At 69.9% G+C, this 42,633-nt stretch carries 41 protein-coding genes and 1 riboswitch; of the genes, 22 read left to right on the forward strand and 19 right to left on the reverse strand.

Annotation, left to right across the window (positions count from 1 at the left end):
- Positions 1-122: 122 nt before the first annotated feature.
- From ACWF62_RS03040 to ACWF62_RS03060, 5 genes are all read right to left on the reverse strand, one after another.
- Positions 123-1,217, reverse strand: coding sequence for an inositol-3-phosphate synthase (locus tag ACWF62_RS03040; protein ID WP_378508609.1), 1,095 nt, complete (start codon positions 1,215-1,217; stop codon positions 123-125).
- Positions 1,210-1,770 (reverse strand): PadR family transcriptional regulator, encoded by a 561-nt coding sequence (locus tag ACWF62_RS03045; protein WP_378508608.1) that lies wholly within the window; start codon positions 1,768-1,770, stop codon positions 1,210-1,212. The genes ACWF62_RS03040 and ACWF62_RS03045 overlap by 8 nt, the downstream gene beginning before the upstream one ends.
- A 146-nt stretch (positions 1,771-1,916) precedes the next feature.
- Positions 1,917-2,714 carry a DUF1707 SHOCT-like domain-containing protein gene (locus tag ACWF62_RS03050; RefSeq protein WP_452629376.1) on the reverse strand — a complete coding sequence of 266 codons (798 nt, stop codon included), beginning with the start codon at positions 2,712-2,714 and terminating at the stop codon, positions 1,917-1,919.
- An 8-nt stretch (positions 2,715-2,722) separates the two neighbouring features.
- Complete coding sequence (locus tag ACWF62_RS03055) at positions 2,723-3,571, reverse strand: DUF1707 SHOCT-like domain-containing protein (RefSeq protein WP_452629377.1); 849 nt, start codon at positions 3,569-3,571, stop codon at positions 2,723-2,725.
- Between the two features lie 9 nt (positions 3,572-3,580).
- A complete protein-coding gene (locus ACWF62_RS03060; RefSeq protein WP_452629379.1) occupies positions 3,581-4,399 on the reverse strand; it encodes a DUF1707 SHOCT-like domain-containing protein in 819 nt (272 codons plus the stop codon).
- Positions 4,400-4,546: 147 nt separating this feature from the next.
- Here ACWF62_RS03060 and ACWF62_RS03065 point away from each other — a divergent pair, with 147 nt between their 5' ends.
- From ACWF62_RS03065 to ACWF62_RS03075, 3 genes are all read left to right on the forward strand, one after another.
- Positions 4,547-4,966, forward strand: a complete 420-nt coding sequence (locus ACWF62_RS03065; RefSeq protein WP_378569793.1) for a DUF5318 domain-containing protein — start codon at positions 4,547-4,549, stop codon at positions 4,964-4,966.
- Positions 4,967-5,579: 613 nt separating this feature from the next.
- Entirely contained in the window at positions 5,580-7,775 is a 2,196-nt protein-coding gene (locus tag ACWF62_RS03070; protein ID WP_452629466.1) for a transglycosylase domain-containing protein, read from the forward strand.
- A 17-nt stretch (positions 7,776-7,792) separates the two neighbouring features.
- Positions 7,793-9,409, forward strand: a complete 1,617-nt coding sequence (locus ACWF62_RS03075; RefSeq protein WP_452629380.1) for a glycosyltransferase family 87 protein — start codon at positions 7,793-7,795, stop codon at positions 9,407-9,409.
- Between the two features lie 2 nt (positions 9,410-9,411).
- On the opposite strand, the gene ACWF62_RS03080 is transcribed toward ACWF62_RS03075, so the two are convergent.
- A complete protein-coding gene (locus ACWF62_RS03080) occupies positions 9,412-10,773 on the reverse strand; it encodes a hypothetical protein (RefSeq protein ID WP_452629381.1) in 1,362 nt (453 codons plus the stop codon).
- Positions 10,774-10,944: 171 nt separating this feature from the next.
- Here ACWF62_RS03080 and rpsF point away from each other — a divergent pair, with 171 nt between their 5' ends.
- The 7 genes from rpsF to vanS-O all read left to right on the forward strand — a co-directional run bounded on the left by rpsF (position 10,945) and on the right by vanS-O (position 16,342).
- Entirely contained in the window at positions 10,945-11,232 is a 288-nt protein-coding gene (gene rpsF, locus ACWF62_RS03085; protein ID WP_378508601.1) for a 30S ribosomal protein S6, read from the forward strand.
- 81 nt (positions 11,233-11,313) lie between these two features.
- The gene (locus ACWF62_RS03090; RefSeq protein ID WP_378508600.1) at positions 11,314-11,829 is read left to right on the forward strand and encodes a single-stranded DNA-binding protein; all 516 of its coding nucleotides are present in this window, start codon (positions 11,314-11,316) and stop codon (positions 11,827-11,829) included.
- A gap of 50 nt (positions 11,830-11,879) precedes the next feature.
- Positions 11,880-12,122: a 30S ribosomal protein S18 gene (gene rpsR, locus ACWF62_RS03095; RefSeq protein ID WP_007537290.1), complete on the forward strand. Its 243-nt coding sequence runs from the start codon at positions 11,880-11,882 to the stop codon at positions 12,120-12,122.
- Positions 12,123-12,139: 17 nt separating this feature from the next.
- On the forward strand, positions 12,140-12,592 hold the full coding sequence (rplI, locus tag ACWF62_RS03100; protein WP_378508599.1) for a 50S ribosomal protein L9: 453 nt from the start codon (positions 12,140-12,142) through the stop codon (positions 12,590-12,592).
- A 475-nt stretch (positions 12,593-13,067) separates the two neighbouring features.
- Entirely contained in the window at positions 13,068-14,456 is a 1,389-nt protein-coding gene (gene dnaB / locus ACWF62_RS03105) for a replicative DNA helicase (protein ID WP_378569796.1), read from the forward strand.
- A 106-nt stretch (positions 14,457-14,562) separates the two neighbouring features.
- Positions 14,563-15,249: a vancomycin resistance response regulator transcription factor VanR-O gene (gene vanR-O, locus ACWF62_RS03110; protein ID WP_452629382.1), complete on the forward strand. Its 687-nt coding sequence runs from the start codon at positions 14,563-14,565 to the stop codon at positions 15,247-15,249.
- Positions 15,242-16,342, forward strand: coding sequence for a vancomycin resistance histidine kinase VanS-O (gene vanS-O, locus ACWF62_RS03115; RefSeq protein WP_452629383.1), 1,101 nt, complete (start codon positions 15,242-15,244; stop codon positions 16,340-16,342). Before vanR-O ends, vanS-O begins: the two co-directional genes overlap by 8 nt.
- On the opposite strand, the gene ACWF62_RS03120 is transcribed toward vanS-O, so the two are convergent.
- From ACWF62_RS03120 to ACWF62_RS03145, 6 genes are all read right to left on the reverse strand, one after another.
- Positions 16,275-17,426 carry a UDP-N-acetylglucosamine--N-acetylmuramyl-(pentapeptide) pyrophosphoryl-undecaprenol N-acetylglucosamine transferase gene (locus ACWF62_RS03120; protein WP_452629385.1) on the reverse strand — a complete coding sequence of 384 codons (1,152 nt, stop codon included), beginning with the start codon at positions 17,424-17,426 and terminating at the stop codon, positions 16,275-16,277. The two genes, vanS-O and ACWF62_RS03120, sit on opposite strands and share 68 nt — an antisense overlap.
- On the reverse strand, positions 17,426-18,034 hold the full coding sequence (locus tag ACWF62_RS03125) for a hypothetical protein (protein ID WP_452629386.1): 609 nt from the start codon (positions 18,032-18,034) through the stop codon (positions 17,426-17,428). The genes ACWF62_RS03120 and ACWF62_RS03125 overlap by 1 nt, the downstream gene beginning before the upstream one ends.
- 32 nt (positions 18,035-18,066) lie before the next feature.
- Complete coding sequence (gene vanX / locus ACWF62_RS03130; RefSeq protein ID WP_452629387.1) at positions 18,067-18,675, reverse strand: D-Ala-D-Ala dipeptidase VanX; 609 nt, start codon at positions 18,673-18,675, stop codon at positions 18,067-18,069.
- Entirely contained in the window at positions 18,672-19,712 is a 1,041-nt protein-coding gene (vanO, locus tag ACWF62_RS03135) for a D-alanine--(R)-lactate ligase VanO (protein WP_452629388.1), read from the reverse strand. The genes vanX and vanO overlap by 4 nt, the downstream gene beginning before the upstream one ends.
- Positions 19,709-20,761, reverse strand: coding sequence for a D-lactate dehydrogenase VanH (vanH, locus tag ACWF62_RS03140; RefSeq protein WP_452629389.1), 1,053 nt, complete (start codon positions 20,759-20,761; stop codon positions 19,709-19,711). The genes vanO and vanH overlap by 4 nt, the downstream gene beginning before the upstream one ends.
- Positions 20,762-20,965: 204 nt before the next feature.
- Positions 20,966-21,556, reverse strand: a complete 591-nt coding sequence (locus ACWF62_RS03145; protein WP_452629390.1) for a VOC family protein — start codon at positions 21,554-21,556, stop codon at positions 20,966-20,968.
- Positions 21,557-21,597: 41 nt separating this feature from the next.
- Positions 21,598-21,816: riboswitch (cobalamin riboswitch) on the forward strand.
- Between the two features lie 124 nt (positions 21,817-21,940).
- Between ACWF62_RS03145 and ACWF62_RS03150 the strand changes: the two genes are divergently transcribed.
- The 4 genes from ACWF62_RS03150 (at position 21,941) to ACWF62_RS03165 (ending at position 26,458) form a co-directional block, all read left to right on the forward strand.
- Positions 21,941-22,978, forward strand: coding sequence for a FecCD family ABC transporter permease (locus ACWF62_RS03150; RefSeq protein WP_452629467.1), 1,038 nt, complete (start codon positions 21,941-21,943; stop codon positions 22,976-22,978).
- A complete protein-coding gene (locus ACWF62_RS03155) occupies positions 22,978-23,748 on the forward strand; it encodes an ABC transporter ATP-binding protein (RefSeq protein ID WP_452629391.1) in 771 nt (256 codons plus the stop codon). The genes ACWF62_RS03150 and ACWF62_RS03155 overlap by 1 nt, the downstream gene beginning before the upstream one ends.
- The gene (locus ACWF62_RS03160) at positions 23,749-24,759 is read left to right on the forward strand and encodes an ABC transporter substrate-binding protein (RefSeq protein ID WP_452629392.1); all 1,011 of its coding nucleotides are present in this window, start codon (positions 23,749-23,751) and stop codon (positions 24,757-24,759) included.
- Between the two features lie 235 nt (positions 24,760-24,994).
- A complete protein-coding gene (locus ACWF62_RS03165) occupies positions 24,995-26,458 on the forward strand; it encodes a glyceraldehyde-3-phosphate dehydrogenase (RefSeq protein ID WP_378507575.1) in 1,464 nt (487 codons plus the stop codon).
- Between the two features lie 102 nt (positions 26,459-26,560).
- Here the strand turns inward: ACWF62_RS03165 and ACWF62_RS03170 are convergent, their stop codons facing one another.
- Complete coding sequence (locus tag ACWF62_RS03170) at positions 26,561-27,517, reverse strand: DUF808 domain-containing protein (RefSeq protein WP_378569807.1); 957 nt, start codon at positions 27,515-27,517, stop codon at positions 26,561-26,563.
- Positions 27,518-27,675: 158 nt separating this feature from the next.
- Entirely contained in the window at positions 27,676-28,389 is a 714-nt protein-coding gene (locus tag ACWF62_RS03175; RefSeq protein WP_452629393.1) for a hypothetical protein, read from the reverse strand.
- 178 nt (positions 28,390-28,567) lie between these two features.
- On the opposite strand from ACWF62_RS03175, the gene ACWF62_RS03180 reads away from it, so the two are divergent.
- From ACWF62_RS03180 to ACWF62_RS03205, 6 genes are all read left to right on the forward strand, one after another.
- A complete protein-coding gene (locus ACWF62_RS03180) occupies positions 28,568-29,179 on the forward strand; it encodes a class I SAM-dependent methyltransferase (RefSeq protein WP_452629394.1) in 612 nt (203 codons plus the stop codon).
- A gap of 106 nt (positions 29,180-29,285) precedes the next feature.
- Positions 29,286-29,708: a YciI family protein gene (locus tag ACWF62_RS03185; protein ID WP_378507579.1), complete on the forward strand. Its 423-nt coding sequence runs from the start codon at positions 29,286-29,288 to the stop codon at positions 29,706-29,708.
- A 3-nt stretch (positions 29,709-29,711) separates the two neighbouring features.
- A complete protein-coding gene (locus ACWF62_RS03190) occupies positions 29,712-31,013 on the forward strand; it encodes an RNA polymerase sigma factor (protein ID WP_452629395.1) in 1,302 nt (433 codons plus the stop codon).
- 145 nt (positions 31,014-31,158) lie between these two features.
- On the forward strand, positions 31,159-32,871 hold the full coding sequence (locus ACWF62_RS03195) for a cutinase family protein (protein ID WP_452629396.1): 1,713 nt from the start codon (positions 31,159-31,161) through the stop codon (positions 32,869-32,871).
- Between the two features lie 142 nt (positions 32,872-33,013).
- Positions 33,014-34,525, forward strand: a complete 1,512-nt coding sequence (locus ACWF62_RS03200) for an FUSC family protein (protein ID WP_452629468.1) — start codon at positions 33,014-33,016, stop codon at positions 34,523-34,525.
- Between the two features lie 73 nt (positions 34,526-34,598).
- The gene (locus ACWF62_RS03205; RefSeq protein ID WP_378507581.1) at positions 34,599-35,726 is read left to right on the forward strand and encodes an NDMA-dependent alcohol dehydrogenase; all 1,128 of its coding nucleotides are present in this window, start codon (positions 34,599-34,601) and stop codon (positions 35,724-35,726) included.
- Between the two features lie 48 nt (positions 35,727-35,774).
- Here the strand turns inward: ACWF62_RS03205 and ACWF62_RS03210 are convergent, their stop codons facing one another.
- Together ACWF62_RS03210 and ACWF62_RS03215 are read right to left on the reverse strand one after the other, a co-directional pair.
- On the reverse strand, positions 35,775-36,362 hold the full coding sequence (locus ACWF62_RS03210) for a DUF1707 SHOCT-like domain-containing protein (RefSeq protein ID WP_378507582.1): 588 nt from the start codon (positions 36,360-36,362) through the stop codon (positions 35,775-35,777).
- A gap of 50 nt (positions 36,363-36,412) precedes the next feature.
- Positions 36,413-37,033 carry a TetR/AcrR family transcriptional regulator gene (locus ACWF62_RS03215; protein ID WP_452629397.1) on the reverse strand — a complete coding sequence of 207 codons (621 nt, stop codon included), beginning with the start codon at positions 37,031-37,033 and terminating at the stop codon, positions 36,413-36,415.
- Positions 37,034-37,104: 71 nt separating this feature from the next.
- Between ACWF62_RS03215 and ACWF62_RS03220 the strand changes: the two genes are divergently transcribed.
- The gene (locus ACWF62_RS03220) at positions 37,105-37,926 is read left to right on the forward strand and encodes an acyl-CoA thioesterase (protein WP_452629398.1); all 822 of its coding nucleotides are present in this window, start codon (positions 37,105-37,107) and stop codon (positions 37,924-37,926) included.
- A gap of 65 nt (positions 37,927-37,991) precedes the next feature.
- Here ACWF62_RS03220 and mihF read toward each other — a convergent pair whose 3' ends face one another.
- From mihF to ACWF62_RS03235, 3 genes are all read right to left on the reverse strand, one after another.
- Positions 37,992-38,303: an integration host factor, actinobacterial type gene (gene mihF / locus ACWF62_RS03225; RefSeq protein ID WP_378507585.1), complete on the reverse strand. Its 312-nt coding sequence runs from the start codon at positions 38,301-38,303 to the stop codon at positions 37,992-37,994.
- Positions 38,304-38,472: 169 nt separating this feature from the next.
- Positions 38,473-38,637: a hypothetical protein gene (locus ACWF62_RS03230; RefSeq protein ID WP_378507586.1), complete on the reverse strand. Its 165-nt coding sequence runs from the start codon at positions 38,635-38,637 to the stop codon at positions 38,473-38,475.
- Positions 38,638-38,716: 79 nt separating this feature from the next.
- Positions 38,717-39,751, reverse strand: a complete 1,035-nt coding sequence (locus tag ACWF62_RS03235; protein ID WP_452629399.1) for an ATP-binding protein — start codon at positions 39,749-39,751, stop codon at positions 38,717-38,719.
- Positions 39,752-39,944: 193 nt separating this feature from the next.
- On the opposite strand from ACWF62_RS03235, the gene pepN reads away from it, so the two are divergent.
- On the forward strand, positions 39,945-42,434 hold the full coding sequence (pepN, locus tag ACWF62_RS03240; RefSeq protein ID WP_452629400.1) for an aminopeptidase N: 2,490 nt from the start codon (positions 39,945-39,947) through the stop codon (positions 42,432-42,434).
- The last annotated feature ends 199 nt before the right edge of the window (positions 42,435-42,633 follow it).

The raw sequence follows: 42,633 nt of genomic DNA on the forward strand, positions 1-42,633 counted from the left end.
GGTAGGTCGGGGGGGTATTTTGTGGGGAGGGGGGGGGCGGGGGGGATGAAGTGAGGTGTGTAGCGGGGGCGGACGGCGACACCCCCCGCACCGCCACAGTCGGTGCTGCAGTGCTGTTTCGATCAGGCCTCGATGATGAAGGCCTCGAGGTCGGCACGAGCCTTGTCGTCGGCCATCTGGATCGGCGGCGACTTCATCAGGTAGGCGGAGGCGGGGTAGACCGGTCCGCCGATGCCGCGGTCCTTGGCGATCTTTGCGGCGCGGACGGCGTCGATGATGATGCCCGCCGAGTTCGGCGAATCCCACACCTCGAGCTTGTACTCAAGGTTCAGCGGGGCGTCACCGAACGCGCGACCCTCGAGGCGGACGTACGCCCACTTGCGGTCGTCGAGCCACTCCACGTAGTCCGACGGGCCGATGTGCACGTTGCGGTCGTGCACCTTGCCGGACAGCGGGCCGTTCAGGTTGGAGGTGACGGCCTGGGTCTTCGACACCTTCTTCGACTCGAGGCGCTCACGCTCGAGCATGTTCTTGAAGTCCATGTTGCCGCCGACGTTGAGCTGGTAGGTGCGGTCCAGCACGACACCGCGATCCTCGAACAGCTTCGCCATCACGCGGTGGGTGATGGTGGCGCCGACCTGCGACTTGATGTCGTCGCCGACGATCGGGACGCCGGCGTCCTTGAACTTCGCGGCCCACTCCGGGTCGGAGGCGATGAAGACGGGCAGCGCGTTGACGAACGCGACGCCGGCGTCGATCGCGCACTGCGCGTAGAACTTGTCGGCCTCCTCGGAGCCCACCGGCAGGTAGGAGACGAGGACGTCGACCTTCGCGGCCTTGAGCGCGGCGACCACGTCGACCGGCTCGGCGTCGGAGACCTCGATGGTCTGCGAGTAGTACTTGCCGATGCCGTCGAGGGTCGGGCCGCGCTGGACGGGGACGTCGAGCGGCGGGACGTCCGCGATCTTGATGGTGTTGTTCTCGCTGGCGAGGATCGCCTCGGACAGGTCGAACCCGACCTTCTTGGCGTCGACGTCGAACGCGGCAACGAACTGCACGTCCCGCACGTGGTACTGCCCGAACTTCACGTGCATCAGGCCGGGGACGGTCGAGCTCTCGTCCGCATCCTTGTAGTACTGGACGCCCTGGACCAGGGACGAGGCACAGTTCCCCACGCCCACAATGGCCACGCGCACCGCGGTGCTGTTCTCACCCATGGTCGGGTTCTCCTTCTTTCTTGGGTAACGCTGTTGGTGTTTGCTCGGCCGCGATCAACTCGTTGAGCCACCGCACCTCTCGCTCGCTCGTCTCGAGTCCGAGCTGATGAAGCTGGCGGGTGTAGCGGTCGAGTGATCCGCTGGCTCGCCCGATCGCGTCGCGGAGCCCCTCGCGGCGCTCCTCGACCTGACGACGGCGCCCCTCGAGGATCCGCATCCTCGCCTCCGCAGGGGTGCGGCTGAAGAATGCGAGGTGCACCCCGAAGCCGTCGTCGGTGTAGTTCTGCGGGCCGGTGTCGGCCACCAGTTCGGTGAACCGCTGCCTGCCCGTGTCGGTCAGCTGGTAGACGCGGCGGGCGCGGCGCTTGACCGCCCCGTCCGGACCGGCGTCCTCGGCGATCAACCCGTCGGCCTGCATGCGGCGCAGCGTCGGGTAGAGCGATCCGTAGGAGAAGGCGCGAAAGGCGCCGAGCAGGCCGGTCAGCCGCTTGCGCAGCTCGTAGCCATGCATGGGTGACTCGAGGAGCAGCCCGAGAATTGCCAGCTCGAGCATTCGTGTCCACCTCCCCGGTCGTCCGAACCTAATCGCGTGATGCGACAACCAACTATATCGCAGCGATATAAACGATCGCGGGAACCGGCGCTGGTGTCTGCGACACGCCGTAGCGGATACCCGCCGATCCGGGTGGCCGGGGGACGTCAATCGGGCGGGTACACCCGGAGGATCTCGCCGTCGAACCCGACGGTCATGAAGGTCGAGTACTCGACCGCATCGGTCACATAGATGGCGACCACGGGTTCGGCGACCCGGTCGTTCGTGCCGAACTGGAACCGCACCTGGCTGACCTCGCCGTCCGGCAGGCGCAGCGTCTCCGGTGCACCGGCCACCAGCCGCGCGATCGCGGCGACGTCGACACCGCCGAGGTCGAGCGTCCGGGTGTCGCGTGGTCGGTCGGAATCGACTCCCCACGTATCGAATTCGCCGTCGTAGCTGTGGCCCACATACCTGCCCGGATCGGTGTCCGACCGCCGGTCGACCGCGCCGCGCTCCGGGAAGAGCAGCACCTCGTCGGCGAGCGTGTCCCCGAAGTGCGCCCGATAGTCCTCGATGAACCGCTGGATCCCGGCGCCGGTGGTGAGGTTCGGGACGTCGGGTGCGGACGACACGATCCCGCCAGCGCAGGATCCGGCAAGCGCACCCACCCCTGCCGCTGCCGCGACCAGGCCGGCCGCGCCCGCCCACCGCCGCGGGCCACCGGGCCGCGGCTCCCGCGGCCGACGGTCCGGCCGGACCACCGCCGACCCGGCGTAGCGCACCGGAATCTGCAGGTCGCCGACCAGCCTCGCGAGTTGGTCGAACGTGACGGACCGCATCGCCCGGTCGGTGCGGGTGGCGTGTTCGGTGTCGGTCAGCTGACCCTCGGCGTGCGCGGCGTCGAGCAGCCCGCACGCCTCCACGCGGTCCACGTCCCGCGCCCGGATCCCGGTCGAGGTCATTGGTGCTCCTACTGTCCGAAGGGGTAGGCGCGATGCACCTCGCCCGCGAGCGTCGCGGTGAGGTGCCCGCTCTCGTCGAACTCGTTGCCGACATAGACGCTGATGAGCGGTCCGGCATCGGCATCGGGCTCGACGGAGAGGTGGCTGATCGTGCCGCCGGGCACATTCAGCAGGATCGGCGCCTCGGCCAGGATCCGGTCGAGTCCGGCCCGGTCGACGTCGGCCAGGTCCACGGTCGGCGTGTCCACCCCGCGGGTCGAGGGATCGCGGTCCGGCTCGAAGCCGTACCGATAGCTGTAGCTGAGCACCCGGTTCGGTTCCCGGGGCAGTGCCAGGGTGACGCTGCCGTGCTGCTCGAACAGGGTGAGCTCGTCGACCACGGTGTCCCCGAACGCGGCGCGGTAGTCGTCGACGAACTGGGCGAAACCCGCCGCGGTCCTGAGGTCCGGCGTCGCGATCACTCGGGGCGGCAGCGCAGCAAGGTCGACCGCGGTCGCACCCGGTGCGGCAGGCAGGGCGGGTGCGTCGCCGCGGCCGGCGAACCAGAACGCGGCGATCCCGGCGACGACCGCGGCCGCCGCGGCCGCCGTGCGGAAGCGGCGGGGCCGGGCGGCGGGATCGGGTGTCGCGCCCGCCGGCGGCAGCGAGGTGGTCGGGCGCGGCGGGGCGGCGTCCTGCAGATCCTCAACCAGGGAGTCGAGGTCGCCCAGGGTCCTGCCGTCGGTGAGCAGTTCGGCCCGCATCCGATGCTCGGCGGCGTCGAGTTGGCCGTCGGCGTAGCCGGCGTCGAGGAGCGCGAGCACGGCCGCCCGGTCGGCGTCGGTCGCGCGCGTCGACGGCGGATAGGGACGGGCCACGGCGGAATCCTAGTTCGACCGAACAGCGAGGGCGTTCCCGCCGTCGAGGCCGGCGACCAGGTAGCCGACGGCCTGGTTGCCGTCCCCGACGTAGACGGTGACGGTCGGCCGCCCCGAGTCGGCGACGAGGACGTGCCCGACGCGTCCCGCTGGCGCCCCGACCAGCGCGGGAGCCGCGGCGATCAGCCGCGCAACCCCGGCGGCGTCGATCCGCGTCAGGTCCACCACCGCGGCCCGCGGCGGCGACGGTTCGGTACCCACCGGCCGGACGTCGCCGGCCACGTCGTGGACATCGACGCGCCCGGGGTTGCCCGCCCGGCGGGTCACCCGGGCCGCGTCGGGATACAGCGCCAGCGAGGTGGCCAGGGTGTCGCCGAATCGGGCGCGGTAGCGGGCGACCACGGCGGCGATGCCCGCCTCGGTGAACGGGTCGATCGGGGTCGCGCGATCCGGTGGGACCGTGACCGGCCGGACGGACGCGGTGTCGGCACCCGCGGCGGCCGGTGCGGATGGCGCGTCACCGGACCCGCGGACCGCGACGGTCAGCGTGGCGACCCCGGCGACCAGGGCGACACCCGCCACCGCCGCGGCGGCACCGAGGCGGCGGCGTCGGCCGATCGGATGCCGGGACGCGACCGCAGCGGGCAGCTGCAGGTCCGTGGTGAGGGACCGGAGGTCGCCGAGGGTGTCCGCGGCCGCGGCCAGCGCGAGACGGTCGTGGAATTCGCCTGCCCCGAGCTGCCCGTCGTCGTAGGCGGTGCGGAGCAGCGCGCGGGTGCTGGTGCGGTCGGTGTGCCTGGCCCGGGTCGAATCGCGCAGCGGGGACACCCCGGAATCATAGGAGGTCCGGTCGCGGCCGATGTGTGTGGACGGTCACGCCGAGGACCGCGCCCACCTGCGTTTCCGCGGTGGGGGCCGGGATGATCGGCCGGATGACCCGCGACCGGAGGGGGTCGCCCACGTACTCTGGTCACCGTGCGATTGCAGCGGCAGGTGGTGGACTACGCCCTCCAGCGGCGATCCCTGCTGGCCGAGGTGTTCTCCGGCCGTACCGGGGTCACCGAGGTGTGCGATGCGAACCCCTACCTGCTGCGCGCGGCGAAGTTCCACGGCCAACCGTCGGAGGTGACCTGCCCCATCTGCCGGAAGGAGCAGCTCACCCTCGTGTCGTGGGTGTTCGGCGACAAGCTCGGCCCGATGTCCGGGTCGGCACGGACCGCCGACGAACTGGTCCGGCTCGCGGCGACGCAGGAGGAGTTCTCCGTCCACGTCGTCGAGGTCTGCCGCACGTGCAATTGGAACCACCTGGTGCAGTCGTACGTTCTCGGCTCGATCCCCGCACCGAAGCGGACCCGACCGACCCGGACCCCGAGCCGACGCACCGCGAGTGAGTGAGCCGCACCGACGACCGTGACCGCAGCCTGACCGGCTGAGCCCGAGTGACACAGCCGTGTCCATGCCAGTACTGGAGAGTCCCCACGTGAGTTCCCCCTACAACGATCCGCAGGGCGGTCGACCCACCGGCCCGCCGCGCCCCACCGGCCCGCAGCCCGGTGGCCGCCCGCCGGGGTACTCGCAGCCGAACCAGCCGCCGCCGGGGTACGGGCGTCCGCCGTCGGGCCCGCCGCCGCGATACCCGGGCGGGCAGCAGCCGCCGCAGGGGCAGCCACGCCAGGGGCAGCCGTACCCGCCGCAGGGGCAGCCGGGCCGGCCCTACCCGCCGCAGGGGGCGCCGCGCCAGCAGCCGCCGCAGGGCGCGCCGCGCGGTCCGCATGGTGCTCCCCCGGTGCCGCAGCAGCGCCCCGCCACGCCGCAGCCCCGCCCCGGCCAGAACGACGCCGGTCCCACCGCCGCCGCGAAGGCGGGTGCCCAACCCCGTCCGTCCACCCCGTCGCGTCCCACCCAGGCGGGCAGCGGCGGCGGCCGTCCACCCGCCGGACCGCCCCCGACCGGTCGCTCCGGCGGTTCGGGCGGCACCGGCGGCCAACCGCCCCAACCACCGAAGAAGATGAAGTCGAAACGCTGGAAGATCGTCCGCCGTACCCTCTACAGCCTCGTCGCGATCGGCATGGTCGTGCCGTTGCTGGCATTCATGGTCGCCTACATGGCCGAGGACGTCCCGCGCCCCGGTGACATGAAGACCAATCAGGTCGCGACGATCTACGCCAGCGACGGCAGCACCGTGCTGAGCACCATCGTCCCGCCCGAGGGCAACCGCACCGACGTCGCGATCGACGAGATCCCGGTGCACGTGCGCAACGCGGTGCTCGCGGCGGAGGACCGGGACTTCTACTCCAACCCCGGCTTCTCGATCAGCGGGTTCGCGCGCGCGGCCCGCGACCAGCTGCTCAACAAGCCCAGCGCAGGCGGCGGCTCGACGATCACCCAGCAGTACGTGAAGAACGCGATGGTCGGCTCCGAGCACTCCTACACCCGCAAGTTCAAGGAGCTGGTGATCTCCGCGAAGATGGCGCGGCAGTGGTCGAAGGACGACATCCTCGCCGCCTACCTGAACACCATCCCGTTCGGTCGGGGCGTGTTCGGCATCGCGGCCGCGTCGGAGGCGTACTTCGACAAGCCGGTCGAGCAGCTGACGGTCGAGGAGGGCGCGGTCATGGCCGCGACCATCCAGCAGCCGTACGGCCTCGACCCGTCCACCAACCCGACCGGCGCCGAGTCGCGCTGGAACTACGTGCTCGACGGGATGGTCGGGGCGAACACCCTCGACGCAGGCCAGCGGGCCGGGATGGCGTACCCGTACGTGGTCCCGCTGTCCGAGGTCGACTCCGGTGCCGTCGGCACCGGCCCGGCCGGACTGATCCGCAACCAGGTCGTCAAGGAACTCGAGGCCAACGGCATCAACGAGCAGGTTCTCAACACCGAGGGCCTGCAGATCACCACCACCATCGACGACCAGGCGCAGCAGGCCGCGGTCGCCGCGGTCACCGACAACATGGAGGGTGAGGACCCGAACATCCGGACCGCGGTCGTCTCCGTCGACCCGAAGACCGGCGGCGTCAAGGCCTACTACGGCGGCACCGAGGGGTCGGGCTACGACTTCGCGCAGGCGGGCCTGCAGACCGGCTCATCGTTCAAGGTGTTCGGTCTCGCCGCCGCCCTCGACGAGGGCATCCCGCTGTCGAAGATGTACGACAGCAGCCCGCTCACCCTCGGCGGCGTCACGATCAACAACGCCGAGGGCGCGTCCTGCGGCGTGTGCACGATCGCCGAGGCGACCAAGCGCTCGCTAAACACCAGCTTCTACCGGCAGATGATGTCGATCGAGAACGGTCCCGAGAAGATCGCCGCGATCGCCCACAAGGCGGGCATCCCGGAGCAGATCCCCGGCCTCGCCGGCACCACGCTGCAGGAGTCGAACGGCAAGTCCGAGTACGGCATCGTGCTCGGCCAGTACCAGTCCCGGGTGATCGACATGGCGTCGTCGTACGCGACGCTCGCCGCGTCCGGGGTGTACCGGGCGCCGCACTTCATCCAGAAGGTCATCACCGCCGACGGCACCGTCCTCCTCGACCGGGGCGCCAGCGTCGCCGGGGAGTCGCGCCTCGACGCGGCCGTCGCGGACAACATCACCTCCGCGCTCGAGCCGATCGCCGCGTACTCGCGCAACCACGGCCTCGCCGGTGGCCGCCCGTCGGCCGCGAAGACCGGAACCGCGCAGCTCGGCGACACCGGGGAGAACAAGGACGCCTGGATGGTCGGCTACACCCCGTCGCTGTCGACCGCGGTGTGGGTCGGCACGGAACAGGGCCTGCCGCTGCAGAATTCGTGGGGCGGCCTGATGTACGGCTCGGGGCTCCCGTCGGACATCTGGAAGGACACCATGGACGGTGCGCTGGAGGGCACCGACGTGGAGCAGTTCCCGGAGCCGGAGCCGATCGCCGGCCAGGCCGGTGTGCCCGCGTACACCGCGCCGTACACCCCGCCGAAGACCACCGCCGCTCCCCCGTCGTCGACGGCGTCCCCGCAGTTGACCATTCCGCCGATGGAGGTCACGCAGACCCCGGTCGAGATCCTGCCCGGCGTGACGATCCCGATCCCCGGCCTCAGGCCAGCCCCGACGACCCAGGCACCGCCGACGACGGAGGGCCCGCTTCCCGGGCAGCCGACCACCGGTGAGGAGGACGACAGCGGGATGACGGGGCTGGACTACGGGCAGGCCGTGCCGCAGGGGCGGGGCTGGTAGTCGGTAACGTCGCACCGGTGGCCGAGGACACAGGGGACAGCACAGCCGAATCCGGCGACCGGGCGACGGTCGGCTCACCGGCCGCGCTCGCGGACGACCGCCGGTCCGCCGACCGGGACCTGCCCAGCCGCACCGACCGGCTGACCGCGGAGGCGTCATCGGTGCTCGGCGGCCCGGTGGGACGGCGGGCGCTGGTCGGTCGGCAACGGTTCTGGACCCCGCTGCGGGTGATCCTGCTGCTGGCAGTGATCTTCCTTGCGCTCGGCTGGTCCACGAAGGCCGCCTGCCTCCAGCAGGCACCGAACGGCCCGGACGGCGCCCTCGGCCTGGACTGGAGCGGCAGCCGCCAGTACACGGCGCTGTGCTACTCGGACACGGTGCCGCTGTACGGGGCCGAACGCCTCGACGAGGGCGCGTTCCCGTACAAGAAGTCGTGGGAGGAACCGGCCGCCGACGGATCGGTGCAGACCCGGTACATGGAGTACCCGGTGCTCGCCGGGCTGTACCAGTACGCGTCGATGACGGTCGCGAAGGCGTGGCACGCCGCGCCGTGGCTGCCCGGGGCCCTGCAGGTGGTGCTCTATTTCAACGTCGTCGCATTCGGGCTTGCGGTGGCGTGGCTGGTGACGGTGTGGTCGACGGTGCTGCTCGCGGGCAGGCGGGTGTGGGACGCCGCGCTGGTCGCGGTGTCACCGCTGGTCGTGGTGCACGCGTTCACCAACTTCGACCCGCTCGCCACCGCCTTCGCCGGCACCGGCCTGCTCGCCTGGGCCCGCAGGAAGCCGGTCCTGGCTGGGGTGCTGCTCGGGTTGGGCGGGGCAACCAAGCTGTACCCGCTGATGCTGCTCGGCCCGCTGCTGGTGCTGTGCCTGCGGGCGGGCCGGGTCCGGGATTGGTGGCGGGCGACGGTCGCGGCCGCCGCCGCGTGGCTGGTGGTGAATCTGCCGATCGCCCTTGCCTTCCCGGCCGGCTGGCGGGAGTTCTTCCGGCTCAACTCCGAACGCGGTGCCGACCCCGATTCGCTGTACAACGTGGTGTCCTCGTTCACCGGCTGGGCGGGCTTCGACGGGGTCCTCGCCCGCGGGGAGAGCCCGACGATCCTCAACGCGGTGTCGCTGCTGCTGTTCGTTGCGGTGTGCGTCGGGGTGGGGTGGATTGCGCTGACCGCGCAGCGCAGGCCGCGGGTCGCGCAGTTGTGCTTCCTGGTCGTTGCCGGGTTCCTGCTGACCAACAAGGTGTGGAGTCCGCAGTACTCGCTGTGGCTGGTGCCGCTGGCCGTGCTTGCGCTTCCGCATCGCCGAATCCTGTTGGCGTGGATGGCGATCGACGCACTGGTGTGGGTTCCGCGGATGTACTACTACCTCGGTGTCGGGAACAAGGGGCTGCCGGAGCAGTGGTTCACGGCGACCGTCGTGGTGCGCGACATCGCGGTGATCGCCCTGTGCGTCATGGTGATTCGGCAGATCTACCGGCCGGCCGAGGACCTGGTGCGCGGGGCGGGGGTGGACGACCCGGTCGGCGGGGTGCTGGACGGGGCCCCCGACGCCCCGCCGGGATGGTTGCCGCGGTGGCTGCGGCCGCGGCCCGGGGCACGGGCGTGGTCGGCGGCCGGGCCGCGGGCCGTCCCGCAGTGACCTCAGCCGGGCCGCGGCGCCCGATCCGCGGCGCCGTCGCTGCACCCGTCGGCACCGGCGGTGCGTGGCCGGGACCGCAGGAACAGCACGAAGAACACCACGAGCAGCGCGGCCCGACCCCACACGCCTGCCAGCACGATCGCCTCCTCGGTGCTGGCGTCCGCCCCGGACCCGAGGGCCGCGAAATACCGGAACACCCCGACCCCCAGGCAGAGGTCCGCGACGAGGTAGGCGCCGACCAGGGTCCACGGCACCCGCAGCAGCACGAAGAACGGGATCAGCCACAGCGTGTACTGCGGGGAATGCACCTTGTGCAGCAACAGGAATCCGCACAGCATCGCGGCGCTGACCGCGAGCCAGGGATAGCTGCCGTCCCTGCGGTAGCGGCGCCAACCGATCCACACCGCGAGCGCGAACGCGACGACGATCAGCAGCGGGGACGCCGCGGCGACGACGCGCGCATAGTCGCTGCCCGGACCCTCGTCCGGGCCGAACCAGTGCCGAACCCCCCAGTACCACACCGAATTGGTGGTGATGTCCGCCTGACGATCCGACTGGAACGCGAACGAGGCGACCCAGCCGCGCCAGCCGAGCGCCGCGAACGGCAGGTTGATCGCGACGACCGTTGCGGTCGCCGCCCCCGCGACCGCCAGCGCGCCGACCGGGTCGTACCGGCCGCGCGCCGTGGCGGGCAGCTCCCGCCCGCCCGCGCCGCCGGTGAACACGTACGCCATCAGCGGAAGCACGAACGCGCCCGGATAGATCTTCAGGCAGAAACCGATCCCCAGCAGCACCGCCGCCAGCACGGCCCGGGTCCGCAGCGACATCCGGTCGCCAGCGGCGACCACGAAGACCGCCGCCGTCGCCGCGGCGACCACCGGCAGTTCCCAGTTGTGGAAGGCGTACAGCACCAGCGGCGGTCCCACCGACCACAGCAGCGTGGGCCAGCCAGCGAGCCTGCCGAGCATCCACGCCGTCGCCAACCCGAACGGCGTCAGGATCAGCGCCGAGTGCAGCAGGAACGCGGCGTCGGTGTGCGCGCCGACGGCGCTCAGCCACATCAGCAGCCCGCTGAGCACCGGGTACTCCACCGTCCCTCCGGTGAGGGCGCCGCTGTCGGTGATCCCGCCCGACAGGTACGGGAAGACGTGGTGGTCGATGTCGCGGCCGATCCACAGGAACTGGATGTCGGAGTAGCAGACCGACGAGTCCTTGATTCGGTCGAAGATCAGGCTGCGGCCGAGCGCGTCGAACGGTTCGCCAGCGCAGCGGGCCTTGTTCAGGTACGCCAGGGCCAGGGTCAGCCCGCACAGCAGGGTCACGGCGACGGTGGTCGTGGTGCTGGCCCGCGCCGGTGTCCGCATGCGCCCCACAGTAGGTGCCGCCACGCCCCCGGCCGGGGAGCCCCTCGCACCGACCGCGATTTCGCAGGTCAGGGGCGCCTCGTGTAGCCTGCATGGGTTGCTGACGCAACGACCCTCCTGTCACGGAACGTCCGTGACCGTTTCACAGTCCATAGGAGGTGATGAGGTCTTATGCGTCATTACGAACTGATGATCATCCTGGATCCCAGCCTGGACGAGCGCACTGTCGCCCCGTCGCTGGATACGTTCCTCAATGTCGTCCGCCAGGACGGCGGCTCCGTCGACAACGTCGACATCTGGGGCAAGCGTCGTCTCGCCTACGAGATCGCCAAGCACAGCGAAGGCATCTACGCGGTCATCGACCTGAAGGCGACCCCGGACACGGTCAACGAGCTGGATCGCCAGCTCGGCCTGAACGAGTCGGTGCTGCGCACCAAGGTTCTGCGCCACAACAAGTGATCCTGTCCGCGTCGGGCCAGTTGTCGTAGCGACGACCTAGGCTCGGGGCATCTGGATTCCACACACTGCAGGAGGAACCACATGGCAGGCGACACCGTGATCACCGTCGTCGGGAACCTGACGGCCGATCCCGAGCTCCGCTTCACTCCCGCGGGTGCCGCGGTCGCGAACTTCACGGTCGCGTCCACGCCCCGCACGTTCGACCGCCAGAGCAACGAGTGGAAGGACGGCGAAGCGCTGTTCCTCCGCTGCAACATCTGGCGTGAGGCAGCGGAGAACGTCGCGGAGTCGCTGACTCGCGGTTCGCGGGTGATCGTGCAGGGCCGGCTCAAGCAGCGGTCCTACGAGACCCGTGAGGGCGAGAAGCGCACTGTCGTGGAACTCGAGGTCGACGAGATCGGCCCCTCGCTCCGTTACGCCACCGCGAAGGTCAACAAGGCCAATCGCGGAGGCGGCGGCGGGGGAGGCGGGTTCGGTGCCTCGGGCGGCGCGGGCGGTGGACGCCCGGCAGCCGGTCCGACCGACGACCCGTGGGGCAGCGCCCCGCAGTCGGCAGGCTCCTTCGGCGGCGGTGGAAACGACGAACCGCCGTTCTGATCCCGTCCGGGATCGGACGCGACGAACATTGAGAAACACGGAGAAAGACAATGCCGAAGCCGCCGTTGCGCGACAAGGTGATGAAGAAGAAGGTCTGCACCTTCTGCAAGGAAAAGAACGTGCAGATCGACTACAAGGACACGACGCTGCTGCGTAAGTACGTCAGCGACCGCGGCAAGATCCGCGCGCGCCGTGTCACCGGCAACTGCGTCCAGCATCAGCGGGACGTCGCGGTTGCCGTGAAGAACTCGCGTGAGGTGGCCCTGCTTCCTTACGTCTCTACGGCTCGCTAAGGAAAGGGAGGGAAGACATGAAGCTGATCCTCACCGCTGACGTGGACAACCTCGGTGCGCCCGGCGACACCGTGGAGGTCAAGGACGGTTACGGCCGCAACTACCTGCTGCCCCGCGGCCTGGCGATCGTCGCCACCCGTGGCGCCGAGAAGCAGGTTGAGGGCATCCGTCGGGCGCAGGAGGCCCGCGCGGTGCGCGGCCTGGACCACGCCAAGGAGCTCAAGGCCGCGATCGAGGGCGTCGAGGGCATCTCGCTCTCGGTGAAGACCTCGGACGCGGGCAAGCTGTTCGGTTCGGTCACCGCCGCCGACGTCGCAGGCGCCATCAAGGCCGCCGGCGGCCCCGTGGTCGACAAGCGGATCGTCGAGCTGCCCAAGGCCCACATCAAGGCCGTCGGCAAGCACCTGGTGCTGGTCAACCTGCACCCGGACGTGACCGCGAAGTTCCACCTGAACGTCGTCGCCGGCTAGTCCGACACACGTTCGTCGGCAGGGCCCCGCAGACTCGGTCTGCGGGGCCCTGTTCCGTGCCGGCCCGCTGTGCGCCAGGTCACGTTGCATTCGGCAGTGAAATGCGCAACACGCCCGGCGGGTGCGCGGGACCGACACGCCGAACAAGTTTCCATCCACAGCTGTGTGAACAAAGAAAAGCGGTCTGACCTGCACAGTTCGTGGGTGTGACATTCGTTTCCCCCAGGTTGTCCACAGGTGGTGAACAACCCGGTGCTGGGGATTCCACAATTCATCCACAGGTGTGTGCACAAGTCGTGTTGCTCCCGGCGACCCGGGTGCCTAACGTCGTCGCGGGCGCGTCCGCGAGGCGGCCCCGGACGGTACTCCGGGGCGGAATTTCGAACCATGTCGGTGCGGGCGCGTATCCATGTCGTATGGTGTCCGGCCGCGTCGTCGCGGCCGGACCGTGGTTAGGCGGAAGGACGGTTATCGCGTGGCGGTTGTCGACGATCGTGGGCACTCGGACTACCCGGAACCGGACGAGCCGCCCCGGGAGGACTTCGGGCGTCAGCCCCCGCAGGACATGACCGCCGAGCAGTCGGTGCTCGGCGGCATGCTGCTGAGCAAGGACGCGATCGCCGACGTCCTCGAGGTGCTCCGCCCCGGCGACTTCTACCGCCCCTCCCACCAGAGCATCTACGACGCGATCCTGGACCTGTATTCGCGCGGCGAGCCCGCCGACCCGGTGACCGTCGCCGCGGAACTCGAACGCAAGGGGGAGTTGCGGCGCGTCGGCGGTCCGCCCTACCTGGTGACGCTGACGCAGACCGTCCCCACCGCCGCGAACGCCGGCTACTACGCGGAGATCGTCGCGGAGAAGTCGATCCTGCGCCGCCTCGTCGAGGCGGGCACCCGCATCGTGCAGTACGGCTACGCCGGCTCCGACGGGCAGGACGTCGCCGAGGTCGTCGACCGCGCGCAGGCCGAGGTGTACGACGTCACCGAGCGGCGCACCACCGAGGACTACGTGATCCTTGAGGAACTGCTGCAGCCGACGATGGACGAGATCGACTCCATCGCCAGCCGCGGCGGCATCTCCCTCGGCGTGCCCACCGGCTTCTCCGAGCTCGACGAGATCACCAACGGCCTGCACCCCGGGCAGATGATCATCGTCGCGGCACGTCCCGGTGTGGGTAAGTCGACCATTGGCATGGATTTCATGCGGTCGTGCTCCGTGAAGCACGGCATGGCCAGCGTTCTGTTCTCGCTGGAGATGAGCAAGACCGAGATCGTGATGCGTCTGCTGTCGGCGGAGGCGAAGATCAAGCTGTCGGACATGCGCTCGGGCAAGATGACCGACGACGACTGGACCCGGCTGGCGCGGCGGATGAGCGAGATCAGCGAGGCCCCGCTGTACATCGACGATTCGCCGAACCTGACGATGATGGAGATCCGGGCCAAGGCGCGGCGGCTCAAGCAGAAGCACGACATCAAGCTCGTCGTCCTCGACTACCTGCAGCTGATGACGTCCGGCAAGAAGGTCGAGTCCCGGCAGCAGGAGGTCTCCGAGTTCTCCCGGTCGCTGAAGCTGCTCGCGAAGGAACTCGAGGTGCCCGTCGTCGCGATCTGTCAGCTCAACCGTGGCCCCGAGCAGCGCACCGACAAGCGCCCGCAGGTCTCTGATCTGCGCGAATCTGGATCTTTGGAGCAGGACGCCGATATGGTGATGCTGCTGCACCGCCCCGACGCGTTCGAACGCGACGACCCGCGCGGGGGAGAGGCCGACATCATCCTCGGCAAGCACCGCGGCGGCCCCACCGCCACCATCACCGTCGCGCACCAGCTGCACTACTCGCGGTTCGTGGACATGGCGCGGGGATAGTTTGATGATGATGATGATGCCGCCGCCGCTGCGGTAAGGCGCTGTGCCGGCCCGACGGCGATTTTTGATACGCCGGCGATATGCGCGGCCGCCTACCATGGCGAGCATGCGGGTGTTGGTCGTCGAGGACGAGCGGTTCATGGCGGAAGCGATCCGTGATGGGCTGCGCCTGGAAGCGATCGCGGCCGACATCGCCGGTGATGGGGACACGGCCCTGGATCTGTTGGGCGTCAACACCTACGACATCGCCGTCCTCGACCGCGATATCCCCGGCCCGTCCGGTGACGAGATCGCCCAGCGCATCGTCGCTTCCGGTGGCGGCATGCCCATCCTGATGCTCACCGCCGCGGACCGGTTGGACGACAAGGCCTCCGGGTTCGAGCTCGGTGCCGACGACTACCTCACCAAGCCGTTTGAGCTGCAAGAGCTCGTGCTCCGTCTCCGGGCACTCGACCGCAGGCGCGCGCACAGCAGGCCGCCGGTGCGGGAGATCGCTGGTCTGCAGCTGGACCCGTTCCGTCGCGAGGTCTACCGGGACGGCCGGTACGTCGCGCTGACCCGGAAGCAGTTCGCGGTGCTCGAGGTTCTCGTCGCCGCCGAGGGCGGGGTGATCAGCGCCGAGGAGCTGCTGGAGCGGGCGTGGGACGAGAACGCCGACCCGTTCACGAATGCGGTGCGCATCACGGTCTCGACGTTGCGCAAGCGGCTCGGCGAACCGTGGCTGATCGCCACGGTGCCGGGGGTCGGGTACCGCATCGATACCGAACCGGACGCCAGAGGCGACGGTGGCTAGAGCACCCGGGTTGGGCGTTCGCCTCAAGCTCACGCTCAGCTATGCCGGGTTCCTCATGCTCGCCGGTGTTTTGCTCCTTGCGGCGGTGTGGGTCTTCCTGCTGAGAGGGCGGTCCACGAACTTCCAATTCCCTGATCTGGCCGACTTTGCCCGGGTCTTCGACCCGAGCAACTTCGGCCCCGTGGTGTTTGTCCCGGCGGCGATCTTGGCGCTCGGGTTCTTGCTGGTGTTCGGCCTTATCGGTGGTTGGATTCTCGCGGGCCGCATGCTTGCCCCGTTGACGCGCATCACCCGCGCCGCGCGGGAGGCGGGGAGCGGCTCGCTGTCATACCGGATCGAACTGGAGGGACGCAACGACGAGTTCCGTGAGCTTGCCGATGCTTTCGACGCCATGCTCGCGCAGCTCGAAGCACGCGACGCCGCGCAGCAGCGATTCGCCGCCAACGCCTCCCACGAGCTGCGCACCCCGCTGGCGATCACCCAAACCCTTCTCGATGTCGCCCGCAACGATCCGAACCGCGACGGCGGCGAACTCGACGAACGCCTCCGCGCGGTCAACACCCGAGCGATCGAGCTCACCGAGGCATTGCTCCTGCTCAGCCGCACCGACCAACGGTCCTTCAGCCGCGAAGACGTCGACCTGTCGCTCATCGCGGAAGAGGCCGCCGAGACGCTCCTCCCGTTCGCGGAGAAGCGCGGCGTCAGCATCGAGACCTCCGGGGACATCGCGCCGGTCAGCGGCTCACACGCACTCCTGCTGCAGTTGACGACGAACCTGCTGCACAATGCGATCGTCCACAACCTCCCCGAGCACGGCAGCGTGCAGATCAGCACCGCCGCCGGCCCCGAGTCCGTCCTGCTCACGGTCGAGAACACCGGCGACAAGCTCAGTCCACAGTTGGTCTCGACACTCACCGAGCCGTTTCAGCGGGGCACCGCTCGCACCCGCGGGGACGAGGCGAGGGTGGGCCTTGGCCTGGCGATCGTCAAGAGCATCACCCAGGCACACGACGGATCCCTCACGCTCAGCCCCCGAGCCGCAGGCGGGCTCGCCGTCGCGGTGCGCCTGCCCGCCGCTCCGCGACGACCGTAAGCACGTGCCGGGCCAGCCGCGAACCCACGTCGGGTGCGCCGGCTGCCAACGCATGCGCCGACATCGTCGCTCTCCGTTCGGTATCGGCGAGCAGCGGGATCAGGGTGGTTTCGATCCATGCCGCGGTGAGATCGGCATCGTCGACGATCACCGCCCCGCCGGCAGCAACGACCGCCTCCGCGTTCCAGCGCTGCTCACCGCCGCGCAGCGGCAGCGGCACATAGACGGCAGGTAAGCCGACAGCGGCGAGTTCGGCGCATGTCATCGCCCCCGCGCGGCAGATCGCGACGTCGGCCGCGGCGTAGGCGTACTGCATCTCCTCGACGTACGGGACGACGACGTAGGCCGGGTCGCCGGGGTCGGCGTCGGGCGGCTCGACAATGCGCTGGGGCCCGGTGATGTGCAGCACCTGCACGCCGGCCGCCCGCAACGCTGTTGCCGCGTCGGCCACGGCGGCGTTGATCGTGTTGGCTCCCTGCGAACCGCCGGTGACCAGCAGGACCGGCTCGTCCGGGCGCAGGCCGAACCGTTGCCGGGCCGCCTCGCGCAGCGCGGCCCGGTCGAGCCCGGTGATCGCCGGCCGCAGCGGGATGCCGATCGCGCTGGCGTGCGCCAGGTGGACACGGGGCGCGGCGGTGAAGACGTGGGTCGTCATCCGGGCCGCCAGTCGGTTCGCCACCCCAGGCCGGGCGTTCGCCTCGTGGACGACGATCGGCATCCCCCGCCGGCGGGCGGCGAGATACGCGGGCAGCGCCACGTAGCCCCCGAAGCCCACCACGACCTCGGCCCGCACGCGGTCGAGTATGGCCCCGGTCGCCCGGACGGAGTCGCGCAGTCTGCCCGGCGTGTGCAGCAGGTCGCGGCTCAGCGTGCGCGGCAGCGGCACGGGCGGGATCAATTCGAGCGAATAGCCGCGGGCGGGGATGAGCGTGGTGTCCAGGCCACGGCCGGTGCCGAGCGCGGTGATCTCGGCCGTGGGCTCCAGCAGGTTCAGCGCGTCGGCGAAATTCATCGCGGGCTCGATGTGCCCGGCCGAATGGCCGCCAGCGACGACGACGCGCGGGGCGGGTTCGCCGGCCGACATCACGATGCCCCTCGGAGCAAGATTCCCCGGTTGGCATGAAACCGCTCGAATACCTGCAGGGGCAGGGCCGCAGAGTCTGAATTGTGGGAGTAGCCCGACGGATTATGAAACCGCACCACCCCATCATTGATGGCGTAGATCAGCACAAGGTGGCCTCCTCGTCGCGGCTCGTGGGTGTCGGGATCGCGAATCTCGGGGGATACCGAGGCGATCATGACCTGGCCGGGCCGCAGCTCCCGGGCCGATACCTGAATCGGGGTGTGCTCGACCAGTTGGCAGTCGAATCCGAATTGGGTGCTGACCCACGCCATGAATGGCCGGTAGAGCAGGCCGTGGACCTTGCCCGAAGACTCCACCTCGTAGCAGCCCCACTCGACGGCCAGCGCAAGGAGTTCGCCTATCGACAGTCGGACATCAGTCCAGCCGTGGAGCAGCGACTGGAGGCACGCCAAGCCGCAGACCTTGCGGGACCAGAACAGGTATTCCTCGCGCGAGCGATATCCGTCGGAGGCCCAGTCGTGCAGTTTCGATGGGTCGGTGTGTCGCAGGAAGACCTCCAGCCCCGATGGGCCGGTCCGCCGCATCACGACCTCGTCGTTGTTCGCCACATGTCCCCACTGCGAGACACAATGGAGACCCATCAGGTGATCGGAAAGTCGAAGTAGACGTCGGGGTAGGGTTCGCGTTTTAGCGTGTAGTGCCACCACTCGCAGTCGTACCGATCAAATCCGCAGTCCTCCATGAGGGAACGAAGAAGCGCACGATTCTTGGACTCGATGGGCGTGATTCCTCGCGCTCGATGACCCGAGATCGGGTCCATGAGGTCGTGGCCGCCACCCATTGGCGCAAGGTCACCGGTCGCGAGATGATAGAGCGTCAGGTCAACGGCGCCGCCCCTACTGTGACCCGACTGGGTTGCCACGTATCCCTTTTCGAGGATCTCGGGTCGGGCGATATTGGGATAGTGGCGCTGCTTCGTCTGGCCATCCTCCGGCTGCTGCGACCAGCGTAGGAAGCTGTCGACGGCGCGTCGAGGACGATAACCGTCCCAGAGAAGCAATCCGAAGCCGAGGGACGCCGCCTTCTCGCGTACCTGCGCGAGGGCAACGCACAGCGCCCGGGTGCCGACGATCCGATTCGCGAGGTAGCCGTCTACCGGCTTGCCGGTGAAATTGTCCCAGGTGGCGTACTTCGCATCCCAGCGGACCCCGGGCACGAGCGCGTCGACGTAGACGAAATCGTCGTTCATCGCTTCGTCCCGCGCATTGTCATCGAGATGAGCCGGTCGATCATGTCGGAGATCGGCAGTCCCGCGGCGGCCATCATCCGCGGATACCGGCTGTACGACGTCAAGCCGGGCATGGTGTTGACCTCGTTGAGGACCACCCGCCCGTCGTCGGCGAGGAACATGTCAACGCGGGCAAGTCCCTTGCAGCCCAGGGTGCGGTAGATGGCCTTGGCGGTCTCTTGGACGAGCAGGCGCGATTCGTCGGAAATGTCGGCGGGAACAATGAACGTCGAGTTCTCCGATCCGGTTTCGGGCGATTCCTCCTGGTGGATCCGGAAGAATCCGTGCGAGAGGTCGACGCGGTCCACCTCCCCAGTGATCAGGCCGAATCGTTCACCCAGGACCGCGCAGCCGATCTCGCCGCCGGCCACGGCTTCTTCGATCAGGACCTTCGAGTCGTACTGTCGCGCCGCGCTCAGCGCCTTCGGCAGCTCATCCGCACGGGTGACCTTGCTGACGCCGAACGATGAACCCGAACGGGCCGGCTTCACGAAGACCGGATAGCGAAGTCGATCGGCGTCGACCTTCTCGTTCGCCGCGACAACCCGAAAGGTCGGCGTGGCGATTCCCGCGCTGGTGGCGACGGTGTAGGCCAGGGCCTTGTCCATGCACACGGCCGAGGCCTGGATGTCGCAGCCGATGTAGGGGATGCCGGCGAGCTCCAACAGGCCTTGGATCGCGCCGTCTTCGCCGAGCGTGCCGTGCAGTACCGGGAAGACGAGGTCGAGGCGCACGGTTTCGTAGCGCCCCTGCTCCATGACCAGCAGGCCGTGCACACTTCGATCGGGTGACAGCACGGCGGGACCCGCGCCGTGATTTTCCCAATCCGCATCGGGGCCGTCGCAGAGCTTCCACTCGCCGTCGGTCGAGATGCCGATCCAGAACGGTTCGTACTTCTCCGTGTCGAGATTTCTTGCCACCTCTCGCGCCGACTTGATGGAGACGGGATGTTCTTCGGAAGCCCCTCCGAAGATGACCCCGACCTTCAATCTGTTCATGCTGTTCTCCCACGTGCAAAGTTGAGGCAGTTAATGAGGCTGTTTTCGACGGTGTCGTTCAAGGCGTGGTCCGTGTAGTAGGCGGAATGCGGACTGATCAGCACATTCGGCAGGCGCTGCAGCCGCACCAGTGCCTTGTTCTCCATCACCGTGTTTCGGCAGTCGGCGTAGAAGATCCCTTCCTCGCCTTCGATGACATCGAGCGCCGCGCCGCCCAACCGGCCGCTCTCCAACGCGGAGAGGAGGGCCTCGGTATCGAGCAGCGGTCCGCGACCCGTGTTGACGAGGTACGCGCCGTACTTCATCCGGTCGATGCGTTGGCGGTCGAGGAGATGGTGTGTGTCCGCGGTGAGTGGAGTGTGGAGCGTGACAATGTCGCTCTGCCCCAGCAGTTCATCGAGCGGAACGTAGTCGGCGGAGGCGTGAGGCCTGCGGTCATGCGCCAGCACGTGGCAGCCAAATCCCCGCAGCCGGTCGATGACCGCTGTGCCGATGCGCCCCGTTCCGATCACCCCGACGGTCAGGTCGCGCAGCTCCCTGCCGCGCCTGTCATTCAACCGGTAATCATGCGTATCTGCATGGCGGACAATGGTTTTCGCGTGGCGCACGGCCATCAGCATCAACATCAGTGTGTAGTCGGCCACGCTGTCGGGCGAGTAGTCGACGTTGCCGACCGAGATGCCGATGCTCGCCGCGAATTCCACGTCGATGTGGTTGTACCCGACGCTTCTGGTGGAGATGTACTCGACGCCGACTCGGCTCAGCGCCAGCAGCGTGGCATGGTCGATCTGCGTCTTGTGGCTCACGCTGATGCATCGGTTGCCCCGCGCCAGTGCAGCATTGGCTTCACCGACCGCTTCCTCGGTGATGCTTGGCGCAAGCCCGAGGCGGGTTCCCATCTCGCGGAACACCACGGCTTCGTCGTGACCGCATCCGAAGACGGTGACCCCGGTGGTCGGGACCGCCGGGGGTGACGAATCGTCGGGCCCTCGGGCGCACCGCACCGCGATCGCGTCGCTGTCGATCAAACCCAGGTCGTTGTAGGACATGCCGACAGTCAAGACAACGCGGAGTTGCCAGCGCGTATGCATTTTTCGATATCCCGGCGATATGCCGTCCGTGGGGTTGCGACGACCTCACCGATGCAGCGCGCCCGCCCGCCAAACGACTCGACATCGCCACCACCAACGACCGGACCACTAGCTCCGTCGTTCAGCCCGTTCCGGGCCCGCCGGACGGACAGACCAATGCGCTCAGGGTGCGACGCTGAGCTGCCACACGTGACCGTCCGGGTCTGCGCACAGTGCCGTGTATCCCCACGGCTGGTGCTCGGGTGCGGCGAGCACCGTGCCGCCGGCGCTCCTGATTCGCTCGACCAGGACGAGGAGCTCCCGCTCGGTGGCAACGCCCATGCCGAGGAGGCACTCGCTGGTGCCATCGGGAGCCAGTGGGCGGTCCTCGCCGAGGACCCAGTCGAGGCCGTCGGCCGGGATGAGCGCCAACATCGTGCGCTGGTCGATGCGGAACGACAACGGTTCCGGGACGCCGTCCTCGGCGGGTTCGCCGACGAGGTCGAATCCGAAGGCGCTGCGGTAGAACCGCATCGAATTCACGCGATCGGCAATCGGCAGGCTGATCTGGACGCCGCGGGCACTGGTCGACATCACCACTCCGTTCGGGTCGAGTCTATGGTCCCAGTACTGACCTTCCCGGACCGTCGAAATCATCGCCCCGGTGGGCGGCGCTATGCCGCCGGTGTGACCCGGACGCGCAAGGCGGACCTGATCGAGCACCGGCAGGAACTGCGGGATCCCCGCCTCGACGCCGACCGCTGGCGCGCCCACCGCGACCGGATCCCGGCCCGATTCGCGGCGCCGACCCTGAGTGCTACTGTGGCCGCGCGTTGGTTACCGTCCGGCTCGTGCCGGGCGGTTCGTAAGAGGGAATCCGGTGGGAAACCGGAGCTGCCCCGCAGCGGTGTGTGGAAACGACCGCGGCCATCAGCACTGGGTGTGAGCCCGGGAAGCGGCCGCCAGTAGGAGAATTCGGGTTCGCCCGATCCGTGTCCACGAGCCCGAAGACCTGCCAGCGCGGCCATGCCGCCGGCGTGGTCGCCTGTCGACTCCGAGGGAGCGGTCGACGAGGATGCGGGCACCGCTGTGCCCGCACGTCGTTGCGCGCACCGCCCGGTGAGGCTGGCACCTGCATCCAGGTGAAAGTGGTCGATGATGCGCCGACTGCCCGTCGCCCCGTTGGCCATCGGCCTGGTGGCCGCGCTCGCGGTCGTCTCCGTCCTGGCGTTGATGCTCGGCACCGCACCCGTTCCCTGGCGTGACACCACCGGATTCCTGTGGGCCGAACTGACCGGCGGGCCGGTCCTCGCGCCGGACCTCCCGAACTATCGGATCGTGACCGACTCCCGACTGCCGCGAGTGTTGTTGGCCGCGTTGGTCGGTGCCGGATTGAGCGGGGTCGGGCTGATCGTGCAGGCGATGGTGCGCAACGCGCTGGCCGACCCGTACGTGCTGGGCATCTCCTCGGGTGCCTCGGTGGGCGCCACGTCGGTGGTGCTGTTCGGCACCTTCGGCGCGCTCGGCCTGTACGCGCTGTCGACCGCCGCGTTCCTTGGCGCGCTCGGGGCCACGATCCTGGTGTACCTGATGGCCCGGTCCTCGGCGGGGCTGGTTCCGCTGCGCCTGGTCCTCACCGGGACCGCCCTCGGGTACGGGTTTTCCGCTGCCACAACGGTGTTGGTGTTCATGGCACCGCACGGGGACGCGGCGCGGTCGGTGATGTTCTGGCTGCTCGGCAGCCTCGCCGGTGCCACCTGGCAGGCGGTGCCGCTGGCGGCGGCGGTGACCGTGATCGGGTTGGCGGTCATCGCGGCCTGTGCGCGCCGGCTGAACGCGCTGTCGATGGGTGACGAGGTCAGCGCGGCGCTCGGGATCGACGCGAGCCGCTTCCGGCTGTTGCTGTTCGTTGTCGCCGCGGTCATGACCGGATGTTTCGTGTCGATCTGCGGCGCCGTTGGTTTCGTCGGGCTGGTGGTACCGCACGTGGCCAGGCTGCTGGTCGGCGCCGACCATCGCCGGCTGATCGTGGTGACGCCGTTGCTCGGCGCGGTGTTCCTGGTCACCGCGGACCTGCTGGCCCGCACCCTGATTCCGCCGCAGGAACTTCCGCTGGGCGCGATCACCGCCGCGGTCGGGGTCCCGCTGTTCGTACTGCTGATGCGGCGCCGCGGCGCCCTGGCGGGGGTCGGCTGATGCGGGTCGACTATCGGGACGTCACGGTCGAGATCGGCGGCACCCGGATCCTCGAGGCGGTGACCCTCGCAGCCGAGGAGGGCACCTTCGTCGGCGTCGTCGGGGCGAACGGTAGCGGCAAGTCCACCCTGCTGCGCTGCCTGTATCGGGCGTTGTCGCCCGCGGCGGGCCGGATCCTGGTCGGCGGCACGGACATCGCCGCGATCAGCATGCGCGAGAACGCACGTCAGGTCGCGGCCCTGACCCAGGACAGCCCGATGCAGTTCGACTTCACCGCGGCCGAGGTCGTGGCCACCGGCCGCCTGCCGCATCAGTCGGCGTTGCGCAGAGCCGACCGCCGCGACGTCGGCCTGTGCCGCGACGCGCTGGCGACCGCCGACGCGTCGCACCTCGAGCACCGCAGCTTCCTGTCCCTATCCGGCGGGGAGCGGCAACGCGTCCTGATCGCCCGCGCGCTGGCGCAGCAGCCGCGGGTGCTGGTGCTGGACGAGCCGACCAACCACCTCGACGTCCACCACCAGTACAGCGTCCTGACCGCGGCCCGGAACCTGGGCATCACCGTGATCGCGGCGCTGCACGACCTGAACCTGGCCGCGCAGTACTGCGATCGGCTGTTCGTCCTCAGCGGTGGCCGGCTCGTGTGCACGGGGACACCGGACGAGGTCGTGACGGCCGACGTGCTGCGGCGGTGGTTCGCGATCGGCGGGCACGTCGTCACCCATCCCCGGCTGGGTGTTCCCCAGATCATCTTCGACGAGAAGGAGTACTAGATGAGGTCCCGACCCTGGACGGTCGCGATGGCAGCGGCGAGCGTGTTCGCGTTGACGGCGTGCGGCGCCGACGTGCAGGACGCGGCCGCCGAACCCACCGGAGAGTCGGTGACCGTCACCAACTGCGGCGCACCCCTGACCGTCGACGGCATCCCGCAGCGGGTGGTCACCAACGACACCGCGATCACCGAGATGATGTTCGCGCTCGGCCTCACCGAACACCTGGCGGGCTACACCAGCTACCCGGGCAAGGAGCGGGACATCGCCACCTCGCCGTGGCGGGCCGACTTCGAGACGGCCCCGCAACTCGGGGATGCGTTCACCCGGGAGGTGGTGCAGGCGGCGAACCCCGACTTCGTCTTCGCGGGCTGGAACTACGGGTTCAAGGAGTCGACGGGCCTGACCCCGGACTGGGTGCGCTCGATCGGCGCCGTCCCCTACCAGCTGACCGAGGCCTGCAGGCAGCCCGACACGGACCGCCGCGGGGTGATGGAACCGCTCGACGCGCTGTACGCGGACCTGGCGAACCTCGGGGACATCTTCGGTGTCCGGGACCGGGCCGACGACCTGGTCGCCGGGTATCGCGAGCAGGTGGCCGAGGCGACGGCGTCGGCGCCGGCCGGGCAGGAGCCGGCCCGGGTGTTCCTGTTCGACAGCGCAACCCCGGAGCCGTTCACCTCCGGCCGGACCGCGGCGCCGTCGCAGATCATCCGCGAGGCGGGCGGCAGCAACATCTTCGACGACCTGAACGACTCGTGGACCACCACCTCGTGGGAGGCGGCGGCGCAACGCGACCCGCAGGCGATCGTGATCGTCGACTACGGGGCCGGGCCGGACGAGTCGGTGGACGCGAAGATCCGGCTGCTGCGTCAGCAGCCGCTGATGGCGGGCACCACCGCGGTGCGCGAGGGCAACATCATCGCGCTGCCGTACGCGGCCCTGGTGGAGGGCCCCCGCAATCCCGACGCGATCGTCACCGTCGCCGAGTTCCTGCGGTCGAAGGGTTACTGACCACGGCGCGGGCCGGCAGGCCGGTGATCGCGGCGCCCCGACCGGGCACCCCCGAGAACGCCCTTTGGGTCGCGTGCAGGTCGTTACCTATGCTGGTAGCGCGTGCACCGTTTTCGCCGGTCGTGGCCCGGTTCGACCGAACCGGATCGCGGCCGGCGAAGTGACGTGCGTCTCATCCAGTTCGGCGTCCAACCCACGGGCACGCCACACAGAGTCAGAAAGACAGAGGATCGCAGTGACCACAGCGGAACTGACCCAGTGGAACTCCGAGGAAGCGCTCGCCGAAGCGATGATCCCGATCATCGGCGGCCTGCACCGCAGGCACTCGGTGACCATTCTGCTTCACAGCCGCTCGCTGGTGAACAAGTCGGTCATCAGCATCCTGCGCACCCACCGCTTCGCCAGGCAGATCCGTGGTGACGAGCTGTCCGTCGAGGAGACGTTCCCGTTCCTCGAGGCGCTGACCGAGCTCGACCTGCGCCCGTCGAAGATCGACCTCGGCCTGCTGGTGTCGGCCTACCGCGCCACCGGCAACGGCGGCTCGATCCCCGAGTTCGTCGCGCAGAGCCTCGCCGACCTGGTCGGCGGCGCCCAGACGAGCCCCGCGCAGCCGCAGGACGTGGTGCTCTACGGCTTCGGGCGCATCGGCCGTCTCGTCGCCCGCCTGCTCATCGAGAAGGCGGGCTCCGGCAACGGCCTCAACCTGCGCGCCGTCGTGGTCCGCAAGGGCGGCGAGGACGACCTGGTCAAGCGCGCCTCGCTGCTGCGCCGCGACTCCGTGCACGGGCAGTTCAACGGCACGATCAAGGTCGACGCCGAGAACAGCGCACTGATCGCCAACGGCAACGTCATCAAGTTCATTTACAGCAACGACCCGACCGCCGTCGACTACACCGAGTACGGCATCGAGAACGCGATCCTGATCGACAACACCGGCATCTGGCGGGACCGCGACGGCCTGTCGAAGCACCTGCGCCCCGGCATCGCGAAGGTGGTGCTCACCGCGCCCGGCAAGGGCGATGTCCCGAACATCGTGCACGGCGTCAACCACCGCGGCGTCAGCCTGGACGAGACGATCGTGTCCTGCGCGTCCTGCACCACCAACGCGATCGTGCCGCCGCTGAAGACGATGGACGACGCGTTCGGGGTGTCCCGCGGTCACGTCGAGACGGTGCACTCGTTCACCAACGACCAGAACCTGCTGGACAACTACCACAAGGCCGACCGCCGCGGCCGTTCGGCGCCGACCAACCTGGTGCTCACCGAGACCGGTGCCGCCTCGGCCGTCGCGAAGGCGCTGCCGGACCTGAAGGCCAAGATCACCGGCAACTCGATCCGCGTCCCCACGCCGGACGTGTCCATCGCGATCCTGCACCTGCAGCTGAACCGCGAGACCACCAAGGAGGAGGTGCTCGAGCGGCTGCGGCAGGAGTCGCTGACCGGCGCGCTGAGCCGCAACCTCGACTACACCGCCGCCACCGACGCCGTCTCCAGCGACTTCATCGGCTCCCGCGCGGCGTCGATCGTCGACGCGAACGCGACGATCGTCGAGGGCGACACCGCGATCCTCTACGTCTGGTACGACAACGAGTTCGGCTACTCCTGCCAGGTCGTGCGCACCGTGCAGTACCTGTCCGGTGTCGAGTACCCGATCTACCCCGAGGTCGACGCCGCCGCGCTGGCGCCCACCGCGGGCTGACACCGCACCGCAGCACCGGAACGCACGCCGCCCATCGGGGGCGGCGTGCGTTTTCCGTTGCGGCCAGCGCCGTGGGGTCAGGGTGACCGGCGCCGGGATGCCCTAGTGCGCGGCGGCGTCCTTGTTCCGCTTCGGAATCAGGTGCATCACCAGGACGAGGATCGCGCCGACGATCAGTCCGACGACGGCGGAGGTCACGGTGCCCGCGGTCCAGGACAGCACCCCGCCGAACCCGCCGTGCACGAGCCCGCCGAACCAGTGCTCGACGTCGTGGAGGCGGTCGGCGGGCCAGTGGAACCCGGCCTCGCCGACGTTGACGAGCAGGATGTGGCCGCCGACCCACAGCATCGCGGCGATCCCGACGACGGTGAGCACCGACATCACCTTCGGCATTGCGGCGACGAGGCCGCGGCCGACCCGCTGACTGAACGCGGACCTGCGCTGCGCGAGCGCGAGGCCCATGTCGTCCATCTTCACGATCACCGCGACCACGCCGTACACCAGCGCGGTGATGAGGAACGCGACGACGATCAGCACCATCAGTCGGGTGACGAACGGTTCGTCCTCCACCGACGACAGCGAGATCACCATGATCTCGGCGGACAGGATCAGGTCGGTACGGATCGCGCCGCTGACCATCGTCTTCTCGTGCTCGGGCCCGGCGAGGGCGGCGGGGGCATCGGTTTCCTCGCCGTGGTGGCCGCCGGTGAGCGCCTCGTAGACCTTCTCGGCGCCCTCGTAGCAGAGGAACCCGCCACCGGCGATCAGCAGATAGGGCAGCGCCTGCGGCAGGAACTGGCTCAGGATCATCGCCACCGGGAGGATGATCAGCAGCTTGTTGCGGATCGACCCGATCGCGATCTTGCGGATGATCGGCAGCTCCCGCTTCGGGGAGAAGCCGTGCACGTAGCGGGGCGTCACCGCGGTGTCGTCGACGACCACGCCCGCCGCCTTGATGCTGGCCTTGCCCGCCGCCGCCCCGATGTCGTCGATGGACGCCGCCGCCACCTTCGCGATCGCCGCGACGTCGTCCAGCAGGGCGACGAGACCACCAGCCACGGGAACCTCCAAGTCGAATGGGCCGATCCGGTCGACGCCGGTACCGAACCCGACGCCATCGATATCCAACCACCGAACGGGCGGTTGCCGGGACCCGCTCCCGCGCGACGCCCCGGCAACCGCCGGTTCACGGGACGCCGCCGACCGCGGGCGGACGGTCAGAGCGCGTCGTCGGAGATCCCGCTCGTGTACGTGTCGACGTCGCCGACCGCGCCGGGGATGTCGGCGCCGGTGGCGTACGCGTCCTGGTCGCCGTCGTTGTCGCTGTCGACGGTGTAGAGGTCGAAGTCGCCGTCCCCGTCGGTGTCGACCATCGTCGCGTCGGTGACCGCGTCGGCGTCGCTGTCCAGGATGACGGTGTCGACCTGACCGTCGCGGTCGGTGTCCATCAGGATGGTGTCCGGCAGCCCGTCACCGTCGGTGTCGAGGCGGGTCTCGGTGACCACGCCGTCCTCGTAGGAGTCCTGGCGCACCGGCTGCCCGGTGCTGTCGTCGAGGTAGGTGGCGAGGTCGATGACGCCGTCGCCGTCCAGGTCCTGCCGCACCGGGCCCGCGTCGGCGGCGGCCGGGGCCGGGGCCGGGGTGGCGGCGCCCGTGCCGGCCGCCGAAGAGGAGGCGGCGGTCTCGGCGGCGGAGGTGGAGGTGGTGGAGGTGGCCGAGGTCGAGGTCGAGGTGTCGGCGGGTGCCGTGTCGAGGTTGACCTCGGCGTTGACGCTGTTCGCGGACAGGATCTCCTCCTGCTCGGCCTCTGCCCGCGCCTCCATCGCGTCGAGCTTCTCGTTCACCGTCATCGTGGGGTCGTCGGCGATGGCGGCCATGTCGCTCTCGTACTCGGCGACGTCGGCGTCGGTGTATGCGTCGTTGCTGCTCATCGTGTCGTCCTTTGCGTCGGCTGGCGTGTCGGTTCCGCTTACGGACATTCGATGCACCGGCGGGGCGGAAAGGTTCCCGGTGGCTCGAAGTTTTTTCGCGGCGCGCGGCGGCGGCACCTTTCGGCGCGATGGCGCATGCTGGAGAGGTCCGCATTCTCCGAGCGCACGAGGGGTCGACATGGGGTTCTACGCGAATCAGGTCGTGCCGCGGCTGGTCGACGTGAGCTGTGGGATGTCGCTGACCGGACCCGCACGGGAACGGGTGTGCGCCGGGCTGCGGGGCCGGGTCGTCGAGATCGGGTTCGGGTCCGGGCTCAACGTCCGCTACTACCCGGACGCCGTCGACTCCGTCAGCGCGGTCGAACCCGCCGACGTGGGCTGGAAGCTGGCGGCGCCGCGGCGCGCGGCGTCACGGGTTCCGATCGAGCGGTCCGGCCTGGACGGGCAGGCGTTGCCGTTCCCCGACGACCTGTTCGACACCGCGCTGTCCACGTGGACGATGTGCACGATCCCGGACGCGGTCGCCGCGCTGCGCGAGGTGCGGCGGGTCCTCGCCCCCGGAGGGACGCTGCACTTCGTCGAGCACGGCCTCGCACCGGACGAGAAGGTGCGGCGCTGGCAGCGTCGATTCGAGCCGATCCAGAAGACCGTCGCCGGCGGCTGCCACCTCACCCGCGACATCCCCGCCCTGGTGCGGGCGGCGGGGTTCGAGATTCGGGACCTCGACGCCTTCTATCAGGAGGGCGCCCCGAAGATCATGGGGGCGCTGTCGCTCGGCGTCGCCAGGTAGCCGTCCTGCCCGAAGAATTTCTCGGGGAGGTGTCGATCCGGGGCCTTCTCGTTCGACGTCCCGGATGAGAGGGTCGATGCGCGACCCGACGACGAAGGAGCCCGACATGCGGTACATGCTGATTATGCGCGCGACCGACGAGGCGATCGCGGCATCGAAGGACATCCCGTTCGAGCAGATCATCGAGGACATGGGCCGGTACAACGAGTCCATGATGAAGGCGGGTGTGCTGCTCGGCGGGGAGGGCCTGACCGAGGCGGAGGAGGGCTGCGTCGTCGATTTCAGCTCCGACCCGCCGCTGGTCACCGACGGCCCGTACGGCGAGACGAAGGAACTGTTCAACGGCTACTGGATCCTGGACGTCGCGTCCAGGGAGGAGGCTGTCGAGTGGGCGCGGCGCGCGCCGCTCGGCGCTGGCTCGAAACTGGAGATCCGCCGGGTGCACGGACCCGAGGACTTCCCGCAGGACAACGAGTGGGTGCAGAAGGAAGAGGGCTGGCGCGAGGAACTGGAGACCCGCAACGGCTGACCCGTGCCCGACCCCGCCGCGCAGCGCCGCCCGGACCCCACCGAGTCCGCGCGGCGCTCCGTCGCGGCCGTGTGGCGAATCGAGTCGGCCCGCATCGTCGCGACCCTGACCCGCACCGTCGGCGACTTCGGGCTCGCCGAGGACCTCGCCCAGGATGCGCTCGCCGACGCCCTCGCCCAGTGGCCGCGGTCCGGGGTCCCGGCGAATCCGGGGGCCTGGCTGACCGCCGTCGCGAAACGCAAGGCCGTCGACGGCTGGCGGCGGCGGGAACGCTACGACGAGCGGCTCGCCGCGATCGCCCGCGACCTTGAGGACGAGCGGACCCGCGCGACGGATCCGGTCGACGTGCCGGGCGACCCCGACCGGATCGACGACGACGTGCTGCGGCTGGTGTTCGTCTCGTGCCATCCGGTGCTGTCCAGGGAGGCGCGAGTGGCGTTGACGCTCAAGGTGGTCGGCGGCCTGTCCAGCGACGAGATCGCGCGCGCGTTCCTGGTCCCGACGGCGACGGTGCAGCAGCGGATCGTCCGCGCCAAGAAGACCCTCGCCGCGGCGAAGGTGCCGTTCGCGGTCCCGGACCGGTCCGAGTTCGGGGATCGGCTCGGCGCGGTCCTCAGCGTGCTGTACCTGATCTTCACCGAGGGGCACACCGCCAGCGCAGGCGACCGATGGCTGCGACCGGATCTGTGCCGGGAAGCGTTGCGGCTCGGCCGGATCCTCGCCGAACTGGTGCCAGCCGAACCGGAGCCGCACGGCCTCGTCGCGTTGATGGAACTGACCGCGGCCCGGTTCCCGACCCGCCTCGACGCGCACGGCGACCCGGTGCTGCTCGTCGACCAGGACCGTCGCCGATGGGACCGCGGCGCCGTGACCCGCGGCCGGGCCGCGCTGGTCCGGGCGGACGGCTTCGGGCGGGGTCGCGGCGCCTACGCGTTGCAGGCGGCGATCGCGGAATGCCACGCCGTCGCGGCATCGGTTGACGACACCGACTGGGATCGGATCGTGGTGCTGTACGAGGCCCTTGGCCGGCTCGCCCCGTCACCGGTGGTGGACCTGAACCGGGCGGCGGCGGTCGCGATGGCCTCCGGGCCCGCCGCGGCGCTCGCCATCGTCGACGGTCTCGTCGCCGACGGCAGACTCGCCGGGTACCGGCTGCTCCCCGCCACCCGCGCCGAGCTGCTGCTGCGGCTGGACCGGACCGCGGAGGCCCGCGCCGAGTTCGAGTCGGCGGCCCGGCTCACCGGCAACGAGCGGGAACGAAAACTGTTGCTGAACCGGGCCGCACACCTGACCGACGAACCGTGACGGGCGCCGTCCTGCCGCGCGCGCCACCGTCCGCTGTGTAACGCTTGCCGTCGACGCGGCGACACCCCTGACATGACGTGACGTGAGCGCACGGCACCGGGATGGTCTGCGCGTCGTCCGAGAGCGACGGATTGAGGAGCGGGACATGACTCTTCGCGGCTACTTCGCGCGGCATCGCCTCATCTCGATGGTGGCGGCACCGGCCGCCCTCGGTGTCGCGGGCGCCGCGACGGCCTGGGTGGCGTACGCACCGCCCGCCACGATCGACACCGAACTGACGGCGTCCACCACGGAATGCCACGACATGGTGACCGTGTCCATCGCTGGCCGCAACGACACCCCGCCGGACACCGTTCCCCGCCTCGTCGACGAGAACGGAAAGCCGTTGCCCGCGGCGCTGTCCGACGACTACAGCAGCCACTGGGTCGACCCGGTCGCCAACGCGCCCGGTGTCGTCAACACGCTCAAGCCGGGCTCCTACGCAAACCTCTACATCGCGTACCCCGCGAACATGGACAGCTACGAGCAGGCCGTCACCACCGGCGTCGACAACACCCAGCAGGTGATGCGGAAGATCCGCGAGGCCTGCCCGAACACCCGCTTCTCCGTCGTCGGCTACAGCGAGGGCGCCGACGTCGCCCGGCGGGTCGCGCAGAACATCGGCCACCAGGACGGCACCGACGGGTACGCGATCGTCGACCCCGCGAACGTGGTCGGGGTGGTGATCCTCGCCGACGCGGGCCGCGCGCTCGGGCAGGGACCGTTCCCCGGCGCGAAGAACCCCTTCCGCAATCCCGACGGCTTCGACACGCCCTACCAGACCGGGGAGAACACGGCGGGCGGCGCCGGTGCGGTCACCGGCATCGGGGGCGACGACTTCGGCGCCCTCGGCGGCAAGATCGCCGCGTTCTGCTCCGACGGCGACCTCACCTGCGCGGTGCCGGAGAACATCTCGCTGCTGCAACTGGTGGTGAACGTCGGCAGGCAGATGAACATCGACTCCCTGGAGAAGGACGGCCTGACCGCGGACAACGGCATCGGCGTCGCGATGGTGCTCGGCCGCATCGCCTCCGACGCGTTCGCGGTGATCCAGTCCACGCCCGGCTGGATGCAGTCCGACCAGACCTTCATGGACGTGCTGCTGGAGGTGTCGGATCCGGCGTACGACCCGACCGCGGTCGGCACCGCCGCGTTGCCGGTCACCCCGGTGGCCGACTCCATTGAGACCGAGAGCATGTCGCCGCTGGCGTACCTGCCGAGAAAGTTCTTCAACGAGGTCGTGAACCTGATCGTCACCAACCAGAACACGATCCCGGTGGTGCTCAGCGACCCGTATCAGCTGACCCTCGGCCCCGACACTGGCCACCACTTCGACTACTGGCGGGACACCGCCGACGGCAAGCCGCTTTCGTCCGCCGAGTACGCGGCCCAATGGCTCACCCGGCTCGCGGAGGACGCGCGGGACGGCATCCCGCTGCCCACCACGACGACGGTGGCCCCGACCACCACGACCTCCACCACGTCGACGACCGGCACCTCGACAACCACAACGACGGCCGACCCGACCACACGGCCGGGCACCGAGCCGCCCGTCGACCCGGGTACCGAGCCGCCCGTCGACCCGGACGCGAACGCGGACGCGGACGCGCGGATGCTCGCCGAGCCGGGCGCCGCCGCGCCGGCACCGGCACCCGCACCCGTCGACACCCGATCCCCGGCGGTGACGACGGACGTCGCCGAGCCGACCACCCCGGTGCAGGACCCGCCGTCGTCCACGGTGGCGCCGACCACCACCGCGGCCCCGACCAGCACCGCCGCGCCGAGCAGTTCGGCGGGGAGCGCCCCCGGCGCCGCGTGAGCTGCGCCTCACCGGCCGTCGCGGATTCGGGGATCGGCCCGCATCTTTCCTAACCTGAACGGTTGTGACGGGCAGCGGGGGACATCAGCGGACGGCGGTCGTCGACCTGCCGCTCCCCACCCCGGCCTCCCCGTGGTCGGCGATGGTGTCGGTGCCGCGGCGGGGCCGCCGCTGGCCGGGCGTGGTGCGCGGCGGGGTCGCGGTCGCGCTCCCCGGACTGGTCGGCGTCGCGGCCGGTGCGGGCGCGGTGTCCGCGATCGCCACCCTCGGCGCGTTCGCCGTCGTCTACGGCGAGACCCGGCCGTACCGGGTGCGGTGGCGGGTTGTCGGGCTGATCGGCGTGGTCCTCGTTGCCCTCGCCGGGATCGGTGCGGCCGTCGGGTCGGTGGTGTCCGCCGCTGACGGTTCCGCGTTGTCGCCGATGCTGATCGTGCTCGTGATGACGGCGGTGGTGGCCTGCTGCGCGTTCGTCGTCGATGCGCTGCGGCTCGGCGCGCCCGGCGCGTTCCTGATGGTGCTGACGCTGGAGATCGCGTCGGTGCTGCCCGCGGCGGGGGTCACCGTCGCCGCCGTCGTTGCCTGGACGGCGATCGGTGCGGGCACCGCGCTGGTGATTGCGATGGCCGGCGCCCCGGTGCGCCCGCGGACCCCCGAGCGGGCTGCGGTCGCCGCCGCGGTCGCCGCCGTCGACGCGGTGCTCCGCGACAACTCGCCCACCCATCGGCGGGCGGTGGTGCACGACCTGCACGTGGCGTGGCAGTGCCTGCACGACGCCGGGCTGGTGACGCCGGGGCATCCGCTGACCGAGGCGCTGCGGGCCGCGCACCTGCGGTGCGCGGCGGTCCTGCACGGCGTCGACCACGACGAGGCCGCGCCGGAGGACGACCTGCAGCCGCAGATCCCGCTGCGCAGGCCGTCGATCCGGTACCGGCTGGCGCGGGCCGCGCATCCCCGCGGCCGGTCGATGACGATCGTGGTCCGGTTGCTCGTCGCGTGCCCAACCGCCGGCGCGATCGCCGTGGTGGCCGGGGTCGGGCGACCGGACTGGGCGGTGATCACGGCCGCGATGATCCTGCACCAGGGCCCGGACCGGATCCTCGGCACGTACCGGGCCGCGCACCGGTTCCTCGGCACCCTGATCGGCCTCGCGGTGCTCGCCGGCCTGGCACTGTTCGACCTGCACGGCGCCGCCCTGGTCGTCGCCCTCGCGCTGTCGATGGCCGGGATCGAGGCGTACCTGGTGCGCAACTACGGGCTCGCGATGGTGTTCATCACCCCGCTCGCGATGATCCTCGGCGGGCTCGGCGCGCCGGGCGACCTGGTCGCGGTGTCCCGGGACCGCTTCCTCGAGACCGTGATCGGCGTCGTCGCCGCGGTCGCGGTGCTGTGGTGCGTGCTGCCCCGCGCGCACCGCCGGATCCTGTCCGACGCGGACCTGCAGGTGGCGGACACCATCGCCCGGATCACCCACACCGGCGACGCAGACAGACTGGCGGAACTGCGGCGGGACCTCGAGTTCGACCTGCACGCCTCGACGTCCGCGGCGATCACCGCCGCGCACTCCGACCCGGCGTGGACGCGCGAGCGCTGGCCCGAGCACCGCCGCCTGCACGAGTTCGGCTACCGGATCCTCACCGCGCCACCACCGCAATGACCGGACACCTGTCCACCCGCATGTCTAGGCTGATGCCTGAACCATGTCGCCGGACGAGAGTAGGTGTGTGCAGGTGAAGACCAAGGGCGCGCTGATCTGGGAGTTCAACCAGCCGTGGTCGATCGAGGAGATCGAGATCGGTGACCCGCACCGGGGTGAGGTCAAGGTGCAGATGGAGGCGTCGGGGATGTGCCACTCCGACCACCATCTGGTCACCGGGGGCATTCCGATGGGAGGCTTCCCGGTGCTGGGCGGCCACGAGGGTGCGGGCATCGTGACCGAGGTCGGGGAGGGCGTCGAGGACATCGCGCCCGGCGACCACGTCGTGCTGTCGTTCATCCCGTCGTGCGGCAAGTGCCCGTCCTGCCAGGCCGGGCTGCGCAACCTCTGCGACCTGGGGGCGTACCTGCTCGGCGGCGCCTCGGTCAGTGACGGCTCGTTCCGCGTCACGGCCAAGGGGCAGAACGTCTTTCCGATGACGCTGCTCGGCACCTTCTCGCCGTACCTGGTGGTGCACCAGAGTTCGGTGGTGAAGATCGACCCGTCGATCCCGTTCGAGGTGGCCTGCCTCGTCGGGTGCGGCGTCACCACCGGATACGGGTCGGCGACCCACACCGCGCAGGTCAGGCCGGGGGAGGACGTCACGATCGTCGGGATCGGCGGCGTCGGGATCTCGGCACTGCAGGGCGCGGTGAACTCCGGCGCCCGCTACGTGTTCGCGATCGACCCCGTCGAGTGGAAGCGGGAGCAGGCGTTGAAGTTCGGTGCCACGCATGCCTTCCCGTCCGTCGACGAGGCGGCCGGTGCGATCGCGGAGATCACCGCGGGCGGCATGTCGAAGAAGACGATCGTCACCGTCGGCGAGGTGCACGGCGAGGACGTCGACCTGTGGATGGGCATCACCGCGAAGGCGGGCACCGTGGTGCTGACCGCGATGGGCAGCCTCGTCGACAACCAGGTCACGCTGAACCTGTCGATGCTGACGCTGCTGCAGAAGAACCTGCAGGGCACCGTCTTCGGCGGCGCCAACCCGCACTACGACATCCCGCACCTGCTGTCGATGTACAAGGCGGGCAAGCTCAACCTCGACGACATGGTCACCCGGCAGTACCGGCTCGAGCAGATCAACGACGGCTACCGGGACATGCTGGAGGGACGCAACATTCGCGGGATCATCCGCTACACCGACGCGGATCGCTGACCGGGTCGGGTGCCGCCGCGCCGGTGGGCGGCACCCGGGCGGGGCGGATCACCCGTTCCTGCCGTCCCCGTCCTCCAGTTCGCGGATGCGCCGGGCGGCCTGCTCGAGTCGCTTCCTGCGCGCCTTGGCGTCGGACTCCTTCAGCTTCTCGTACACCTCCTCGTCGTCGTCGCTGTAGTTCAGGATCATCCGCGGCACGCTCAGGGTGACGATCAGGGACGGCCACACCAGCCAGGCGTAGTCCCAGTCGACGACGATCTGCAGGACCAGGAACGTGACCAGGGTGATGCCGATGATGACCCAGTCGAGCGATTCGACGATGCCGCCGCGGGAGCGCAGCGAGGTGAGTTCGGCCTCGGCCGCCGCCGCGGGACTGCTGTCGCGGATCGCGGGGGCGTCGTCGAACGGCACCTTCCGCACCCGGCCGTCGACGGCGGCCAGCGGCATCCCGCCCGGAAGCCCCTGGAATGCTCCGCCGAGCGCGCCGACGGTCCGCGCCTCGGCGATCACCCCCGAGCGCTCGTAGAACTCGGCGCTGTCCAGCCGGCCGTCGGCGTAGTGCCTGCTAATGGCGTCGAGCGCGTGCATCCGTTCGTCGTCGCTGAGCAGCAGGTCGGGGTCGGGCTCGGTGGGCATGGCGGCGGCGCTTTCTTGAGGAGGCTTCCGGACCGGTGTCGCTGCCGAGTCTAGGGGTGCGGGTCCGCCCCGCCGGGCAGGTGCGGCGGGCGCGGAGACAGCGCCGCCCGGCAGGCGTGCTCGAGTTCGACGACGACCGCGTCCAGCGGTCCCGACCCGCCCTGCGCCTGCGCCACGATCACTGCGCCCTCGAGGGAGCTGATGATCAGCACCGCGAGCGAGCGGGCCCGGCCGGGGGCGACGCCCTCGGCGACCAGCTTCCCGGTGATCGCCGCGCACCAGGTGTCGAAGGCGACCCCGGCGATCTCCCTGGCCCCCGGTTCGGTGCCCAACGCCGCCGCCGCGATCGGGCACCCCGACACGTAGTCGCTGGTCTGCAGGCGGCGCCCCCAGATGTCGACCAGGGTGCGGATCGTCCCGACGGTGTCGTTGGCGGCCAGGATCCGGCCGATGCTGGCGTCGAGCTGCTCGGCGGCGGACCGGGTCGCGTCCTCGATCAGTTGCGCCTTGCCGCGCGGGAAGTGGTGATAGATCGAGCCGCGGGGGGCGCCGCTGCGGGCGAGAACATCGGCGAACGAGGTTGCCGCGACGCCCCGTTCGCGCATCAGGGTCACCGCGCTGCCGATCATCGCCGCCCGGGGTCCGGCTGTCGGGTCCTGTCGCCTCGGCACTGCTCGCCCTTCCACTCGAATCACTTCTATGTAGAGTGTCATACATAGTTGCCGATCGCCAGGAGATTGACGTGACCCGGACCGCCACCCCGACCCATCAGCTGGACGCCGCACTCGACCTCATCGCCGAGGCCGACGGCAGGTTCACCGGGCGCACCACCGCCGAGTACGCCAACATGGTCGGCCCGTTCGGCGGCGTCACCGCGGCCACCCTGCTCGCCGCGGTGCTGCGGCACCCGGAACGGCTCGGTGATCCCGTCTCGCTGACCGTCAACTTCGCCGGGCCCGTTGCGGACGGGGAGTTCTCGATCGACGCGCGCCCGAGCCGGACGAACAGGTCGACCCAGCACTGGTCGATCGAGATGACCCAGGGCGGCGACGTCGTCACCACCGCGACGGCGGTGTTCGCGGTCCGCCGCGACACCTGGTCCGCCACCGAGATCGAGCCGCCCGCCGTGCCGCCCGCCGCCGAGGTCGAACCCTCCACCGCCGCATCCGCGTTCACCCGCTGGGTCGGCAACTACGAGATGCGGTTCGTCGAGGGCGGACTCGACTCGTTCGGCACCGAACGGGCGCACTCGACGTCGACGCTGTGGATCCGCGACGAGCCCGCGCGCCCGCTGGACTTCCCCGCGCTCACCGCGCTGTGCGATTCGTTCTTCCCTCGCGTGTTCCTTCGCCTCGGCCAGCCGTGCCCGATCGGCACCGTCTCGCTGACCGTGTACTTCCACGCCGACCAGGCCACCCTCGCCGCGCACGGTACGGACTCGGTGCTCGCCACCGCCCGTGCCCAGCGCTTCGGCAAGGGCTACTTCGACCAGTCGGGCGCCCTGTGGGGGTCGGCTGGCGCGCTGCTGGCCACCACCCACCAGGTGGTGTACTACAAGGCCTGACCCCGGCCCCGAACACGCCGATGCCCGGCGTCCCGTCGGGGACGCCGGGCATCCGGCATAACGTGTCAGGCCAGCTTGGCCAGCAGATCGGCGCGCTGGCGCGCACCGAGGCCCGCGACGCGGCGGGTCTCGGCGATGCCGACGGACTCCGCGATGTCGCGGGCCTTCACCTTGCCGACCTTCGGCAGGGATTCGAGCAGGTACAGCACCTTCGTCTTGCCGACGAGTTCGTCGGACTCGGCCTTGTCGAGCACCTCGACGAGGGTGACCTTGCCGGACTTGAGGTCCTCCCTCAGTTCGGCCCGTGCCTTCCGGGACGCTGCCGCCTTTTCGAGGGCGGCGGCGCGCTGTTCGGGGGTCAGGGTGGGCAATGCCATGAGATGTGCCTTTCTCGCGGTTCCCGGGGGAGAAACCCAGGCTAGAGCGGCGACGACCGTGAATCACGGTACCGCGCTCCCCGCGTGTCGTCACCGGGTCGCCGCGCGCCCGCCCCGCGTCACCGGGGTCTCTAGCTGCGCGAACGCCGCCGTCCCTGGCGATCGCCGATCAGCGGCCGAACAGGGACCGCAGGAAGCCGCCGCTCGACGCGGTGGGGTGCTCGCAGGTGCAGCGCCGGTCGGTGGGGACGTGGCGCATCACCTCGTCCACGTGGTTGCCGCAGCCCTTCCAGGTCGTCTTGCCGCAGGTCGTGCAGGGGGTGGGTTGGCACATGATGGGTCCTCTCGGTCGGCACTTCCGGCTCCCAATATACCCATAGGGGTATACCGCGCCCCGGTGTCCGCATGATGAGTCAGGAACGAGGCGAACTGGGCGCGATCCATCGGACGCCGGGCCCGCGCTTGGGACCATTCGGATCCTTGACCGCGCGTCCCGACTGGCGCAGAGAGGTCAACAGGTCGGTGACCTCCCGGCCGTCGGCGCCGGCGGCGACGACGTCACGATTGGTAACCACCTCCCCTGCGCGCAGGCGCTCCTCGATCCATTCCTGGACCGACACTGCGGCAACGTCCGTCGCCATCGCTCCACCAAGCGCCCTCCGCGCCGCCGAGGTCAGTACCCATTCGTCACCACGTTCGGTGAGGGTCTGTACGACACCGACCTCGTCGAGCCACTCCATGATCTGTGTTGCTTCGGCGGTGCCGGTTTGTGTCTGGGCGCAGACCTGCCGGAGCGTCATCAGTGGTGCACGCGAGAGGTGCCGAAGCACGATGAGAGTGTTGACGGCGTCAATAGTCTCGGATCCGAACCGGCCTCGCAGGCCAGCCAGGCCCGCTACGAAGGCGGTGTCGGGGCGCCCGGCGACCAGCGTGACGTTGACATGGAAGTCGTCGGCCTCGACCTCGGGCGCCGCCCGTCCCGTCGAGAGCATTGCCGACCACATGCGGTCGAAGCCGCGTGAGGATTCTTCAGCGAGACCGAGCGCCCGCATCCCGGCCATCAGGCGGTTGTTTCGTGGGACCGATTGCGTGGTCAGCGGGTGATCGGGTCTGACCCCGAACGGTAGTGATCCCGGCGACCATACCTTGAGCAGTCGCGGCGACTGGTCGACCACGACGGGCGAGGTCATCGACCAATCCCGGTGGATGAGGGCATTCGAGATCACCTCGTCGATCGCCTGGTCGGGAAACGCGGGCAATGCAACCTCTTGCCCGCCTGGGAGTTCCACCCGGGCATTCTCGGCATCTGCATGTCGACGTACCAGATCTTGGAGCTGATCGAAGACCAGGACCAGTGCCCCGCTCGTGCGTGAGTAGACCGAGAGCCCGGCAGGAATGCGGATGAGCAGCAGTCGGTGCCCGCGATAGTCCAGCTCGTCGGCTTCCACCCGCAGGTTACAAACCCGAGAGTTGTTGGAAAGTTATTGCAACAACTCTCCAACAACTAGGTCCTTCGCACGGCATGCCGCGCCCCGCTCGGGCGGGGGACAGGGGACGGAAACCGCAGGTCGGCGAGCGGGGAACGGGTAGTTCCCGAGTTGTGGAGGGTTCTTCATTACTCGGCCTGGCAGGATCGATCGGGTGAGCACCGCGAACCTGACCCGTGCCGAGACCGCAGCCCGTGCCGCCGCGATCACCGTCCGTTCCTACCGGGTCGAGCTGGACCTGACGTCCGCGCCCGACGCCGGCGTCCCCGGCTTCCCGACCGTCACCACCGTGGAGTTCGATGCCGCCGCCGACGCGACCTGGCTCGACTTTCTCGGCGGCTCGGTGCAGGCGGTCACCGTCAACGGCGTGTCGGCCGACGTCGACTACGACGGCGCCCGCATCGCGCTGCGCGGGTTGGCCGCATCCAACACCGTCGAGGTCCGCGGGACCGCCGTCTACAGCCGGTCGGGGGAGGGGCTGCACCGGTTTGTCGACCCCGTCGACGGGCAGACGTACCTGTACAGCCAGTACGAGCCCGCCGACGCCCGCCGCGTCTTCGCCTGCTTCGAGCAGCCGAACATGAAGGCGCCGTTCACCTTCGCGGTGACCGCGCCGCTCGGCTGGGAGGTGATCTCCAACCGTCCGGCGGAAACCAGGGAGGAGACCGGCGACCGCCAGCGCGTGGAATTCTCTCCGACGCTGCCGATCTCGACGTACCTCACCGCGATTGTCGCCGGGCCGTACCGCCGCGTCGACTCGTCGTGGACCTCCGGCGATCTCACGGTCCCGCTGGGTGTGCTGTGCCGCGCGTCGTTGGCACAGCACCTCGACGCCGACACCATCCTCGAGGTGACCGGGCAGGGCCTCGACTTCTTCCATGAGCAGTTCGAATTCCCTTACCCGTGGGGCAAATACGACCAGGTCTTTGTTCCCGAGTACAACCTCGGTGCGATGGAGAACCCGGGGTGCGTCACGTTCACCGAGGCCTACGTCTTCCGCGGTGCTGCCACCGCCGCCCAGTACGAGGCCCGCGCGAACACGATCCTCCACGAGATGGCGCACATGTGGTTCGGCGATCTCGTCACGATGCAGTGGTGGGACGACCTGTGGCTCAAGGAATCCTTCGCCGACTACATGGGTGCGCTCGCGAGCGCGGAGGCCACCGAGTGGACCGACGCCTGGGTGGCGTTCGCGAACCGCCGCAAGGCGTGGGCGTACTCGCAGGACCAGCTGCCGACCACGCACCCGATCGTCGCGGACATCGTCGACCTGGAGGCCGCGAAGCTGAACTTCGACGGCATCACCTACGCGAAGGGCGCGAGCGTGCTCAAGCAGCTCGTCGCCCACGTCGGACGGGACGCCTTCTTCGCCGCGTCCCGCCGCTACTTCCGCGACCACGCCTACGGCAACACCACCCTCGCCGACCTGCTGGAAGCGCTGTCGGCCGAGTCCGGGCGCGACCTGCAGGCGTGGGCGGACGCATGGTTGCGGACCAGTGGCGTCTCCACCATCACCCTGGAGCGGCGCCGCAAGCGCTACGAGATCGTGCAGACCGATCCCCGGCCGCACACCCTCGGTGTCGGCCTGTACGACTTCGACGAGTCCGGCGCGCTGGTGCGCACCGAACTCCTGGCCGTCGACCTCGCGGGCCCGCGCACCCCGATCGACCTCACCGAGACGCCGCTGGTGTTGCTCAACGACGGCGACCAGACCTACGCGAAGGTCCGGCTCGGTGGGTTCTCGGTCCGCACCGTCGAGGCGTCGCTGAACCGGATCGTTGATCCGCTGGCCCGCGGGCTGGTGTGGTCCGCGCTGTGGAACGCCACCCGCGACGGGGAGCTCGACCCGCACCGCTACCTCGCGACCGCGCGCCGCTTCGCTCCCACCGAACCGAACATGGCGTTGCTGACCGCGACGACGGCCAACGCGGCGTTCGCGATCGGTCACTATGTTCCCGACGGGGACCGTGCCGCCGCGCGCCGCGAATGGCTCGACACCTGTTGGGCCGCACTGCACTCCGCGGCCGCCGAGTCGGACTCGCTGCTGGTGCTGGCGCGGGCGACGGCCGCGGCAGCGGTGACCGACGACACGTATGCCGGGGAGATCCGCGCGATGCTCGACGGCACCGCCCCGGCGCCCGACGGGCTCGCCCTCGATCCCGACCTGCGCTGGTCCATGTGGACCGCGCTCGCCGCGACCGGGCACGCCGATGCGGCGGACCTCGACTCCGAACTCGCCTGCGACGACACCGCATCCGGGCGCACCGCCCACCGGCGCGCGCTGGCCGCCCGACCGGACGCCGCCGTCAAGGCGGCCGCCGTGACGGCCGCGCTGACCGACACCACGCTGACCAACGACCACCTGGACGCGACCATCGCCGGCTTCCGGGCGGGGGAGCGGCGGGACCTGATCGCGGACCACGACGACCGCTACTTCGCCGTGCTCGCCGACGTCTGGGCGGAACGGAGCATCGAGATCGCCCGACGCATCGTCGTCGGGCTCTTCCCGGCCGCCGACACCCTCGACGCGGTGGACGGCTGGCTCGACGCCAACGCCGCCGCGCCAGCCGCGCTGCGCCGACTCGTCGTCGAGCAGCGCGATCACCTAGCGCGGGACCTGCGGGTGCGGGCGCGGTCCTGGTGACCTGGAGCGCCTGGTGACCTGGAGCGCCTGGTGATGCGGAGTGCAGCGAGGGGAGTGCGGATGCCGGAGACCGTGCGGCGGGTCGACGCCGCGGAGCGGGGGGGCCGGGTGGACCCCTACAGCGACATGGGCTACATGCTGGAGGGCGACATGTGTCCCACACATATCTCCGAGCCTATGGGGCATCGGCAAACCTAGG

Source organism: Rhodococcus sp. NPDC054953 (assembly GCF_053609225.1).

Coding starts and splice junctions, on each gene's coding strand:
- ACWF62_RS03040 (WP_378508609.1), bottom strand. CDS start 1,217: ATGGGTGAGAACAGCACCGCGGTGCGCGTGGCCATTGTGGGCGTGGGG.
- ACWF62_RS03045 (WP_378508608.1), bottom strand. CDS start 1,770: ATGCTCGAGCTGGCAATTCTCGGGCTGCTCCTCGAGTCACCCATGCAT.
- ACWF62_RS03050 (WP_452629376.1), bottom strand. CDS start 2,714: ATGACCTCGACCGGGATCCGGGCGCGGGACGTGGACCGCGTGGAGGCG.
- ACWF62_RS03070 (WP_452629466.1), top strand. CDS start 5,580: ATGAAGTCGAAACGCTGGAAGATCGTCCGCCGTACCCTCTACAGCCTC.
- ACWF62_RS03080 (WP_452629381.1), bottom strand. CDS start 10,773: ATGCGGACACCGGCGCGGGCCAGCACCACGACCACCGTCGCCGTGACC.
- rpsF (WP_378508601.1), top strand. CDS start 10,945: ATGCGTCATTACGAACTGATGATCATCCTGGATCCCAGCCTGGACGAG.
- ACWF62_RS03090 (WP_378508600.1), top strand. CDS start 11,314: ATGGCAGGCGACACCGTGATCACCGTCGTCGGGAACCTGACGGCCGAT.
- rpsR (WP_007537290.1), top strand. CDS start 11,880: ATGCCGAAGCCGCCGTTGCGCGACAAGGTGATGAAGAAGAAGGTCTGC.
- rplI (WP_378508599.1), top strand. CDS start 12,140: ATGAAGCTGATCCTCACCGCTGACGTGGACAACCTCGGTGCGCCCGGC.
- vanR-O (WP_452629382.1), top strand. CDS start 14,563: ATGCGGGTGTTGGTCGTCGAGGACGAGCGGTTCATGGCGGAAGCGATC.
- ACWF62_RS03120 (WP_452629385.1), bottom strand. CDS start 17,426: ATGTCGGCCGGCGAACCCGCCCCGCGCGTCGTCGTCGCTGGCGGCCAT.
- vanX (WP_452629387.1), bottom strand. CDS start 18,675: ATGAACGACGATTTCGTCTACGTCGACGCGCTCGTGCCCGGGGTCCGC.
- vanO (WP_452629388.1), bottom strand. CDS start 19,712: ATGAACAGATTGAAGGTCGGGGTCATCTTCGGAGGGGCTTCCGAAGAA.
- vanH (WP_452629389.1), bottom strand. CDS start 20,761: ATGTCCTACAACGACCTGGGTTTGATCGACAGCGACGCGATCGCGGTG.
- ACWF62_RS03150 (WP_452629467.1), top strand. CDS start 21,941: ATGCGCCGACTGCCCGTCGCCCCGTTGGCCATCGGCCTGGTGGCCGCG.
- ACWF62_RS03155 (WP_452629391.1), top strand. CDS start 22,978: ATGCGGGTCGACTATCGGGACGTCACGGTCGAGATCGGCGGCACCCGG.
- ACWF62_RS03160 (WP_452629392.1), top strand. CDS start 23,749: ATGAGGTCCCGACCCTGGACGGTCGCGATGGCAGCGGCGAGCGTGTTC.
- ACWF62_RS03175 (WP_452629393.1), bottom strand. CDS start 28,389: ATGAGCAGCAACGACGCATACACCGACGCCGACGTCGCCGAGTACGAG.
- ACWF62_RS03180 (WP_452629394.1), top strand. CDS start 28,568: ATGGGGTTCTACGCGAATCAGGTCGTGCCGCGGCTGGTCGACGTGAGC.
- ACWF62_RS03185 (WP_378507579.1), top strand. CDS start 29,286: ATGCGGTACATGCTGATTATGCGCGCGACCGACGAGGCGATCGCGGCA.
- ACWF62_RS03195 (WP_452629396.1), top strand. CDS start 31,159: ATGACTCTTCGCGGCTACTTCGCGCGGCATCGCCTCATCTCGATGGTG.
- ACWF62_RS03200 (WP_452629468.1), top strand. CDS start 33,014: ATGGTGTCGGTGCCGCGGCGGGGCCGCCGCTGGCCGGGCGTGGTGCGC.
- ACWF62_RS03210 (WP_378507582.1), bottom strand. CDS start 36,362: ATGCCCACCGAGCCCGACCCCGACCTGCTGCTCAGCGACGACGAACGG.
- mihF (WP_378507585.1), bottom strand. CDS start 38,303: ATGGCATTGCCCACCCTGACCCCCGAACAGCGCGCCGCCGCCCTCGAA.
- ACWF62_RS03230 (WP_378507586.1), bottom strand. CDS start 38,637: ATGTGCCAACCCACCCCCTGCACGACCTGCGGCAAGACGACCTGGAAG.